The sequence below is a fragment of the Polaromonas sp. YR568 genome, assembly GCF_943369415.1.
Classification (GTDB): Bacteria; Pseudomonadota; Gammaproteobacteria; order Burkholderiales; family Burkholderiaceae_C; genus Polaromonas.
This window is the reverse complement of record NZ_CALRNF020000012.1, coordinates 57,672-112,572: the sequence shown is the minus strand read 5'-3', so window position 1 is coordinate 112,572 and position 54,901 is coordinate 57,672. Positions and strand designations below refer to the sequence as shown.

General features: G+C 65.8%; 45 protein-coding genes (1 of these 45 running past the window's edge). 21 read left to right on the top strand and 24 right to left on the bottom strand.

The annotated features are described in order from the left end of the window. Positions 1–608: 608 nt before the first annotated feature. Together ACLV74_RS10060 and ACLV74_RS10055 are read right to left on the bottom strand one after the other, a co-directional pair. Entirely contained in the window at positions 609–1,007 is a 399-nt protein-coding gene (locus ACLV74_RS10060) for a response regulator (protein WP_411879253.1), read from the bottom strand. A 191-nt stretch (positions 1,008–1,198) separates the two neighbouring features. Then, positions 1,199–1,675 (bottom strand): FKBP-type peptidyl-prolyl cis-trans isomerase, encoded by a 477-nt coding sequence (locus tag ACLV74_RS10055; protein WP_411879252.1) that lies wholly within the window; start codon positions 1,673–1,675, stop codon positions 1,199–1,201. A 177-nt stretch (positions 1,676–1,852) separates the two neighbouring features. Here ACLV74_RS10055 and ACLV74_RS10050 point away from each other — a divergent pair, with 177 nt between their 5' ends. The 3 genes from ACLV74_RS10050 (at position 1,853) to ypfH (ending at position 3,991) form a co-directional block, all read left to right on the top strand. After that, positions 1,853–2,329: an Rrf2 family transcriptional regulator gene (locus ACLV74_RS10050; protein ID WP_411879251.1), complete on the top strand. Its 477-nt coding sequence runs from the start codon at positions 1,853–1,855 to the stop codon at positions 2,327–2,329. Next, positions 2,319–3,248 (top strand): NAD(P)/FAD-dependent oxidoreductase, encoded by a 930-nt coding sequence (locus ACLV74_RS10045; protein ID WP_411879250.1) that lies wholly within the window; start codon positions 2,319–2,321, stop codon positions 3,246–3,248. The genes ACLV74_RS10050 and ACLV74_RS10045 overlap by 11 nt, the downstream gene beginning before the upstream one ends. Positions 3,249–3,343: 95 nt before the next feature. Then, positions 3,344–3,991 (top strand): esterase, encoded by a 648-nt coding sequence (ypfH, locus tag ACLV74_RS10040; RefSeq protein WP_411879249.1) that lies wholly within the window; start codon positions 3,344–3,346, stop codon positions 3,989–3,991. Between the two features lie 218 nt (positions 3,992–4,209). On the opposite strand, the gene ACLV74_RS10035 is transcribed toward ypfH, so the two are convergent. The 3 genes from ACLV74_RS10035 to ACLV74_RS10025 form a co-directional block, all read right to left on the bottom strand. Beyond that, on the bottom strand, positions 4,210–4,878 hold the full coding sequence (locus ACLV74_RS10035) for an SPOR domain-containing protein (RefSeq protein WP_411879248.1): 669 nt from the start codon (positions 4,876–4,878) through the stop codon (positions 4,210–4,212). Further along, complete coding sequence (locus tag ACLV74_RS10030) at positions 4,872–5,759, bottom strand: biotin--[acetyl-CoA-carboxylase] ligase (protein WP_411879247.1); 888 nt, start codon at positions 5,757–5,759, stop codon at positions 4,872–4,874. Before ACLV74_RS10030 ends, ACLV74_RS10035 begins: the two co-directional genes overlap by 7 nt. A gap of 65 nt (positions 5,760–5,824) precedes the next feature. After that, entirely contained in the window at positions 5,825–6,514 is a 690-nt protein-coding gene (locus ACLV74_RS10025) for an SET domain-containing protein (RefSeq protein ID WP_411879246.1), read from the bottom strand. Between the two features lie 99 nt (positions 6,515–6,613). Here ACLV74_RS10025 and ACLV74_RS10020 point away from each other — a divergent pair, with 99 nt between their 5' ends. Together ACLV74_RS10020 and ACLV74_RS10015 are read left to right on the top strand one after the other, a co-directional pair. After that, positions 6,614–7,135: a TlpA disulfide reductase family protein gene (locus ACLV74_RS10020; RefSeq protein WP_411879245.1), complete on the top strand. Its 522-nt coding sequence runs from the start codon at positions 6,614–6,616 to the stop codon at positions 7,133–7,135. Further along, complete coding sequence (locus ACLV74_RS10015; RefSeq protein ID WP_411879244.1) at positions 7,132–10,107, top strand: DNA topoisomerase III; 2,976 nt, start codon at positions 7,132–7,134, stop codon at positions 10,105–10,107. The genes ACLV74_RS10020 and ACLV74_RS10015 overlap by 4 nt, the downstream gene beginning before the upstream one ends. A 152-nt stretch (positions 10,108–10,259) precedes the next feature. On the opposite strand, the gene ACLV74_RS10010 is transcribed toward ACLV74_RS10015, so the two are convergent. The 11 genes from ACLV74_RS10010 to ACLV74_RS09960 form a co-directional block, all read right to left on the bottom strand. Next, positions 10,260–11,480 carry an MFS transporter gene (locus ACLV74_RS10010; protein WP_411879243.1) on the bottom strand — a complete coding sequence of 407 codons (1,221 nt, stop codon included), beginning with the start codon at positions 11,478–11,480 and terminating at the stop codon, positions 10,260–10,262. 111 nt (positions 11,481–11,591) lie between these two features. After that, positions 11,592–12,812 (bottom strand): MFS transporter, encoded by a 1,221-nt coding sequence (locus tag ACLV74_RS10005; protein WP_411879242.1) that lies wholly within the window; start codon positions 12,810–12,812, stop codon positions 11,592–11,594. Positions 12,813–12,923: 111 nt separating this feature from the next. Then, a complete protein-coding gene (locus tag ACLV74_RS10000) occupies positions 12,924–14,396 on the bottom strand; it encodes a DUF3999 domain-containing protein (protein WP_411879241.1) in 1,473 nt (490 codons plus the stop codon). Continuing rightward, positions 14,393–18,136 (bottom strand): DUF2339 domain-containing protein, encoded by a 3,744-nt coding sequence (locus tag ACLV74_RS09995; RefSeq protein ID WP_411879240.1) that lies wholly within the window; start codon positions 18,134–18,136, stop codon positions 14,393–14,395. The genes ACLV74_RS10000 and ACLV74_RS09995 overlap by 4 nt, the downstream gene beginning before the upstream one ends. A 151-nt stretch (positions 18,137–18,287) precedes the next feature. After that, positions 18,288–18,947, bottom strand: coding sequence for an HAD family hydrolase (locus tag ACLV74_RS09990; RefSeq protein WP_411879239.1), 660 nt, complete (start codon positions 18,945–18,947; stop codon positions 18,288–18,290). 3 nt (positions 18,948–18,950) lie between these two features. Further along, positions 18,951–20,324: an aldehyde dehydrogenase family protein gene (locus tag ACLV74_RS09985; RefSeq protein WP_411879238.1), complete on the bottom strand. Its 1,374-nt coding sequence runs from the start codon at positions 20,322–20,324 to the stop codon at positions 18,951–18,953. After that, on the bottom strand, positions 20,321–21,133 hold the full coding sequence (locus tag ACLV74_RS09980; protein ID WP_411879237.1) for a gamma-glutamyl-gamma-aminobutyrate hydrolase family protein: 813 nt from the start codon (positions 21,131–21,133) through the stop codon (positions 20,321–20,323). The genes ACLV74_RS09985 and ACLV74_RS09980 overlap by 4 nt, the downstream gene beginning before the upstream one ends. 151 nt (positions 21,134–21,284) lie before the next feature. Then, positions 21,285–22,418, bottom strand: coding sequence for an iron-containing alcohol dehydrogenase (locus ACLV74_RS09975; RefSeq protein WP_411879236.1), 1,134 nt, complete (start codon positions 22,416–22,418; stop codon positions 21,285–21,287). Next, entirely contained in the window at positions 22,415–22,936 is a 522-nt protein-coding gene (locus ACLV74_RS09970) for an N-acetyltransferase family protein (protein ID WP_411879235.1), read from the bottom strand. The genes ACLV74_RS09975 and ACLV74_RS09970 overlap by 4 nt, the downstream gene beginning before the upstream one ends. Continuing rightward, positions 22,923–24,308, bottom strand: coding sequence for a glutamine synthetase family protein (locus ACLV74_RS09965; protein WP_411879234.1), 1,386 nt, complete (start codon positions 24,306–24,308; stop codon positions 22,923–22,925). Before ACLV74_RS09965 ends, ACLV74_RS09970 begins: the two co-directional genes overlap by 14 nt. Positions 24,309–24,327: 19 nt before the next feature. Beyond that, positions 24,328–25,818, bottom strand: a complete 1,491-nt coding sequence (locus ACLV74_RS09960; RefSeq protein WP_411879233.1) for an amino acid permease — start codon at positions 25,816–25,818, stop codon at positions 24,328–24,330. Between the two features lie 163 nt (positions 25,819–25,981). On the opposite strand from ACLV74_RS09960, the gene ACLV74_RS09955 reads away from it, so the two are divergent. Then, complete coding sequence (locus ACLV74_RS09955; protein ID WP_411879232.1) at positions 25,982–26,968, top strand: helix-turn-helix domain-containing protein; 987 nt, start codon at positions 25,982–25,984, stop codon at positions 26,966–26,968. A gap of 239 nt (positions 26,969–27,207) precedes the next feature. Here the strand turns inward: ACLV74_RS09955 and ACLV74_RS09950 are convergent, their stop codons facing one another. The 4 genes from ACLV74_RS09950 to ACLV74_RS09935 form a co-directional block, all read right to left on the bottom strand. Continuing rightward, a complete protein-coding gene (locus ACLV74_RS09950; protein WP_411879231.1) occupies positions 27,208–28,329 on the bottom strand; it encodes a 2-aminoethylphosphonate--pyruvate transaminase in 1,122 nt (373 codons plus the stop codon). A gap of 196 nt (positions 28,330–28,525) precedes the next feature. After that, positions 28,526–30,232, bottom strand: a complete 1,707-nt coding sequence (locus ACLV74_RS09945) for a putative 2-aminoethylphosphonate ABC transporter permease subunit (RefSeq protein ID WP_411879230.1) — start codon at positions 30,230–30,232, stop codon at positions 28,526–28,528. Next, complete coding sequence (locus ACLV74_RS09940) at positions 30,232–31,284, bottom strand: putative 2-aminoethylphosphonate ABC transporter ATP-binding protein (RefSeq protein WP_411879229.1); 1,053 nt, start codon at positions 31,282–31,284, stop codon at positions 30,232–30,234. Before ACLV74_RS09940 ends, ACLV74_RS09945 begins: the two co-directional genes overlap by 1 nt. Before the next feature lie 122 nt (positions 31,285–31,406). Beyond that, on the bottom strand, positions 31,407–32,456 hold the full coding sequence (locus tag ACLV74_RS09935) for a putative 2-aminoethylphosphonate ABC transporter substrate-binding protein (protein WP_411879228.1): 1,050 nt from the start codon (positions 32,454–32,456) through the stop codon (positions 31,407–31,409). Between the two features lie 190 nt (positions 32,457–32,646). On the opposite strand from ACLV74_RS09935, the gene ACLV74_RS09930 reads away from it, so the two are divergent. From ACLV74_RS09930 to ACLV74_RS09905, 6 genes are all read left to right on the top strand, one after another. Next, a complete protein-coding gene (locus ACLV74_RS09930; RefSeq protein WP_411879227.1) occupies positions 32,647–33,468 on the top strand; it encodes a phosphonate utilization associated transcriptional regulator in 822 nt (273 codons plus the stop codon). Next, complete coding sequence (gene phnA / locus ACLV74_RS09925; RefSeq protein ID WP_411879226.1) at positions 33,455–34,696, top strand: phosphonoacetate hydrolase; 1,242 nt, start codon at positions 33,455–33,457, stop codon at positions 34,694–34,696. Before ACLV74_RS09930 ends, phnA begins: the two co-directional genes overlap by 14 nt. A gap of 95 nt (positions 34,697–34,791) precedes the next feature. Further along, positions 34,792–36,210, top strand: coding sequence for a phosphonoacetaldehyde dehydrogenase (gene phnY, locus ACLV74_RS09920; protein WP_411879256.1), 1,419 nt, complete (start codon positions 34,792–34,794; stop codon positions 36,208–36,210). Next, complete coding sequence (locus tag ACLV74_RS09915; RefSeq protein WP_411879225.1) at positions 36,201–36,773, top strand: phosphonate degradation HD-domain oxygenase; 573 nt, start codon at positions 36,201–36,203, stop codon at positions 36,771–36,773. Before phnY ends, ACLV74_RS09915 begins: the two co-directional genes overlap by 10 nt. Continuing rightward, positions 36,763–37,620 carry an EamA family transporter gene (locus tag ACLV74_RS09910; RefSeq protein ID WP_411879224.1) on the top strand — a complete coding sequence of 286 codons (858 nt, stop codon included), beginning with the start codon at positions 36,763–36,765 and terminating at the stop codon, positions 37,618–37,620. Before ACLV74_RS09915 ends, ACLV74_RS09910 begins: the two co-directional genes overlap by 11 nt. 44 nt (positions 37,621–37,664) lie before the next feature. Continuing rightward, positions 37,665–40,292: a GcvT family protein gene (locus tag ACLV74_RS09905; protein ID WP_411879223.1), complete on the top strand. Its 2,628-nt coding sequence runs from the start codon at positions 37,665–37,667 to the stop codon at positions 40,290–40,292. 18 nt (positions 40,293–40,310) lie between these two features. Here the strand turns inward: ACLV74_RS09905 and ACLV74_RS09900 are convergent, their stop codons facing one another. From ACLV74_RS09900 to ACLV74_RS09890, 3 genes are all read right to left on the bottom strand, one after another. Next, positions 40,311–41,717 (bottom strand): sensor histidine kinase N-terminal domain-containing protein, encoded by a 1,407-nt coding sequence (locus ACLV74_RS09900; RefSeq protein WP_411879255.1) that lies wholly within the window; start codon positions 41,715–41,717, stop codon positions 40,311–40,313. A gap of 225 nt (positions 41,718–41,942) precedes the next feature. Continuing rightward, entirely contained in the window at positions 41,943–42,617 is a 675-nt protein-coding gene (locus ACLV74_RS09895; RefSeq protein WP_007870259.1) for a response regulator transcription factor, read from the bottom strand. 108 nt (positions 42,618–42,725) lie between these two features. Beyond that, entirely contained in the window at positions 42,726–43,208 is a 483-nt protein-coding gene (locus tag ACLV74_RS09890; RefSeq protein WP_411879254.1) for a MarR family winged helix-turn-helix transcriptional regulator, read from the bottom strand. Between the two features lie 202 nt (positions 43,209–43,410). Between ACLV74_RS09890 and recA the strand changes: the two genes are divergently transcribed. Both recA and recX read left to right on the top strand, forming a co-directional pair. Continuing rightward, positions 43,411–44,553 carry a recombinase RecA gene (recA, locus tag ACLV74_RS09885; RefSeq protein WP_411879222.1) on the top strand — a complete coding sequence of 381 codons (1,143 nt, stop codon included), beginning with the start codon at positions 43,411–43,413 and terminating at the stop codon, positions 44,551–44,553. A gap of 53 nt (positions 44,554–44,606) precedes the next feature. Then, on the top strand, positions 44,607–45,098 hold the full coding sequence (gene recX, locus ACLV74_RS09880) for a recombination regulator RecX (protein ID WP_411879221.1): 492 nt from the start codon (positions 44,607–44,609) through the stop codon (positions 45,096–45,098). Between the two features lie 108 nt (positions 45,099–45,206). Here recX and argC read toward each other — a convergent pair whose 3' ends face one another. Further along, on the bottom strand, positions 45,207–46,118 hold the full coding sequence (gene argC / locus ACLV74_RS09875) for an N-acetyl-gamma-glutamyl-phosphate reductase (RefSeq protein ID WP_411879220.1): 912 nt from the start codon (positions 46,116–46,118) through the stop codon (positions 45,207–45,209). 288 nt (positions 46,119–46,406) lie between these two features. Here argC and sucC point away from each other — a divergent pair, with 288 nt between their 5' ends. The 7 genes from sucC to ACLV74_RS09840 all read left to right on the top strand — a co-directional run. After that, positions 46,407–47,567: an ADP-forming succinate--CoA ligase subunit beta gene (gene sucC / locus ACLV74_RS09870; RefSeq protein ID WP_411879219.1), complete on the top strand. Its 1,161-nt coding sequence runs from the start codon at positions 46,407–46,409 to the stop codon at positions 47,565–47,567. A gap of 18 nt (positions 47,568–47,585) precedes the next feature. Beyond that, the gene (sucD, locus tag ACLV74_RS09865) at positions 47,586–48,479 is read left to right on the top strand and encodes a succinate--CoA ligase subunit alpha (RefSeq protein ID WP_411879218.1); all 894 of its coding nucleotides are present in this window, start codon (positions 47,586–47,588) and stop codon (positions 48,477–48,479) included. Positions 48,480–48,603: 124 nt separating this feature from the next. Beyond that, positions 48,604–49,305, top strand: a complete 702-nt coding sequence (locus ACLV74_RS09860) for a TerC family protein (protein WP_411879217.1) — start codon at positions 48,604–48,606, stop codon at positions 49,303–49,305. Between the two features lie 319 nt (positions 49,306–49,624). After that, the gene (locus tag ACLV74_RS09855; RefSeq protein WP_411879216.1) at positions 49,625–52,360 is read left to right on the top strand and encodes a CHASE2 domain-containing serine/threonine-protein kinase; all 2,736 of its coding nucleotides are present in this window, start codon (positions 49,625–49,627) and stop codon (positions 52,358–52,360) included. A gap of 13 nt (positions 52,361–52,373) precedes the next feature. Beyond that, entirely contained in the window at positions 52,374–53,159 is a 786-nt protein-coding gene (locus ACLV74_RS09850) for a Stp1/IreP family PP2C-type Ser/Thr phosphatase (RefSeq protein WP_411879215.1), read from the top strand. A gap of 39 nt (positions 53,160–53,198) precedes the next feature. After that, complete coding sequence (locus ACLV74_RS09845; RefSeq protein ID WP_411879214.1) at positions 53,199–53,858, top strand: FHA domain-containing protein; 660 nt, start codon at positions 53,199–53,201, stop codon at positions 53,856–53,858. A 62-nt stretch (positions 53,859–53,920) separates the two neighbouring features. Next, on the top strand, positions 53,921–54,901 hold the beginning of the coding sequence (locus ACLV74_RS09840) for a CHASE2 domain-containing protein (protein WP_411879213.1). The gene runs 1,269 nt beyond the window's last position; the window shows 981 of its 2,250 coding nt (coding positions 1–981); it begins with the start codon at positions 53,921–53,923; its stop codon lies off the right edge, out of view.

Sequence of the window (54,901 nt, the reverse complement as noted above, 5' to 3'; positions counted from 1 at the left end):
GGCCGGGGTCGCCCGGCATGCGACTCACTTTTTTTGCTTCGCCAAAAAAAGTAAGCAAAAAAAGGCGACCCTGGTTGCTGCGTCCCCTGCGCTTCGCTCCGGGGCAACCTGCGGTGCTCGGTCCAGCCGGGGTCAAAAACAACTCGCCTGCGGCTCAAACAAGTTTTTGCCCTGATCCGTCTGGCCCTCCGCTCCTCGGCGCATCCACAAGGGGTGGGGACAGGAATACCGAACAGCCAACAGCCGAATGCAGAACCCGAATACAGAAAACCACAAGGACTCGCCATGGCGAGTCCTTGTTTGTATTTGTCTTCTTGGTATTTCGGTATTCGGTTCCCGATCCCGATTGCCCCTTGTGGATGCGCCGAGGAGCGCAGAGACAAGCGGATCAGGGCTGGCGTTGTCTGAGCGAAGCGAGTTTAGCCAGACCCCGCTTGGCTCGAGCACCGCAGGTTGCCCCGGAGCGAAGCGCAGGGGACGCAGCAACCAGGGTCGCCTTTTTTTGCTTACGTTCTTTTGGCGAAGCAAAAGAAAGTAAGTCGCCCGCCGGGGCGAGACCCGGCCAGCCGCCCTCAGCAAAGAGCGCAAAGCCGGAGCAAGACCGGCACCTACTGTGGTGGTGGCAGCACCCCATCCAGACTGCTCGCGTGCTGCTGGCAAAACAGCACCAGTTTCTCCACATCCTCTGATTTGTCGAACACCTCATCCGCCCCCAACTCGCGGCAGCGATGCAGGATGTTCTCCTGGCTATGGCTGGTCAGCACCACCACTTTCTGGCCGGGCTTGCGCTGCTGGCAGTCCTTGAGCACGCCGAAGCCCGAGCCTTCTGCGAGGAACAGGTCGACGATGGCCAGGTCCCAGTCTTCATGGTCGTGCAGCCACAGGCGCGCGCCGGTTTCGGAATCGGCATGGCCGACAAAGCGCAGCGGGGCGATTTCTTCCATGGCCTCGACCAGGGTTTTGCGTATGTCAGGCTTGTCTTCGACAAGAAACGCGTTGATGACCATGAAACTCCCCGAAGTGAATCAGCGACCTTAGCCCGCGTCCGCGGGCCGGCCTGTCGTCGGGCGTCATCGGGGTGCGTAGGCTCAATCCCACTTTAGGGCAGGGGCCGCGCCAAAGCCGTAACTTCGGGTAAGCCGGGTTAAAAAGCGCTAACAGGGTGGCAACCGGCCGCCAGCCGGTTGCCTGGCGGCGCTCAGTGGTGGTGGCCGTGCTCGCCGTGAACGTGGCGATGGGAGATTTCCTCTTCCGACGCAGCGCGCACGTCGGTGACCTTCAGGGTAAAGCGCAGGGCCTTGCCGGCCAGCGGGTGGTTGCCGTCCAGCAGGACGGTGTCGCCCTTGATCTTCACGACGTTGAAGACGTGCTGGCGGCCGTCCGCGCCGCGGCCTTCAAGCTGGCCGCCGACCTTGACCCCGGGCGGGAACTGCGTGCGCGGGATGGTTTGCACCAGGCTTTCGTCGCGCATGCCGAAGGCGTCCTGCGGCTCCAGCGCCAGCACGGTCTGGAAGCCCGGCTCCTGGCCGTCCAGCGCCTCTTCGATCTTGGGCAGGGTGTTGCCGTAGCCGCCGTGCAGGTAGACCATGGGCGCGCTGCTTTGTTCGACCAGCTTGCCCTGGGCGTCCGCCACCTTGTAGCTGAGGGTGACGGCGGTGTCTTTTCCGATTTTCATGGTGTTTTTCCGGGTGGTCCGGGATGCGTAAAAGCGCTGATTTTCGCCCAGCCGGGCAAAGCCGTCCGCAAGCGGGCCCGGCAAGCCGCATTGGCCCCGCGCCGCGTGGGGGGATTTGGCCCGTCACGCGGGCGCTGGCCGGCGGCATCCGTAGAATCATGCAACATGATAAGTTACATGAAATCAAAAGGCCGGCTTTCAGCCGTTTTGCACGCCCTGCTGCACATGGCCCACCGCCGGGGGCCGATGACATCGGACGAGCTGGCGGCCTGCCTGCGCACCCACCCGGTGGTGGTGCGGCGCACCATGGCGGGCCTGCGCGAGGCAGGCTTTGTGGTGTCGGAGCGTGGCCACGGCGGCGGCTGGGTGCTGGCGCGGGACCTGGCGTCCGTCACGCTGCTGGATGTGCAGATGGCCGTGGGCGCCGAAGAAGCGCCTGCCGGCGACGGCAGCCCGCACGCAGACGGCTGCGTCATCGAGCAGTCGGTGCAGCGCGCCCTGGCCGGCAGCCTGCGCGAAGCTGAGGCGCTGCTGGCCAAACGCCTGGGTGAGGTCACGCTGGCCGATTTGTCTGCCGACTTCAACGGCGCCATGGCCGCGCACGCTGCACACCATCCCAACGCCCTGCCTCCGGAGGCTTCTCATGCTGCATGACGCGATCATTGTGGGCGGCAGCTTTGCCGGCTTGTCGGCCGCGCTGCAACTGGCGCGCGCCAGGCGGAAGGTGCTGGTGATCGACGCGGGCCTGCCGCGCAACCGCTTTGCGTCGGAGTCCCACGGCGTGCTCGGGCATGACGGCAAGCCGGGCTCACAACTGCTGGCCGAGGCGCGGCAGCAGTTGCTGGCTTACCCCACGGCCAAAGTTTTCAGTGGCCGCGTGAGCCGTGTTCAAACGGGTGAGGCGGGCTTTGTCGTGGAGGCCGAAGAGGGCCTGCGCTGGTTCACAGGCCGCCGCCTGCTGCTTGCCACCGGCGTGTCGGACGTATTGCCCGGCATACCCGGCCTGAAGGCGCGCTGGGGCAAGACGGTGGTGCATTGCCCGTATTGCCACGGCTATGAAATCGGTGGCGGCGCCGTCGGCGTGCTGGGCACCGGCCCCATGTCGGTTCACCAGGCGCAGATGTTTGCCGACTGGGGCGATGTGACGCTGTTTACGCAAGGTGTGGTCGAGGTGTCGCCTGAAGAGCATGGGCTGCTGGCTGCGCGCAAGGTCAGGGTCGAGCCAACTCCCGTTGCCGAGCTGGAGGGCGCGGCGCCCGCGCTGGACGGTGTACTGCTGCAGGACGGCCGGCGTGTGGCGATCAAGGCCTTGCTGGTGGGCACGCAGGTGCGCATGGCCAGCCCGCTGGCTGAAGCGCTGGGCTGCGCGTTTGACGACTCGCCCTTTGGCCCTATCGTGCGCATCGATGCCTGGGGCACGACCAGCGTGGCCGGCGTGTATGCGGCCGGCGACATGGCACGCGTGCCGCACAGCATCACCTTCGCCACGGCCAGTGGCGTGGCCGCCGGCGTCAGGCTGCATTCCTCGTTGATCACGGAAGACGCGCAAAGCGGAGAAGCTGCCGCGGCGTAAACAGAAGGGCCGCCGGCTGGTTAAAGTGGTTGAAAGAGGCCGGAAAGCCCTCAATTGCCTCTTTCAACTTGTCCATTTTTTGCAGACGCCAGCCCATGAAACCGCCCGAGACTGAAACCATTGAGCTACTGCCCGTCAACGGTTCGCCCCGCCAGCTGTTTGTGCTGCTGCACGACGCGGGCGGTGCGGCCACCGACATGCTGGAGCTGGGCAACCTGCTGGGCGGGGCCTTCCCCGAAGCCGCCGTGCTGATTCCCGAGGGCCTGAGCGGCCCGCATGCCGACGCGGCGGGCGCCGCCGCGGCCGGGCTGGACGATGCGGCGGCCCTGGCCGCGCGCGTGGGGGCGCTCGCTGCCTTTGTGCGCGCGCAGCAGCAGCGTTTCGAGATCCTGCAGTCGGACACCGCGCTGGCCGGCTTCGGCGCGGGCGCCAGCCTGGCGCTGGCCTTCAGCGATGCGCATGACGGCCTGGCGGGCCGGTTGCTGTCCTTTGGCGGCGGCTACCAGGTGTGGCCGGCCCGCGCGCCCACGCTGACCACCCTGCACCTGCTGCACGGGCAAAACGACGAGGTGGTTCCGCTGGCGCGCACGCGCAGTGATTTTGACCACCTGATGGAGTTGGGCGCCGACGCGACGCTGGACGTGGCCCGTTCACTGGGCCATGAGCTGCATCCGGCGCTGATGGACCAGGCCGTGACCCGGCTGCAGACCTGTGTCCCGCTGCGGGCCTGGAAAGCTGTCTAGCGGCGCTCACCCCGTCCAGGCTCACTGCGTGTAGCCTGTTCCCCCCTCAAGGGGGCGGCGCCTGCGGGCTGGCAAAGCCAGTCCCGCGGCCCCCGCTGATAGTGCCCAAAGAATTCTTCAACCCAGCACGAGCCGCGGAACCGGCTTTGCCGGCCCGCAGGCGCAGCGGCCCCCTCGGGGGGCAGGAAGCTACACGCAGTGAGCGACCGTGGGGGCTTTTATCCGCAAGCCTGGAGTGGTTTGCCCGCTAACTGGAGCTTGAGTGCGTCGAGTTTTGCCTTGATCGCCGCATCGGCCGCCGGCAGCTTGAGCAGCTGGCCGCGCGTCTCGGGCCGCTCCTGCACCACCTTGGCGGTGCGCACGCCGCGCGTGGCGGCTTTGGCCAGTTCGCGTTCGGCCTCGGCCTGCGAGCCGTAGTGGCCCAGCGACAGGCCGGGCGCCAGCGCGGGATTGGCCAGGGCCTCAAAGGACACGCCCAGGCTACGCAGTTCCGCGCGCTTTTTGGCGAGGGCGTCTTCGCTGGTGTATTTGCCCATGTAGACGATCCAGCGGCCCGGCTCCACAGCGCTTTCCAGCGTCCAGCTGCCGACGGGCAGCGTGCTTTCCAGGCCGGTGCGCAGGGCGGTGCTTTGTTCGGGGGTGAAGAGGCCGGCCTGCAGGCATTCGGGGGCGGGTGGCGCCACGGCTGGGGGTGTGGCGGCGCTTTCCAGCTGGCGCGCGTCGGCGGCCGTCAGCAGCTGCATGGCCTGGGGGCGAATCTGTTGCGCGAGGCGCTGCGGCTCGGCTTGGGCGGCCGGGGCATAACCGTAGTCGGCCAGCAGGCCGTGCGTCCAGGCGAAGTAGCCGGCGTTGGCCAGCAGCAGTACCAGCGCCAGCAGCCTCAGCATGGGCGCGCGCCTTGCGCTGACGCCGCCGCCACGGGCCGCACGCTGACTTCGGAGCTGGTGATTTCTTTCATGCCAGCCGCAGTATGCACCAGCAGCGCGCCGTTTTCGCCCGCGCCGTGCGCCGTGCCGGTGGTGCCGTCGGACAGCTGCACCGCCTTGCCGGCCAGCACGTCGCGCGCCGCGAAACGCGCCTGGAAGGGCGCGAAGCCGAAGCGCTCAAACGCCTGCACCGCCTGCACCAGCGGCGGGATGATGCGCAGCAGCACGGCCGGCGCGTCGAGCCCGGGCAGCAGGTCCTGCAGGCTGCCGGGCGGAATGCCGGGCACGGCTGGTGCCGGCGCGGCGGGGTCCAGCGCCACCGCGCGGATGTTGATGCCTATGCCGATGACCACGTAGCGCACGCCTTCCCAGCTGGCGGTCTCGACCAGGATGCCGGCCAGCTTGCGCTCGCCCTGCGGGGTGGACAGCCAGAGGTCGTTGGGCCATTTGAGGCCTATGCGGGGTTTGCCGGTCTGGGAGGGCTGGGAAGACCTGAAGGGCTCCAGGCTTTCCGCCACGCTGATGCCGGTCACCAGCGACAGGCCCGACCAGTCGGCGGGCGCCAGCGGCAGGCCGAGCGAAAAGGTCAGGCTGTCGCCGCGCCGGCTCTGCCACTGGCGGCCGAGCCGGCCGCGCCCGGCCGTCTGCTGCTCGGCCACCAGCAGCAGGGGCTCGGGCCGGGGCTCCACCGTGGGGCTGCCTCGGAAGCGCCGCATCAGTTCGGTGTTGGTGGAGTCGATCTCGGGCAGGACCTCCACCGTAAAGCCCGGCAACAGGGGCGCCAAGGCTTCCCAGAGGGCCTCGGCGGGCCACCGGATGGGGGTGGATGGGGAATTGCTCATGAAAAGCTCAGGGCCTGTGGCCTGGCCGCCAACAGGGCGGGCCAAGGGGCAGGTGAAAGACCGCCTCAGTCCTTCTTTTTCTTCTTGGGCTTTTTGTCGGCTTTTTGAGCGGCCTTCTTTTCAGCCTTCTTTTTGTCAGCCTTGGCTTCGGCCTTTTTGTCGGCTTTCTTGCCGGCCTTCTTCTTGCCCCTGGATTTCTTGTCGTCGTCCTTGGGCGCCAGCAGCGTGCCGCGGCAGTTTTTCGCGCCGCACCAGCAGGGGTATTCGGCCAGCAGCTTCTTGGTGTAGGGCGCGTCGATGATCAGGCCGTAGTCGTAGAACAGCTCTTCGCCGGCCTTGATGTTGCGCAGTGCCTTGATAAAGACGCGGCCGCCCTCTTCATCGGCTTCGCAGTTGGGCTTGCAGCTGTGGTTGATCCAGCGGGAGGAGTTGCCGCCGTGCTTGGCGTCGATCACATGCTCTTCGTCGATGTGGAAGTAGAAGGTGTGGTTCGGGTCCTTGGGGTCGTGCGGGTGGCGGCGCAGCGCTTCTTTCCAGTTGATGATCTCGCCGATGTATTCGATCAGGGTCTCGCCTTCGGCCAGGTCCTGCACGGCGAAGACGCCCTTGCCGTGCACGCCGGAGCGCCGCGTCTGGATGCGCCGGCCGTCGGTGGCGGGCGCCGTTGCGGAGGGCTGGGAAGAATGCGGCGCGAGGGGCGCGGAAGCCTGGGTTTTTGACACGACGTATTTTTTTGGTATGGTTAATTCATGCATGTGCGCGTGCGTGCGCATGCGTGCGCACCCGCGCGCGTACATGCGCGAGAAGCCGCTATTGTAGTGACGCATCGCGATGCACCCCCTGGAGACCCCTTTATGTTCAAGCGCCGAGACCTGATACAGACCGCCGCGGCCCTCGTCGCCGGGCTGGGCCTGCCGGCGTGGGCCAAGGGCGGCGAAAGCCCCTTGCCCAAGCTCGGCAGCACCCTGGTGTTGCCGCCTGTGGCGCTGCTGGACGGCAGCGCCTGGAAGCCGTCCGATATGGCCGGAAAGACGCTTGTGGTGTACTGGTGGGCCAGCTGGTGCCCTTTTTGCGCCGTACAGTCGCCCCATATAGAAGCCTTGTGGCGGGCCCGGAAAGCCCAGGGGCTGGAGGTGCTGGCGCTGTCCATCGACAAGCAGCCGGCCGCGGCAGCCGCCTATATGAAGACGAAGAATTACAGTTTCCCCGCCGGGATGCTGACGCCGGAGGTGGCCAAACGCCTGCCCAAGCCCGTGGGACTGCCGGTGGTGGTGGTGCTCAAGGTGTCGGCGGACGGCCGTGACGGCCAGGTTGTATTTGCGGAAAGCGGGGAAATGTTCCCCGAAGATGTTGAAGGTTTGAAGAAGTACTTATGAAAACCCTGGTGATTGCAGAAAAACCCTCGGTCGCACAAGACATTGTGCGAGCGATCACGCCCACGGCGGGCAAATTTGAAAAGCACGACGAGTACTTCGAGAGCGACGAGTGGCTGGTCACCTCGGCCGTGGGCCACCTGGTCGAGATCCAGGCGCCCGAGGAATTTGACGTCAAGCGCGGCAAATGGAGTTTTGCCAACCTGCCGGTCATTCCGCCCTACTTCGACCTCAAGCCGATGGACAAGACCAAGACGCGGCTCAATGCCATCGTCAAGCTGACCAAACGCAAGGACGTAAGCGCCCTCGTCAACGCCTGTGACGCGGGCCGCGAAGGCGAGCTGATCTTCCGGCTGATCCAGCAGTACGCGGGCAGCAAGCTGCCGGTCAAGCGCCTGTGGCTGCAGTCCATGACGCCGGCCGCGATCCGCGAGGGCTTTGACAGCCTGCGCAGCGAAAAGCAGATGCAGGGCCTGGCCGACGCGGCGCGTTCGCGCTCGGAAGCCGACTGGATGGTCGGCATCAACGGCACCCGGGCCATGACGGCCTTCAACTCGCGCGACGGCGGTTTCTTTTTGACCACCGTGGGCCGCGTGCAGACGCCGACGCTGTCGGTGGTGGTCGAGCGCGAGGAAAAAATCCGCAAGTTCGTGAGCCGCGACTACTGGGAAATCCACGCGAGCTTCCTGGCCGAGGCTGGTGAATACCCGGCCAAGTGGTTCGACCCGAAATGGAAAAAAGCCGCGGCCAATGCCGCGAACGGCGAAGGCGCCGAGCCCGACCCCGAGCTGAGGGCCGACCGCGTCTGGTCCGAGCGCGAGGCGCTGGCGATCGCCGAGGCCGTGCGCGGCAAGGCCGCCACGGTGACGGAAGAAAGCAAGCCCACCACGCAGGCGGCCGGCCTGTTGTTCGACTTGACCTCCTTGCAGCGCGAAGCCAACGGCAAGTTCGGCTTCTCGGCCAAGACCACGCTGTCCATCGCGCAAAGCCTGTATGAACGCCACAAGGCGCTGACCTACCCGCGTACCGATTCACGCGCCTTGCCCGAAGACTATGTGCCGGTGGTCAAGCAGACCTTTGAAATGCTGGCCGCCAGCGGCATGAAACACCTGGCGCCGCACGCGGCCACGGCGATCAAGGGCAACTACATCAAGCCCAGCAAGCGCATCTTCGACAACGCCAAGGTGAGCGACCACTTTGCCATCATCCCCACGCTGCAGGCGCCCAGCGGCCTGAGCGAAGCCGAACAGAAACTCTACGACCTGGTGGTGCGCCGCTTCATGGCGGTGTTCTTCCCGAGCGCCGAATACCTGGTCACGACCCGTATTTCGCAGGCCGTCGGCCATAGTTTCAAGACCGAGGGCAAGGTGCTGGTCAAGCCGGGCTGGCTCGCGATCTACGGCAAGGAAGCCGCCGACGAAGTGGCCGACGCCAAGGACGGCGACAAGGGCCAGAGCCTGGTGCCGGTCAAGCCCGGCGAGATGGTGCGCGCCGAAACGGTCGAGGCCAAGGGCCTGAAGACCCGCCCGCCCGCCCGTTACTCGGAAGCCACGCTGCTGGGCGCGATGGAAGGCGCCGGCAAGACCATCGACGACGACGAGCTGCGCGAAGCCATGCAGGAAAAAGGCCTGGGCACGCCGGCCACGCGCGCCGCCACGATTGAAGGCCTGATCGCCGAGAAATACATGCTGCGCGAAGGCCGCGAGCTGATCCCCACGGCCAAGGCCTTCCAGCTCACGACGCTGCTGCGCGGCCTGGGTGTGGAAGAACTCTCCAAGGCCGAGCTGACCGGCGAGTGGGAACACAAGCTTGCGCAGATGGAGCACGGCCAGCTGAGCCGCGAGACCTTCATGGCCGAGATCGCCGCCATGACGGAAAACCTCGTCAACAAGGCCAAGGGCTATGACAAGGACACGATTCCCGGCGACTACGCCACGCTGTCGGCGCCCTGCCCCAATTGCGGCGGCATCATGAAGGAAAACTACCGGCGCTACACCTGCACCGGCAAGCACGGCGACGACGGCTGCGGCTTCAGCTTCGGCAAGACGCCGGCCGGCCGCACCTTTGAAGTGGCCGAGGTCGAGCAGTTCCTGCGCGACAAAAAAATCGGCCCGCTGGACGGTTTCCGCTCCAAGGCCGGCTGGCCTTTCACCGCCGAGATGGTGATCAAGTTCGACGAAGAGACGAAGAACTACAAGCTCGAATTCGATTTCGGCGACGACAAGAACGGCGAGACCGGCGAGATCGTCGACTTCGGCGAGCAGCAGTCGCTGGGCCCCTGCCCGCGCTGCGCCGCGCGCGTGTTCGAGCTCGGCAAGAACTACGTTTGCGAGAAGTCGGTGCCCACGCTGGCCCAGCCCACGCCGAGCTGCACCTTCAAGACCGGCCAGGTGATATTGCAGCAGCCGATCGAGCGCGAGCAGATGCACAAGCTGCTGGAAACCGGCAAGACCGATTTGCTCGACAAGTTTGTTTCCATGCGCACGCGCCGCCCCTTCAAGGCCATGCTGGCCTGGGACAAGGAAGCCGACAAGGTGAATTTTGAATTCGCGCCGTCCAAGTTCCCGCCGCGCAAACCGGCGGCCGCCAAGACCGGCACGGTGAAAACGCCTTTCGGCAAGACGGTGGCGGCCAAGGGCGCCACGCCGGCGGCGAAAAAGGTAGCGGCGAAAAAAGTCGCCGCCAAAAAAGCACCCGCCGCCAAAACCGCCAAGCCCAAGACGCCGCGCGTTGCCAAGCCGGGCGCCGGCCTCAAGCCCAGCGCCGCGCTGGCCGCGGTGATAGGCGCCGAGCCGGTGGCGCGCACCCAGGTCATCAAAAAGCTCTGGGACTACATCAAGGCCGAAGGCCTGCAGGACGCGGCCAACAAGCGCGCCATCAACGCCGACGCCAAGCTGCTGGCCGTGTTCGGCAAGCCTCAGGTCACGATGTTTGAGCTGGCCGGCATTGTCGGCAAGCACCTCACAGCCGAATAAGAGCCACTCAAAAACCCCCTCCTGGCGTTGTTGCAGCGGCCTTGCCGTGCCAGAGCTGACAGGCCCTTGGCACTGTCTGCGGCGGCGCGCCTAGCCAGGACCGCTTCGCTGGGTTTTGTGAGCGGCTCTTAAATCGGCGAGCCGGTGGTCTTTCAGGCCGCCGGCTCGGGCAACCGCCGCAGCGCGTGCAGTTGCGAGCTGAAGACCACGCAGGCCAGCAACGCAAAACCGCCCAGGGACAGCCAAAGGCAAGCGGCTTCGCCCCACCAGGCTCCGACAAGGCCGCCCAGTGCCGCTCCAATCGGGCGCGAGCCTGCGTTGGCGGTCAGGAACACGGCCGAAATGCGGCCCAGCACGGCGTGGGGTGTCACGCTCTGGCGCAAGGTGGCGGAGGTAATGCTCCAGACAATGGGGCCGGCGCCAAACAAGAAAAAAGCCGTGGCTGCCAGCACGCCGCTGGGTACGGCCAGCGTGGCCACCAAGCTCAGGGCGGCCAGCAGCGAGCTGGCCGGGCCGACCTGCATGGCCCGGCCGAAGGGCAGGGCCGCCACCACGCGCGGCGCCAGCAGCGAGCCCACCACCATGCCCGCGCCATAGCAGCCCAGCGTGAGGCCGACGCCCTGCGCCGTCAGGCCCAGCACGCGGACCGCATAGGGCACATAGGCCGCCTGCAGCACAAACCAGGAGATGTTCGAGATCATGCCCGCGAGGATCATGGTGCGCAGGAAGGGGTGGCGCCAGATAAATTGTGCGCCGTCGCGAACCTCCAGCAGGGGATGCCGCCTTGTGGCCGGCGTGCGCGCAGGCTCGGCCAGGCGCAGCAAGAGGCTCACGGCCGAAGCCGACAGCAGGGCGGCCAGCACAAACGCGGCCGGCGCGCCGGCCCAGGCGACCAGCGCGCCAGCCAGCGCCGGCCCGCCCGCGTAGGCCATGCTGCGGGCCAGTTCCAGCCGGCCGTTGGCGCGCGCCAGCAGCGTGCGCGGCACGATGGCGGGCACCAGCGCCGGCGCCGTCACGCTGAAACAGACGGTGCCCACCGCGCCGGCAAGGCCCAGCAATGCCAGCCCGGGAATCGACAGGTAGCCCGACAGCACCATCGCCAGCAGCCCTAGCAAAGACAGCGCGCGCAGGCATTCGGCCGCCACCATCAGGCGGCTGCGCGAGACGCGGTCGGCCAGCAGGCCCAGCGGGATGGCCAGCAACAGGAATGGCAGGGTCTGCAGCGCGGCCAGCAGGCCGACTTCACCCGGGCCGGCGCCCAACATCAGCACCGCTACCAGCGGCACTGCCGCAAGGCTCAGCTGTTCGGCCGATTGGGCTGCGAGGTTGGCCCAGGCCAGGCGTTTGAAGAGGACGGGAAGTGGGGCGTGCATCGCGGTTGGGAAAACGCCTATGCTACCCGGCGCGCCGGTCACCGGTGTAGTGGTCGGCAGCCGGCCGCGTGACCGTGGTGCCGAGGGTGCCGTCCCATCAGCACTGACCGATCAGGCCGCCGGCTCGGGCAGCCGCCGCAGCGCGTGCAGTTGCGAGCCGAAAATCACCACCGCCTGCAAGGCAAAGCCGGCCAGCGCCAGCCACAGGCAGGCGGCTTCGCCCCACCACGCGCCCACCAGCCCGCCCAGCGCCGCGCCTACCGGGCGCGCACCGGCGTTGACGGCCAGGAACACGGCCGAGACGCGGCCCAGCATGGCGTGGGGCGTGATGCTTTGGCGCAAGGTGGTGGAGGTGATGGTCCAGACGATGGGCCCGACGCCGAACAGGAAAAACGACAGGCCCGCGAGAACGCCGCTGGGCACAAACAAGGTGGCCACCATGGTCGCGGCGGCCAGCACCGACACGGCCGGGCCGAGCTGGATGGCGCGGCCGAAAGGCATGGCCGCCACAATGCGCTGCGACAGCAAAGCGCCCAGCACCATGCCCGCGCCGTAAGCGCCCAGGGTGATGCCCACGCTCTGCGCCGTCAGGCCCAGTACACGCACCGCATAAGGCACATAGGCCGCCTGCAGCACAAACCAGGCGATGTTCCAGACGATGCCGGCGAGCACCATGGGGCGCAAATACGGCTGGCGCCAGACAAACTGCGCGCCGTCGCGGATCTCCAGCAGGGCATGGCGGCCCACGGCCGGCGCGCGGGCCGGCTCGCGCAGGCTGAACAGCAGGCCCGCGGCCGAGGCGGACAGCACCGCCGCCAGCACAAAGGCGGCCGGCGCACCGGCCCAGGCCACCAGCGCCCCGGCGACCGCCGGCCCGGCCGCGAAGGCCATGCTGCGCGCCAGTTCCAGCCGGCCGTTGGCGCGCGCCAGCAGCGTGCGCGGCACGATGGCCGGCACCAGCGCGGGGGCGGCCACGCTGAAGCACACGGTGCCCACGGCGCCGATAAACCCCAGCAGCGCCAGCCCCGCGATCGACAGCTGGCCGGTCAGCACCATCACCAGCAGCGCCAGCAAGGACAGCGCGCGCAGCGTCTCGGCCGCCACCATCAGGCGGCAGCGCGAGACGCGGTCGGCCAGCAAGCCCAGGGGAATCGCCAGCAGCAGGAACGGCAGGGTCTGCAGCGCCGCCAGCAGGCCGATCTCGCCGGGCCCTGCGCCCAGCACCAGCACCGCGACCAGCGGCACGGCCGCCAGGCTCAGTTGTTCGGCCGACTGGGCGGCGAGGTTGGACCAGGCCAGGCGCTGGAAAGGAATGGGAAGCGGGACTTGCATGGGCGCTCAGTCAGGGAAAACATTCATGATGCGTGCCGCGCGCCAACCGGGCTGGCCGTTAGCGGACTTGCGATGGCCTTGGAACCGCTCTCAATGTAGCCGCAGAGCCGGCTACGCGTTTTTTTTCATGCCGGCAAACAGCGACCAGGCCATGCCCGCCAGCAGCAGCAAGCCGGCGCCGAGGGCGGCCCAGAGCCAGGCGCTGCGTTTGGCGGGGCTGTCCGCCGTCGCCGCCGCGGCTGCCGCGGCCGGCGGCGCGGCAGGTGCCGTGGCCTGCGCCGCCAGTGCCACCGATGCCGGGTCGGCCGCGACCGGTTTGCCGGCCGAATAAGACGGGATCAGCGTCGCGAGCGGCAGCGCCGCGCCGTTTGCCGGCGCGGCGTTGGGTTCGGCGGCGGTTTTCCAGTTCAGCGTGAACGGTGGCTGGCCCTGCGCCAGGAACACCGCGGTGCGCGGGATCGTCGCCACCGCGATCACGGGCGGGGTCGCACCCAGCAGTGCGACCGGCCCGGCCGTGCGCAGGCGCAACCTGGGGTAGACCGCGCCGTCGAGCGCGATGTCCGGCGAACGGGCTTCGGCGGCGCCTTGCGTGATGCGGTAGACCACGCTGTCGGCCAGCCGGATCTCGCCGGGCGCCGCGGCGGGCCGCGTCTGGTCCCGATGCCGCCGCAGCGCATACAAGGGGTTGTGCGGCGGCCGCAGGACGGGCTGCGCGGCAACCGCGGGCGCCGGATCGGGCAGGCCCAGCACCTCGATCTGCACCAGGGTGTTGGTGTCGGCCAGTGCGATGCGCAGGCTGCGCGCCGGCAAGCCGCGCGGCAGCAGGTAATCGCAATGGCTGGCTTCGCAGCGCTCGGGCCGCAGCGCCTCGGACCATTCCTGCGGCGCGGCGGCTTCTGCGGCCTCTACGCTGTCGATGTTCACGGCCGTGAGCTGCGCGCCTTGCGCCGCATCGGCCCACCGCAGCCGCAAAAAGCGCGCGCGCAGGCCGCCGAGGTCGACGGCCAGGCGTTCCAGGCTCTGGTTGTTGTGGCTGAGCTTGACGAGCTGTTCCTCGCCGCCGACCGGCCGCCAGCTGCGCAGGTCGTCGCTGGCCTCCAGCCGGTAGGCGAACACACCGCTCGTTCCGGCCGCGACTTCAAGGCGCGCCTGCAACAGGTTGCCGCGCACCTGGCTCACGTCGATCAGCCACGGCACGGCGCCGGTGGCCGGCGCGGCCGGCTTGACCAGCTGCAGCGAGCCGTCGCTGCGCAACTGGAAGCTCAGCAGCGCATCGGCCGGCGCCGCGCCGGCGCCCGCCGGTATGGCAAAAAACGGCACCTTCTGCGAGGCGCCGCGCGGCATGGCAATCTCCTCATGCAGCCAACCGTAAGGCACGGCGTTGCCCGAGGCATTGCGGATGCGCAGGTCGCGCAGGTCGGTGTAAGCCGCGCGGCCATAAAGCGCCGCCGGCAAGGCCAGGCGGTAATAGGGTCCCGCGCCCTGCAGGCTGATGGGCGCGCCGGCCTCGCCGGGCTGGGCATGCAGCGTTGCGGCCGGCAGCATCAGCGTGGCGGCGGCCAGCAAGAAGGTGTGCCGCATCATGCGCCTTCTCCTTTCCTGGCGACGGTGTCCGGCCTGGCCGGCGGCACCGGCGCGAAGTAGCCGACCAGCAGCAGCAGCGCGCCCACACCGATGAAGGACACGATGCGGAACAGGCCGCCGCGGTCCGCCAGTTCGACGAAGAACAGCTTGAGCACCACCACGCCGAGCAGCGCCGCGCCGGCCATCCAGAGCGGGCGCAGGGCGCGGCCGTGGCCCAGCACCATGGCCAGCACGCCGCACAGCGCCCAGGTGATCGACAGCGCGGCCTGGGTCAGCCAGGAGGCATACAGCGCGTTGAAATCCCAGGGCACGCCGGCGTAGTGGTGGCAGGCGCGCAGCACCATGCCCGTGAGCAAAGCCAGCGCCGTGGCGCCGGCGATGCCCTGGGCCGCGCGCGGCGGCACGCGCACGGGCGAGGCCTCGGGCAGTTCGCGCCACCAGAGCAGGAGCGCCAGCAGCACCAGCCAGTTGCCGAGTTCCAGCGGATTGAGCAAGGGAAGGTAGGGCAGCGGCGAGGCATTGCCGGCACTGCCCGCGTTGCTCACCCAGGCCCAGGCCAGCAGGTACAGCGCCACCGGCATTGCCGCGGCCTCGAGGTAGGCGCCGCGGTACTCGGCCAGCGGCCAGCGCCTGAGCAGCGCGGGCGAACGCAGGGCCCAGAGTGACAGCGCCGGCACGATGACCCAGCCCAGCAGCGGCCAGCTTGACCAGGCGTCGCCCAAGCCGCCGAATTGCCATTGGCATTCACGCGTGGCCAGTAGCAGGTAAAACCAGAAGCCGGCAACATGAACGCGCTGCAGCCCGCGCGCCGGCACCCACTGCTTCTGCCCACGCAGCAGCGGCAGGTGCCAGAGCGCCGCCAGCGGCCAGGCCAGCCAGCCGAGCCCGCTCGACGGCACATAGAACGCCGTGTGGCTGCCCAGGCCGGCCAGGGCGGCGATGGCGGCCAGGCCGGGCAAGGTGGCCAGGGTGGCGCGGCCCAGCTGGCTCCAGTCGCGGCGGCGCGCCACCACCGCGCACAGCAGGGACGTGCCGAGCACGATGGCGATACACGCCGCCGGGACCTGGGCCGCGAAGCCATGGCGCTGCAGCACGTTGATGCTCTCGACCAGCAAGGCCAGCAGCCACCACGCCAGGCCTATGACCACCGGCGCCCACAGCCACAGGCCTTGCGCGCACCAGTGGTTGACCCAGCGCCTTTTATGCGCCTCTTCGGCCCGCGGGCGGGCTTCTTCCTGAATCCACGCGCCGGCCAGCAGGGCGCTCAGGCCCAGCACCACCGCAGTCCAGAAGCCCATGTGTGCAAAGGCCGGCGGTACAGCGGTGTGCGGCGGGGAGAAGCCCAGCAGCAGGACACCGGAAACGACATGCAGGCCGGCCGCCAGCGCCGCCAGCGGCGCATGGGCCATGCGCAGCGCCACCCAGAGCACAACCAGCGCGCTCAGCGGCCAGACCAGCGCGGCCTGTTGCAGGCTGAGCTGGAACAGCATCGCCAGGTGCAGCAGGCCGGTGCCGGTCAGCACGGCGACGATGTTGGCGATCGACCAGTCCGGCGCCAAGCCGCGCGCCAGCGCCGCACGCCTGGCCTGCGCCATGGACCAGGCCGTCGTGCCCAGAATGCCGAGTGCGATCAGCCCGCCGGCGGCCGCGCCCTGCCAGCCGCTGGCCAGCGCCTTGTCGGCATCGCCGCGATGCAGTGTCGCGACGAAGCCGGCCACGGCCAGCGCCTGCATGCCGTAACTGACCGAGGGCAAGGGCCTGAGGCCGAAGCGCGCGGCGACGGCAAACACCACGCAGGCCAGCACGGCGGTCGCGGCGGCCGCCCAGGGCGGCACCCACCACTGCCACTGCAGCAGCGTGAGCGCCGCCATGGCGATCCACGGAAGCGCGACACCGGCAAGGGCCTCCCAGTCTTTGCCCTGGTCGAGTTTGCTGCGCCTGTGCATGGCCCACATCGCGAAGGCGCCGGCCGCCAGCAGCAGCGGCCCGATGGTGGAGCCTTGCAGCAGCGCATGGTCGAGGGCGCCGTCGAGCCGGGTGTCCTGCAGCAGCTTGAAAGCGGCGCCCAGCAGCACCAGAAAGGAAAACGCCCGTGCATACGGCCTGGCCTGGCGCGCGCCCAGCCAGTACATGCCGGCCGCCTCGACGGCCCACGCCGCCCCGGTCCACCGGCCTTCGAGGCCCAGCGGGATGGCCAGCGTGCCGAAGATCACGCCGACGATGGCATAGGCCTCGGCGAGCAGCGCCAGCCCGCGCGGCTGCATGGCAAAGACGATGCGTCCCAGCAGCAGGTAGATCGCGGCCAGGCCCATGGCGGAGAACGCCGCGCCCAGCTCCCAGGGCCGCATCAGCAGGTATTGCAGGCCGAAGGCGGCCATCGGCACGCCGAAGACCAGCGCGCTGTCGACGCGGCCCACGCGGCGCAAGGTGTCGGCCGCGCGGCCGGCCAGCGTGCGGCGCGCGAACAGCAGGCCGACGGCCGTGAACAGCACAAAAAACACAATCAGGAAAGGCTGGACCACGCCGTACTGGTCGTCGGTGTAGTTGCGCTGCGCCCAGGCCGCGGCCAGCGTGAAGGTGGCCACGAAGCCGATCAGGTTGAGCACGCGCCAGGCCCTGAACCAGGCCATCAGCACGATGCCGACGTCCAGCACCAGCAGGTAGGTGAAGAGCCCGACCGGCCGGTTCTGGCCGGTGGAGGCCAGCACCGGCGCGGCAAAACCTTCGACCACCGCCACGATGGCCAGCATGGGCGCGTTCTGCAGCACGGCCAGGGCCGCGGCCAGCACCGCCACGGCAAACAGGAAGGCGAAACCGGCTGTCGCGGGCAACAGGCCGGAGACCTTCATGGCGGCCAGCGTCGTCAGGTAAAAAACACCGATGCCCGCGCCCTGCAGGATGAGGGCGTACGCCGCGCGCTTGCGCCGCAGCAGCCAGCCCAGGCCCAGCAGACCCGCGCCGACCAGCGCGACGGCCGCGTAGCGCAGCTCGACCGGCACGGTGACGCGCTCGGCTGTGTAGCGCAGCAAAAAGGCCAGGCCCAGAAAGAGGATCAGCACACCCAGCTTGACCAGCGTATTGCCGCCAAAGATCAGCGCGGCGATGGGCGCGGGCAACCGTTCGCGCCAGGGAACAGCCGGCGGCGGCGGCGCGGGAGGCGCGCTGCGCGCGGCCGGCACCGGGGCGGTATCCGCTTCCAATGGTGAAGGGATGGTGTCTTGGTCGAAACCCGTGCCGCCGTATGCCGCGGCCGGCAGGGGCGTGGGCTCGGCGACGGCGACGGCGGGTGCGGGAACAGGCGCAGGAACAGGCGCGGGCACCGACAGCGAAGCGGCCGGCGGCTGCACGGCGCTTGGCCGCGACGGCGGCGTGAAGGGCGCCGGCGGGGAGGCCGCGGCGGGCGTGGGCGAAAGCACCGAAGCTGCGGCGGGCATGGTGGCGGCATCGCTTTGGACGCCGCGCCGCTCGAGCATGTCGATGCGCGATTCCAGTTCGGCCACGCGCCGTTGCAGCGCGTGGACATTGACCGGCCCGGCGTCTTCATCGGCCTGGTCGTCCGGTTCTTCGTTGGCGAACGTGCCGGGCCGCGCCTCGCGGGCCGCCGCAATGGGTTCAGGCGCTTTCGTGCCGAAAAGTTTGGGGAAGATAAAAGCGCCGGCGCCCGCCAGCACCAGCGCGAGCATGCCCGAACCCGCCATTGCACCCATGATGAGGCCGACGATGACACCGACTATCCACATGCTCACTCCCCCGTCTGTTTTTGAATCTGCAGTGTAAGGGGGCTGGTGGCGGGCACGTTCGGGTACTTTTCCCCGTGCAGGCAGCCAATCGAGGCGCTGGAAAATGCGCGAGTGCTCGCAGGCCGGGTTGGCCCAGGCCGCGCTGCCGGCGTCAGTGCAACTGCAGTGCCGGCCAGCCGCGCTTGCCGCCGATTGCGGCGAGCGTCGCGTCGGCGTTCACCGTCACCGGGTGCTTCACGGCTTCCAGCAGCGGCAAGTCGTTGATGGAGTCGCTGTAGGCGGTGGTCTTGCAGTCCTTGAAGCGCAGGCCGCGCGCCGTGAGCCAGGCGTGCAGGCGCTCCACCTTGCCTTCGCGCATGTTGAGCACGCCGGTGGTACTGCCGGTGAAGCGGCTGCCCAGCATCTCGGGCTCGGTGGCGATCAGGTGCTCGATGTCGAAGTAGATCGCGGTGAGCTCGGTGATGAAGCGGTTGGTGGCCGTGGTCATGACGACGAGGTCGCCGGCCTCCAGGTGCTTGTCGACCAGCGCGACGGCGGCCGGCGTGATGCGCGGCACGATCCATTTGGCCAAAAATTCCTGCCGCAGCGGCTCCCACTCTTCGGCCGTGCGCCCGGCCAGCGTGCCCACGTAAAAATCGGCGAACTCTTTCAAGCCCACGGTGCCGGACTTGTAGCGCGCCGCCATGTCGGCATTGCGCGCGGTGAACTCGGTGCGGCCCAGCACACCCTTGTCGATCAGGAAGTCGCACCACAGCACGTCGCTGTCACCGTTGAGCACGGTGTGGTCCAGGTCGAAAAGGGTGAGTTTCATGGCTCAAGCCTGGCGTAGATGCCAGGCTTTGGGGCGGGTGAAGGTCTGGATTCCGTAGGTGGACAGCGTCAGGCCCACGCCCGAATCGCCGTAACCGCTCCAGGGCAGGCGCGGGCTCACGCGGTCGCAGCAGTTCCAGTAGACGCTGCCGGCGTTCACTTGCGCCAGCAGGGTCCTGGCGCGCGCCTCGTCGGGCGTGAAGACGCCGGCCGTGAGGCCGTAGCGTGTGTCGTTCATGAGCTTCACAGCCTCGGCGTCGCCCGAGACTTTCTGGATGCCGATCAGCGGGCCGAAGCTTTCCTCGCGCATCAATTCCATGCTGTGGTTGACGTTGCTGAACACGGTCGGTTCGTACCAATTGCCGGGACCGGCGCCGCGCTTGCCGCCGGCCAGCAGGGTGGCGCCCTTGGCTTTCGCGTCGGCGACCTGGGCGTCCAGCACCTCGAGTTGCGGCGCGCGCGTGATGGCGCCAATGTAGGTGTCCTCGCCCATGGGATCGCCCATCCGGAAGGTTTTCACCGTTTCCAGGAAGGCGGTGACAAAGGCGTCGTAAATTTTCTCGTGCACATAAATGCGCTCGACCGAGCAGCAGCTCTGGCCGGTGTTGTACATCGCGCCGTCGGCCAGCGACTCGGCGGCGTTCTTCACGTTGGCGTCCTCGGTGACGTAAGTCGGGTCCTTGCCGCCCAGCTCCAGCTGCAGCTTGACCAGACGCGGGCCCATGGCCTGGGCGATCTTCGCGCCGGTGGCGTAGGAACCGGTGAAGAAAAGGCCGTCGATCTTTTGCTCCATCAGCGCCGCGCCCACCGCCCCGCCGCCTATCAGGGGGATGAACACGTCCTGCGGCACGCCGGCCGCATGCAACAGGCGCGCAATCGCCACGCCGGTCATGGCGGCGTATTCAGACGGTTTGTAGAGCACCGCGTTGCCCGTGAGCAGCGCCGGGATGAAGACGTTGCCGCCCACGAACCAGGGATAGTTCCAGGCCGAAATGTTGGCGACCACACCCAGCGGCGTGTGCTCGATCTGCTCGGTCATGCCGCCTTCGCTGAACACGGTTTGTGTGTGGGTGGCGGCGTCGGTCTCGGCCAGGAAGAAGTCGATGCGGCCCAGCAGGCCGTTGAGTTCGTTGCGCGACATTTTCAGCGGCTTGCCGGTCTCGCGCGTCATGACGGCGGCCAGCGCGTCGAGCTCGGCGACGATGCCCGCGCGAAAACGCGTGATGCAGGCCTGGCGTTCGGCCAGGGGCACGGCCGCCCAGGCGGGCTGGGCGGCGCGTGCCCGAAGCGCCTTGGCGGCGACGGAAGCCGCGTCGTCGGCGGGCAGGCTGGTGATCAGCTCACCGGTGGCGGGGTTGTGGACGGCGAGGGTGTTCATGCGTGTTTTGCCTTGTCTTTCTCTTTGTGTTTGGCGGCGGCCACGGCCGTGAGGAAATCGTCGAGCACGGCGGCGTCGTCTATCGTGTCGGAGCCGGGTTTGTGGAATTCGGGGTGCCACTGGGTGGCGGCGATATAACTTTTGCTCTTGTCCTTGCGGCGTATCGCCTCCACGATGCCGTCGTCCACGCTGAAGGCTTCGGCCTCGAATTCGGGCGACAGGTCCTTGATGCCCTGGTGGTGGATGCTGTTGACGCGCACGCGCTCCACGCCGGGGTACATCGCCGACAGCCGCGAGCCCTGGACGATGTTGACGCTGTGGAAGTTCTGGTCGTAGGTCACGGCGTCGCGGTGCACAAAGGATTTCGGCACCTGGGTGTTGATGTCCTGGTACAGCGTGCCGCCGAAAGCGACGTTGAGCAGCTGCAGGCCGCGGCAGACGCCGAAGACCGGCTTGCCGGCTTTTTCAAACGCGGCCACCAGGGCCTTGTCGTATTCGTCGCGCACGCGGTCGCCCGACCATTTTTCTTCCAGCGGCTCCTCGCCGTAACTGCCGGGCCAGACGTCGGCGCCGCCATGCAGCACCAGGCCGTCCAGCCACTGCGCATAGTGTTCATAAGTCACGTCACCGCGCTGCGTGCTGCCCGTGGGGCAAGGCACCATGACCACCATGGCGCCCGAGGACATGAGCCAGTGCGCGATGGATTGCTCGACGTACTGCAGTGTCTTGCCGGTGAAGAAGGAGCGTGTGGGGTCGGCGTGCGAGAAGCAGGCCGACAGGCCGATCTTGAGACGACTGGCGGCGGTCATGGAGCCCCCACGCTTGTCGCTTCGCGTACTACGCTGCCCCCCGAGGGGGCGCTGCGCCTGCGGCCCGGCGAAGCCGGTTCCGCGGCCCCTGCTGAATAAAGACCCTGTATCGCACGACGCATAGTCATCGCGAGAGTTGTCATATTAGTGTTCATAGAGCAGCCTCAAAGAGTTTTTGGAAGTCTTCGGCCTTGCAAGGCCGCGGATTCGTCTGGTGGCAGATATCGGCCGTGGCGATTTCAACCAGGCGCGGCAGGTGCTCGGGCTTGACGCCATGGGCCGACAGCGAGCCGGTGATGCCCACGCTTTCTTTCAGCTGTTTGAGCCAGGGCACCAGGGCCTTGCCGCCGCCGGCCACGCCGCAGACGTGGGCCAGTTCGTCGAACTTGGCGGGCGCCGACTCGTAGTTCCAGGCGAGCACGGTGTCAATCATCAGCGCGTTGGCCAGGCCGTGGTGCAGGTCGCAGACGGTGCCCAGCGCATGCGCGCAGGAGTGCACGGCGCCCAGGTCTTTCTGGAAGGCGATGGCACCCATCATGGAGGCCATCATCATGTCGCTGCGCGCCTGCAGGTTGGAAGGCTCCTTCACGGCCTTGAGCAGCGCGCGGGCCGCGATGCGCGTGCCTTCGAGTGCGATGCCGTCGCACAGCGGGTGGTAGGCCGGCGAGAGGTAGCTCTCGATGTTGTGCGTGAGCGCGTCCATGCCGGTGGCGGCCGTCACGTGCGGCGGCAGGCCCAGCGTGAGTTCGGGGTCGGCGAAGACCACCTTGGCCAGAATCTTCGGACTGAACACCACGCGCTTGATGTGTGTGTCGTTTTCGCTCACGACCGAGGAGCGGCCGACCTCGGAGCCGGTGCCCGAGGTGGTGGGCAGGGCCACGAAGTAGGGCAGCTCGTGGACGATGGGCCGCACCTGCGGATGGTCCCAGACGTATTCGAGGATGTCGCCCTCATGCGTGGCCGCGATGCCGACCACCTTGGCCACGTCCAGCGCCGCGCCGCCGCCGAAGCCGATCACGCAGTCGGCCTTGTGCGCCTTATAGGCCGCGGCGCCATCCATCACCTGGCTGCAGGTCGGGTTGCCGAAGACGCCCGAGAACACGGCCACGTCCAGGCCCGCCAGGTGGGTCTTGAACTCGGCCAGCACCGGCAACGCGCCGAGTGCTTTGTCGGTCACGATCAGCGGGCGCTTGCAGCCCGCTTCCTTGAGGGTGTCGGCGACGAGCTTGCGCGCGCCGGCGCCGAACTTGATGGTGGTGGGGAAGGAAAAGCCGGTGATGCTCATAGTGGTGCGACCTGGAAGTACATGTGTTGTTTGCCGTAGGAGACATTGTTGACCCGAATCGCGTCGGGCTCTATGCCAAAGGATTTAAACCCGCATTTCTCATAAAGCGCCGATGCCTCGCGGTTGCCGGCGGTGACCGTCAGCACCAGCAGTTCCACGCCGCCGGCGCGCGCCTCGTCCTGTACCTTGCCGACCAGCGCCCGGCCTATGCCGCGCCCCTGGTATTCGGGCGCGACGTACATGGCGACCAGCGTGGCCTTGTGGCGGTTCTTCAGCCGCGTCTCGCGGTTCAGCCCCACCACGCCGGCCATGGCGCCGTCCACAAAGGCCGACCACATGACGGTGTCGCCGGCGGGCGAGAGGCGCTTTTCGGTGTCGGCCAGCGCGCGCAGGTTTTCTTCCTCGAAGCTGGAGGTAAAGGCGTCGGCGTGCTCGCGCAGGCCGCGCAGGCGGAATTCGCGGTAAACGGCGGCGTCGGGCACGCCGAGCCGGCGGATCAGGATGTCAGATGATTTCAAAATAGCGTTTCATTTCCCAGTCGGTGACGGCGTCCAGCCATTGGCGCCACTCCCACTCGCGCGTGGCCGCGAAGTGGTCCACGAAAGTATCGCCCAGCCAGTCGCGCGCGACGGCCGATTTCTGGAAAATCCGAGTGGTTTCGATCAGGGTGCGCGGCGCGCGCGGGATGTGCTCGGCCCCGGCATTGGTGCCGGTGATGGGCGCGCCCAGCTTCAGGCCTTTTTCGACGCCGTGCAGGCCGGCCGCGATGACCGCCGCCATGGCCAGGTAGGGGTTCACGTCGGCGCCTGGGCAGCGGGTTTCCAGCCGGGTGGCCTTGGGGCTGCCGGCGATCACGCGGAAGCTCGCGGTGCGGTTGTCCATGCCCCAGGTCGGTTTCACGGGCGCCCAGAAGCCGTCGACCAGGCGCTTGTAGCTGTTGATGGTGGGCCAGATCATGGGGCCGAACTCCATCATGCAGGCGACCTGGCCGGCCACGTAGCTTTCAAAGAGCTTGCTCATCTTGCGCGGGTTCTTTGCGTCGTAGAAGAGATTGTTCTTGCCGTCCGACAGGCTCTGGTGGATGTGGCCGCTGCAGCCCGGCAGGTGCTGGTTGGGCTTGGCCATGAAGCTGGGCATGATGCCGAAGCGCGAGCCGATTTCCTTGGCGCCGGTCTTGAACAGGATGGCGCGGTCGGCCTGCTCCAGCGCCTCGCTGAAGGCAATGGCGACTTCGTAGACGCCGGGGCCGGTCTCGGTGTGCAGGCCTTCGATCGGGATGCCGAAGGCCAGCATCTCGTCCATCAGGGCGTTGAAAAAATCCTGGTTCTGGTTCATGCGCAGCAGCGAATAGCCGAACATGCCGGGTGTGAGCTGCTCGGCGCCCACACCTTTCTTGGCGGCCCAGCTGTGCGGCGTCTCCAGGAAGTTGAACCACTCGAACTCCATGCCCGTCATGGGCATCACGCCCATCTTCTCGGCGCGTTTGAGCACGCGCTTGAGCGTCTGGCGCGGGCACACCGCATGCGGCGTGCCGTCGGCGTTGACGAACTCGCCCAGCACAAAAGGCACCTTGTTGTCCCAGGGCACGTGGCGCATCGTGGCCAGGTCCAGCCGGGCCAGCGCGTCCGGAAAGCCGTGCTGCCAACCCGTCACCGAGGTGTTGTCGTAGCAGTTGTCCATCATGTCCCAGCCCAGCACCACATCGCAAAAGCCGAAGCCGCCGGCCGGGTAGGGCTCGGCCGCGCCGAAGAATTTGTCCTTGTGCAGGTACTTGCCGCGCAGCACGCCGTCGATGTCGCTGACGGCCACCTTCATCTTGTTGGCGCCCGATTTGCGCAGCGCCTCGAGCACGCCGCGCGAGGCGGCGGCATTGGGTGTTTTTTTGGCCATGGTGGGGTTGTCTCGTGGTTCAGGTAGGGGCGCTTGCCCGGTGTTTTTCGGCCAAGCCGATGGCGAATTCTTCTTCGGGCGAGAGGATCAGGCGGTGCCGGCCCATCAGCGCGAAGTAGCTGATGCCGATGGCAAACCACAACGCGACCCAGAGCACCCCGACGCGGTAGACCGGGTCGCTGAGCTGGAAGTAGATGGTGACCAGCGCGATCAGCAGGGTCAGCGCGGCGCCCGGCACGCCCAGCGGGCTGCGGTAGGGGCGCTCCATGTTCGGCAGCTTGCTGCGCAGGCGCATGAAAGACAGCGCCTGCATGACGTAAGAGAACATCGCGCCGAAGACGGCCATGTTCAGCAGCGTGCCGCCTATCACGGCCGAGCCTTTGTCCACCCCCAGCGAAAACCAGAGCACGAACATGACGGCCAGCGCCACGACCGAGCCGACGATCATGGCGATGTGCGGCGTCTTGCGGCTGCCGTGCGTGACCGACAGCGCCGAGGGGAAGTAACCGGCGCGGCTCAGCGAATAGATCTGCCGGCCCTTGGCGAAGATGATGGTGTGAAAACTCGCCACCAGGCCCAGCACCGCCACCAGCGCCAGCACCTTGGCGATGCCGTCACCGTAGATCGCCTTGAAGCCGTCCAGCAGCGGTTCGGCCGAGGTGCTGAGCGCGTGCGAGCCGATGCCGGCGACCGAGGGGTTGAGCCACAGGATCATGAAGGCCGAGACGATCAGCGTGAAGATGCCGGCGATGATGCCGCGCGGCATGTCGCGGCGCGGGTCCACCGACTCTTCGGCCGCCAGCGGCAGCTGCTCGATGGCCAGGAACAGCCACACGGCAAAGGGCAGCGCCGCCAGAACGCCGCCGAATCCCAGCGGCAGGAAGGGGCCGCGGCCCTCGGGCAGCACGGCGCCGCCGGCGCCCACGTTCATGGCCCAGCGGGCGAAGTCGATGCGCGGAAAGGCGCTGACCCAGAAGGCCACCAGGCAGGCCAGCGCCAGCAGCGTGACGGCCAGCGTGATCTTGAAGGACAGCTCGACGCCGATGATGTTCAGGCCTATGAAGACGATGTAAAAACCTATCCACCACAGCGGCTGCCAGGCCGGCGGCGTGCCGAAGATGCTGCCCATGTAGCTGCCGATGAAAAACACGATGACGGCCGGCGTCAGCACGTATTCCACGTTCTCGGCCAGCCCCGTCAGAAAGCCGCCCCAGGGCCCCATGGCGGTGCGGGCGAAGGAATAGGCACCGCCTGTGTGCGGCAGCGCGGGCGACATTTCGGCCAGCGAAAAGGTCAGCCCCAGGTACATCACGGAAATGATGATGGTGGCCAGCAGCATGCTGCCCCAGCCGTTGGCCAGGCCCAGGTTCCAGCCCGCGAAGTGGCCGGAAATCACGGCGCCCACGCCCAATGCCCAAAGCGACCAGACGCCGGCATAGCGGCGCAGTCCCCTCTTTTCAAAGTAGCTGCCGTCGACTTTCGCGTACTGGACGCTGGAACGTTCTGACATGGTGACTCCCTTAGAAGATGTTGCAGGGTTGGGGGCCCGGTCGGGTCCTGCTGCATCCTAGGGCGCGGGCGGGCGCGCTGAAATCCCATTTCGGCAAGTTGCGCGGATGGGGTGCCTGCGAAGTGAGCGAAAGTAAGTCGAACTGTTTCAAAGCGTAGCTTGCATGCGGCACGAATCCTGCAAGAATGCGGCGATGGCACATCCTTCCGATAACGCCCAGCCAGCCTTGCTGTCTCACGCGTCGTTTGCTGATGCGGACGAGCAGGCGGCGGCGCTCACGGGCTGGAACCAGAGCTACCTGCAGCTCTCGCGCGGCGCTTTCGGCGGGGAGGTGCGCCAGCTGGAGTTTGCCGGGCTGCGCCTCTTTGTGGAAAGCCTGCGGGAGTCTGTTTATCAGACCGGCAAGATCAGGTACGGTGCATTGGCCCTGGGTTTGCCGCTGCAGGTTGCAGGCCCGAGTGTGTTTTGCGGTGCGCCCAGCGATGCCGGTGCGCTGCATGTGTTTTCGGGTGCGTCGGGTTTTGAGTTCCGTTCGTCCCGCCGCCATGTGATGCTGGGGCTGGAGCTTGATGAGGCCGCCTGGCGCCGTTGCGGCGAGCATGACCCGGCGCTGCAGGCCCGGCTCGGTGCGCAGGCAGGCTTGCGCCGGCTCGACGGCGCTGCGCAGGCGGGTCTCAGGCAATGCCTTGTCGGGGTGCTGGATGCGGTGGAGGCCGCTCCCGCGTTGATGCAGTCTCCCGCCGTGCAGGCCGCCATGTTCGACAGTGTGATGGAGCAACTCGGCCGGGTTCTCGCACCCGCAGGAAACGTCGATTCTGTGGGCATCCACGGGCATTGGGCGTTGACGCGACGCGCCCGCGAGCTGGTGCACACGCAGCTCGATCAACCGCCCACGGTGCTGGCGCTGTGCGGGCAGCTCGGCGTCAGCCGGCGGACCTTGCAGAACGGCTTTCAGACTGCGCTGGGGATCAGTCCGCTGGCTTATCTGCGCGCCGTGCGCCTGAACGCCGCCCGGCAGGCGCTGAAGACCGCAACGTCGGTGACGGCAGCTGCAACGGATCTCGGGTTTTGGCATTTTGGTCATTTCGCGCACGACTACCAGCAAATGTTTGGCGAACTGCCTTCCGAGGCATTCCGCCGAAACCATTAAGCCCCCACGCTTTTCACTTCGCCTTCGGCTCCGTGTAATGCGCTGCCCCCGAGGGGGCGCTGCGCCTGCGGCCCGGCAAAGCCGGTTCCGCGGCGAAATTGGCTCTCCCCCATCCAAGCTCACTGCGTGTAGCTTGTTTCCCCCTCCGGGGGCGGCGCCTGGGCCCGGCAAAGCCGGTTCCGCGGCCCCTGCTGGTGAAGAGACGTTGCCAGGGCCTGCGCCCCGCGCTCGTGGGCTCTTTACCAGGCAGCCGGCGCTGCGGAGGTGATGCCCATGTCCTGCAAGGCGCCCGCCACGGCTTGCACCGCCTGCGCCATTTCATTCGGGCCTATGGCGCCTATGCAGCCGACACGGAAAGTTTCCACCTGGGTGAGCTTGCCGGGATATAGGACAAAGCCGCGATCTCGTGCGGCGGCATAGAACTTCTTGAACTCGTAACGGCTGTCGGCCGGCGCATGGAAGGTCACGATGATGGGCGCCTGGATGGCGGGGTCCAGGAAGGGCTTGAAGCCCAGCTTCGCCATGCCGTCGATCAGGGTGCGGTAGTTGCTCTGATAACGCGCCAGGCGCGCGGGCTGGCCGCCTTCTTCCTCGAACTGGGCAATCGCCTCGGCCAGCGCCACCACCACGTGCGTGGGCGGCGTGAAGCGCCACTGCGTGGTTTTTTCCATGTAGGCGTACTGGTCGTGCAGGTCCATGGCCAGCGACTGGCTGCGGCCGGCGCAGCCGTCCAGCACGGCCTTGCGGATAAAGACGAAGCCCATGCCGGGCACACCCTCCAGGCATTTGCCGCTGGCGGCGACCAGTGCGTCGAAATGCACCTTGCGCGCGTCGATCTCAATGGCGGCGAAGGAACTCATGGCATCCACCAGCAGGCCCTTGCCATGGGTTTTGCAGACGTCGGCCACTTCCTGCAAAGGGTTGAGCACGCCCGCGCCGGTCTCGCAGTGGATCAGCATGACGTGGGTGATGCTGGTGTCGGCCTCCAGCATGGCGTCCAGCGCGGCGGGGGAGACCTGCGCGGCTTCGTCAAAGGGCATGACGGTGCAGCGCCGGCCCATCAGCGTGGTGAGTTTGGCCGCGCGCTTGCAATAGGCGCCGTTGTCCATCACCAGCACGTGGCCGTCGCGCGGCACCACGGTGGCGACTGCCGCCTCCACGCTGAAGGTGCCGCTGCCCTGGAGCGGCACGACGACGTGCGAATCCTTCCCGTTGATGACTGCCAGCAGGCTTTTGCGCACGCTGGCGGTGACGGCGTTGAAGTCGCTGTCCCAGGAACCCCAGTCCTTGAGCATCGCGAGCTTGGTGCGCAGCGTGGTGGTCAGCGGGCCGGGGGTGAGCAGTATTTTGTCTCTGTCCATGTTTTGGTCTTGTCTCGTAGTGTTTAAAAGAAATCGTCAACCTGGCGACAGGCCTTCTATACCTCTGGGCAAAAAGGTATGAACGGCGGTGGAGGGTCTCTTCTCAAGCAGGGGCCGCGGAACTGGCTTTGCCAGGCCGCAGGCGCAGCGGCCCCTCGGGGGCAGGGAGCTACACGAAGTGAGCGACCGTGGGGCATCATTTTTTCCAGGCCTGGGTGCGGCGGTTGATCCACCACGCCAGCGCCATGAACAGCAAAGTCGCAATCGTGGATGCCAATCCGATCAGCACCGCCATAGCCGCCGCAGCGCCGATTTCGCCGGCTTCGTCGAGGTTCAGGATGGCGATGGAGGCGACCTTGGTTTCCGGCGAATAGAGGAAGACGACGGCGGAGATCGTCGTCATGGCGTTGATGAAAAAGTAGCGCGCGATGTCGACCAGGGCCGGCGTGCAGATCGGCAGCGTGACGCGCCAGAAGGTCTTGAAGAAAGGTACCTTGAGCGAGGCGCTGACGGCCTCGAACTCGCCGTCCAGCGCCTTGAGCGCCGTCACCGCCGTCAGGTGGCCCGTGGTGTAGAAGTGCACGATGGTGCACAGCGTGAGCAAGGTCAGTGTGTGGTACAGGCCGTTCAGCGGGTTGTCGGGCGCATTGAAAAAGAAGATGTAGCCCAGGCCCAGCACCAGGCCGGGCACGGCCATGGGCAGCATGGCCAGCATGCGCACAAAACCGCGCAGGCCGTCCATGCCCTTGGTTTTTTCGAGCAGGTAGGCGCTGCAAAACACCAGCGCCGTGCCGAAGAAGGCCGTGCCCGCCGCCATCTTGAGGCTGTTGAGAAAACCGACGCCGACTTCCGCGTCGACCAGGCCCATGGTGTAGTGGCGCAGGCTGGGCTTGAGGTTGTAGGGCCAGAAGCTGGTGAAGGAGGCGAACACCGCCATGCCCAGCATGGCCAGCACCAGGAAGGCGATGGCGCAGCAGTACAGCGTCATCGCCCAGTCGTAACCGCGCGAAGGCGTGGGCCGGTAAGGCACGGCGCGCGCCGTCAGCATCGCGGTCTGGCGCTTGCTGACGTATTTGTCGACCGCGAAGGTCAGCACGGCCGGCGCCAGCAGCAGGATGGCGACCACCGCGCCCTTGGCGAAGTCCTGTTGGCCTATGACCAGCTTGAAGACGTCGGTGGCCAGCACGTTGAAGTTGCCGCCTATGACTTTCGGGATGCCGAAGTCGGTCATGACCAGCGTGAAGGTGACCAGCGCCGCCGAGATCAGGCCGTACTTGGCGCCGGGCAGCGTGATGGTGAAGAACTTGCGCCGTGCGCTGGTGCCCATGGCGTCCGCGGCTTCATAAAGCCGAGCGTCCGACAGCGTGAGCGCCGTGACCAGGATCATCAGCGCATGCGGGAACACCGCGAAACATTCGGCCACCACGATGCCGGGCGCGCCGTAGATCTGTTCTATGCCTATGCCCTGCATCCAGCCCTTGAGCACGCCTTGGTTGCCGAACCAGTAGATCAGCGAAATCGCCGACAGCAGCGAGGGAGCCAGCAGCGGGATCAGCGTGATGCCGCGGAACAGCGCCTTGTACTGCATGCAGGAGCGCGCCAGCGCGTAGGCAAACCCGAAGGCCAGCGGCACGGCGACCAGCGTGACGACGGCGGAAACCCAGAGGCTGTTCCACAGGCTTTCGAGCAGCGCCGGGGTCTGGGCGTATTCGATGAAGTTGTCGAACCAGATGAAGTCGCCGGACTTGCCCAGCAGGGCCTGCTGCAGGATGGCCAGCAGCGGCGCGGCGAGAAACACGACCAGGATCAGGGCGGCCAGCGCCAGGGCCGCGTAGGCCAGATGGTCTATCCAGTGCACGCGCTGCTTGACCATGGGCGGCGCGGGAGGCGTGTAGACCGGCATCAGAACACCTTGATGCGTTCGGGCAGCAGCTTGAGCGGCAGCGAGGAACCGATCTCCAGTGACTGCTCCGACAGGAAATTGAGCGAGAGGTAGACGGTGAGCTTGTGCCCGCCCAGCGCGGGCGAGGCCACGTGCACATGGCAGAAGGAGCCCAGGAACTCGATCTTCTCGATGGTCGCATCGAACACATGGGCGTCGCCGGCGGCGATCGGCCGGGCCAGCACGTCCTCGGGCCGCAGGTAGATTTTCGCTTCGCGGTCTCCGCCGTCGCAGGGCAAGCACAGCGCGCCGAATTTCATCTGGCCGCCGCTCACCTTCACCGGCATCACGTTGACCTTGCCGACAAAGTCAGCCACAAAGGGCGAGGCCGGCTCGCGGTAAATCTCCATGGGCGTGCCGACCTGCTCAATGAGGCCGTGGTTCATCACCACGATGCGGTCGGCCACGCTCAGGGCCTCTTCCTGGTCGTGCGTCACCATGATGGTGGTCACGCCCAGTTTTTGCTGCAGCGCGCGTATCTCCTGGCGCAGCCGCACGCGCTCCAGCGCATCGAGCGCCGAGAGCGGCTCGTCCAGCAGCAGCAAGCCCGGCGAAGTGGCCAGCGCCCGCGCCAGCGCGATGCGCTGCTGCTGGCCGCCCGAGAGCTGGCTGGGGTATTTGGCTTCACTGCCGGGCAGGCCCACCAGCTTGACCAGCTCGCTCACGCGTTTGGCCGCTTCGGCCTTGGGCGTCTTGCGGTTGACCAGCCCGTACGCCACGTTGTCGGCCACGCTGAGGTTGGGAAACAGCGCATAACTCTGGAACACGATGCCGTAATCACGCAGCGCCGGCGGCAACCGCGAGATGTCGCGCCCGCCCTGGTGCACCTCACCGGAGGTCTGCACTTCCAGGCCCGCGATGATGCGCAGCAGCGTCGTCTTGCCGCAACCCGAAGGCCCAAGGAAGCAGACAAACTCGCCCTTGCGGATGTCCAGGTTGATGTCCTGGAGCGCGGTGAAGCCGCCGAACTCCTTGCGGATGTGGCGCAGGTTCAGAAAAGTGTCTTGGGTCATTCGTGGTTTACCTGGACAAGCAGCGCGGTGTCGCGCAAGCGGCCGCGTGGAACCGGCTTTGCCGGGCCACAGCGGCCGTCCCCCTGAGGGGGAGACGGCGGCCAAAGGCCGCCGACAGGGGGCTACTTCTTCTCGGTTTTGGAGTTGTAGCGCTTGGTCCACTCATTGAGGATGCGCTCGCGGTTGTCGGCGGCCCAGGTGAAGTCCATCTTGACGAGGCGCGACTCATAGTCCTTGGGCACATTGGCCAGCGGCGGCGCCAGGCCGGGCTGCGCGGTGATCGCGAAGTTCTTGCCGTACAGCATCATGGCGTCCTTGCTGGAAGCCCAGTCGGCCAGCTTCTTGGCGGCGTCCAGTTTTTTGGTGCCCTTGTGGATGGCAAACGCTTCCAGGTCCCAGCCCAGGCCTTCCTTGGGGAACACGAGGTCAATCGGCGCACCCTTGGCCTTGTTGGCGTTGCCGCGGTATTCAAACGAGATGCCGGCCAGGAATTCGCCGGCGGCCGCCATGTTGCAGGGCTTGGAGCCAGAGTGCGTGTACTGCGCGATGTTTTCATGCAGCGCGTCCATGTATTTCCAGCCGCCGCCCTTGCCGTCCTTGTCGCCGAACAGCGTGAGCCAGGCGGTCACATCGAAGTAGCCGGTGCCGCTGGAGGCGGGATTCGGCATGACGATCTGGCCCTTGTAGATGGGCTTGGTGAGGTCCTGCCAGGTTTCGGGCACGGGGATGTTTTTCTTCTTGGCCTCGACGGTGTTGAAGCACACGGTGGCGCCCCACACGTCCATGCCGAACCAGGCGGGGACTTTTTTCTTGTCGCGGTACTGGCTCATGATCCCGTCAAGGTTGATGGGCGCGTAGGGTTCCAGCATGCCCTGCTTGTCGAGCAACGCCAGGCTGGAGGCGGCCACGCCCATGATGGTGTCGGCCTGCGGGTTGGATTTCTCGGCGAGCAGCTTGGCGGTGATCACGCCGGTCGAGTCGCGGACCCACTTGATTTCGATGTCGGGGTAGACCTTGTTGAAGCCCTCCTGGTAGGCCTTGATCTGGTCGGTTTCCAGCGCGGTGTACACCAGCAACTGGGTTTTCTGGGCGAAGGCGCCGGCCGAGGCGGCGAGCAACCCGAAAATGGCGATCGCCTTTGACAGGGATTTGAGTTGGGTAGCCAGTTGCATAAAAAATCCTTTGTGGAAAACCTGCAATGTTGTGACTTCATCGTGTCGGGGCAGTGACACTGCGATGACGCGACCTGTGTTCAGGCCATATCAACCCAGCTCATTTTTTATTTAACGCCGACCCTCTTATCTTGTCAATTGTTTATTGCAGATTGTTGACAATCTACATTTTTGTGCTTCAATTCAGGGCATGAACGCTGCTTTGCATCCCACCATCGCGCAACTCCAGAACAGCTCCCTCACCACAGTGGTGCAGCAGGAGATCGAAAGAGCCATCCTTGCCGGCGAGTACGAGCCCGGCAGCAAACTGATAGAGGCCACGCTGGCGGAAAAAATGGGTGTCTCGCGCGGCCCGGTGCGCGAGGCCTTCCGCATGCTTGAAGAGGCCGGCCTGGTTCGCACCGAGAAAAACCGCGGCGTCTTTGTGCGCGACATCCCCATCGACGAGGCGGTCGAGATTTTTGATTTGCGCGCGGCCATGGATGAACTCGTCGGCCGCCGGCTCGCGGAAAACATCACCGCCGCCGAAGTCAAGGAACTCAAGGCCCTCGTTGATTCGATGGAAAAAGCGGTCAAGGCCGAAGACCCCCATGCCTATCACTTGCTCAATCTGACCTTTCACGACCGCATGGTCGAGATGGCGGGCAACCGCAAGCTGACCGAGATCTACCGCAAGCTCATCAAGGAGCTTTCGCTGTTCCGGCGCCTGAACCTCGCCGACGGCTGGCTCATGCCGGTGTCGGCCAATGAACACCGGCTGATCGTCAAGGCCATTGCCTCCGGCGACGCCGACGCGGCCGGCCGCGCGATGTTCCAGCACGTGATCGAAAGCAAGGAACGCACGATAGAAAACGACCTGCGTAGGCAAGCCGGACAACAAGCCGGCCCGGCGGGCGGCGGCGCGGCCGCCAAGCCCGCCAAACCTGTGAGGCTGGTTTCCAGCACCGCCGGCGTCTCCAAAGACAAAGACAAAGAAAAAACCAAGGAAGGGCCCTCACGTGGCAAACGCTGAATCGAATACCGGCTTGAAAGTGAACGGCAGGACCTACAAGCTGCCGGCCAAACCCACGGTGGTCGTCTGCGTCGACGGCTGCGAGCCCGACTACCTGGCGCAGGCGGTGGCCACGGGCCAGATGCCCTGGCTCAAGCGCACGCTGGCGCTGGGTTCGGGCCTGACGGGCGACTGCGTGGTGCCCAGCTTCACCAATCCCAACAATATCTCCATCGTGACCGGCGCGCCGCCCAGCGTGCACGGCATCTGCGGCAACTATCTGTTCGACACCGCCAGCGGCACCGAGGTCATGATGAACGACCCCAAGTGGCTGCGCGCGCCCACGCTGCTGGCCGCGCTGTCCGACGCCGGGAAATCGCTGGCGGTGGTGACGGCCAAGGACAAGCTGCGCAAGCTGCTGGGCCACAAGATGAGGGGCATCTGCTTTTCGTCCGAAAAAGCCGACCAGGCCACGCTGGAAGAAAACGGCATCGAGGACGTGCTGGGCCTGGTGGGCCGGCCGCTGCCCAGCGTCTACAGCGCCGATTTGTCGGAGTTCGTTTTCGCGGCCGGCGTGAAGATCATGCAGAAGTACAAACCCGACGTGATGTACCTCTCGACCACCGATTACGTGCAGCACAAGCACGCGCCCGGGACCGACGGCGCCAATTCCTTCTACCGCATGATGGACGGCTACATGCAGCAGCTCGAGGACCTGGGCTGCGTGATCGTGCTGACGGCCGACCACGGCATGAACGCCAAGGTGGCCATGGACGGCACGCCCGACGTGATCTACCTGCAGGACTGGTTCGACGGCTGGCTGGGCGCCGGCATCGCGCGCGTGATCCTGCCCATCACCGATCCTTATGTGGTGCACCACGGCGCGCTGGGTTCCTTTGCCACCGTCTACCTGCCCGAGGGCACCAACATCGAGGTGGCGCGCAAGCGGCTCGCGGCGCTCAAGGGCATGGAACTGGTGCTCTCGCGCGAGCAGGCGGCCGAGCGCTTCGAGCTCCCGGCCGACCGCATCGGCGACATCGTCGCGGTGTCCGAGCGCTTCACGGTCATCGGCACCTCGGTTTCGCGCCACGATCTCTCCGCGCTCGAAGTGCCGCTGCGCTCCCACGGCGGCATGAGCGAGCAGCGCGTGCCGTTGATCGTGAACCGCAAGCTGCCCGGGCTTGACCGCAACCGGCGCTTCCGTAATTTCGATGCCTTTGACCTGGCCTTGAACTATGCGCAAGGCTGAGCCTTGTTTTTATTCCCTCTCCCAGAGGGAGAGGGAGCAATACCCAGGAGCGTTGTGTGACGAGTGATTACATCCGCGACCACCGGCTCAACGCCATGCGCCTCGCGGGCCGCAAGGTCGGCGCCGACCGCAGCGGCGACCGCGTCATCGAGGTGTTCAACCCCTACACCGAAAAGTTGCTGGGCACGGTGCCCAAGGCCACGCTGGAGGAAGTGCGGGACACCTTCGCCATGGCGCACGCGTACAAACCGCAGCTGACCCGCTACGAACGCGCCGCCATCCTGAACCGCGCGGCCGCCATCATCCAGTCGCGCCTGTCGGAGGTCGCGAACCTGATCACCGCCGAAGCGGGCCTGTGCCTCAAGGACGCGATCTATGAAGCCGGCCGCGTCAGCGACGTGCTGCTGTTCGGCGCGACCGAGGTGCTCAAGGACGACGGCCAGATCTTCAGCTGCGACCTCACGCCCCACGGAAAAAAGCGCCGCGTCTACACGCACCGCTCGCCGCTGCTGGGCGTCATCACCGCGATCACGCCCTTCAACCACCCGATGAACCAGGTGGCGCACAAGGTGGTGCCCAGCATCGCGACCAACAACCGCATGGTGCTCAAGCCGTCCGAGAAGGTGCCGTTCTCGGCCATCCTGTTTGCCGACATCCTGTACGAGGCGGGCCTGCCGCCCGAGATGCTCAGCGTGGTGACGGGCGACCCGCGCGAGATCGCCGACGAGTTGATCACGAATCCGCTGGTTGACCTGGTGACCTTCACCGGCGGCGTGGCCATCGGCAAATACATTGCCGCCAAAGCCGGCTACCGCCGCGTGGTGCTGGAGCTGGGCGGCAATGATCCCATCATCGTGATGGAAGACGCCGACATTGACGAAGCCTCTACGCTGGCCGTGCAGGGTTCCTACAAAAATTCGGGCCAGCGTTGCACCGCCGTCAAGCGGCTTTTGGTGCATGAGGCGGTGGCGGGCGAGTTCGTGGAGCAGGTGCTGGCCAAAACCCTGGCCTGGAAATACGGCGACCCCGCCGACAAGGCCAACGACATGGGCACGGTCATCGATGAGCAGGCCGCGATGCTGTTTGAGTCGCGCGTCAACGAGGCGGTGGCGCAGGGCGCGAAACTGCTGGCCGGCAACCAGCGCCGCGGCGCACTCTATTCGCCCACGTTGCTGGACCATGTGCTGCCGCAGATGACGGTGGCGCGCGAGGAAACCTTCGGTCCCGTCTCGCCGGTGATCCGTTTCAAGAATATCGACGAAGCCATCCAGATCTCCAACGGCACGGCCTACGGCCTCTCAAGCGCGGTGTGCACCAACCGGCTGGACTACATCAACCGCTTTGTCAGCGAACTGCACGTCGGCACGGTCAATGTGCGCGAGGTGCCCGGCTACCGGCTGGAGCTCACGCCCTTCGGCGGCATCAAGGACTCGGGCCTGGGCTATAAAGAAGGCGTGCAGGAAGCAATCAAGAGTTTCACCAACCTCAAAACCTACTCTTTACCATGGCTTTGACCTTTGCGGATATAGAGCATCTCTTTGAAGAACGCGGCGGCGAACAATACAGCGGCGAACCCGTAACGCAACTGCAACACGCGCTGCAGACGGCTGCGCTGGGCGAGGCAGAAGGCGCGAGCGACGCGCTGGTCACCGCCGCCCTGCTGCACGACCTCGGGCACCTGCTGCATGACCTGGGCGAGACGCCTTCGCTGCGCGGCGTGGACGATGTGCACCAGTACCGCGCGCTGCCTTTCCTGCGCGGCCTGTTCCCCGACGAAGTGCTGGATGCCATCAAGCTGCATGTGGACGCCAAGCGCTACCTGTGCGCGGCACGGCGCGGCTACCATTCCAGCCTCTCGGCGGACTCCAAGCGCAGCCTGCTGCTGCAGGGTGGCATCTTCTCGGCCGATGAGGCCGCGCGTTTCATCGCCCAGCCCGGTGCTGAAGATGCTGTGAAGCTGCGCCTCTGGGACGACCTGGCGAAGGACGCGGACAAGGCCACGCCGCCGCTGGCGCATTACCTGGCACGCGCGCGGCGCTGTGCCCTTCCCGCCGCAGAGTCCTCGCTTGCCGCCTGACATCCTGGCGCTCACCTGGCCGGTGCTGTGCGCCGTGCTGTTCGGCGCGCTGCTGCACGCGGGCTGGAACGCCCTGGTCAAGTCCAGCGCCGACAAGTCCATGGACATGGCGGTGATCCACCTGATCGGATCGGTGCTGGCCCTGCCGCTGGTGCTGATGGTGGGGCTGCCGTCGATGGAGGCCTGGCCCTTCATCGGCGCTTCGGTATTGATCCATATCGGCTACTACATTGCGACCACGCAGGCCTACAAGCACGGCGACCTGGGGCTCACGTATCCGCTGATGCGCGGCGTGGCGCCGCTGCTGGTGGCGCTGTCGGCCAGCTTCACGCTGGGCGAAACCTTGAGCCCGCTGGCCTGGGCCGGCATCATCGGCATCTGCAGCGGCGTGCTGGTACTGGGCCTGAGCCGCCATGCACTGCATGCGCGCAAAGCGGTCGGCTTCGCGCTCGCCAATGCGGTCATCATTGCGATCTACACCGTGGTCGACGCGCTGGGCGTGCGGGCTTCCGGCAACGCGCTGCAGTACGTCGCCACGCTGTTTCTGCTCGACGGCTGGCCTTTCGGCCTGTTGATGATGGCGCGGCGCGGCCGTGCCATGGCCGACTACGCGCGCCACCGCTGGCCGGTGGCCACCGGCGGCGCGATGGCCTCGCTGGGCTCCTACGGTATCGCGCTGTGGGCCATGACGCGCGCGCCGGTGGCCACCGTGGCGGCGCTGCGCGAAACCTCAGTGCTGTTCGCCGTGCTGCTCGGCACCTGGTTCCTCAGGGAGACGTTCACGCTGCGCCGCTTTGCGGGCACCTGCATCATCGTGGGCGGCGTGATGGCCATCAGGCTGGCCTAGTCCCTGATCTACGCGTTTGCCAGTTTTGATGTGAGGTCCGCACCATGACGCCGACGACACTCCCCAGCCACGCAGAGATCATCATCGTGGGCGGCGGCATCGCCGGCTGCTCGGTGGCCTACCACCTGGCCAAAATGGGCAGGACCGACGTGCTGCTGTTGGAGCAGGGCAAGCTCACCAGCGGCACCACCTGGCACGCGGCTGGCCTGGTCGGCCAGATGCGGCCCAACCGCAACATGACGCAGATGAGCCAGTACGGCATAGAGCTCTATGCCTCGCTGGAGGCCGAAACCGGCCTTGCCACCGGCTGGAAGCAATGCGGCAGCGTCAACGTGGCGCGCACCCCTGAACGCATGAAGGTACTCCGCAAGCAGGTCGCCATGGCCAACAGCTTCGGCGTGGAGTGCCACGAGATATCGCCCCAGGAAGCCGGCGACAAATACTCCATCATGCGCACCGATGATTTGCAGGGCGCGATCTGGCTGCCCGGAGACGGCAAGGCCAACCCGGCGGACCTGTGCGTGTCGCTGGCCAAGGGCGCGCGCAATCGCGGCGTGAAGATCGTTGAAGGCATCGAGGTCACCGGCGTGATCATTGAAAACGGCAAGGCGGTGGGTGTGAAAACCGCCCAGGGCGAGGTGCGCTGCGAAGTCATCGTCAACTGCGCCGGCCAGTGGGCGCGCCAGTTCGGCAAGCTTGCGGGCGTGAACGTGCCGCTGTATTCCGCCGAGCATTTCTACATCGTCACCGGCAAGATCCCCGGCGTGCATCCCATGCTGCCGGTGATGCGCGACCCCGACGGCTACATCTACTACAAGGAAGAGGTCGGCGGCCTGGTGATGGGCGGCTTCGAGCCGCAGGCCAAGCCCTGGAAGATGGACCCGATTCCGTCCACCTTCCAGTTCGAACTGCTGGACGAGGACTGGGACCAGTTCGAGCCGCTGATGACGGCCGCGCTGCACCGCACGCCCTGCCTGGAGACCGCCGAGGTCAAGATGCTGCTCAACGGGCCCGAGAGTTTTACGCCCGACGGCAACTTCATCCTCGGCGAAGCGCCCGAGCTGCGCAATTATTTTGTCTGCGCGGGGTTCAACTCCGCCGGCATCGCCAACAGCGGCGGCGCGGGCCGGCTGATGGCTGAATGGATTGTGGGCGGCGAGCCCGGCGCCGATTTGTGGGACGTGGACATACGCCGCTTCGGCAGCTTCACCGGCAACCGCAAGGCGCTCGCCGAGCGCACCGGCGAAACCCTGGGCCTGCACTACGCGATGCGCTGGCCGAGGCAGGAACTGGAAACGGCGCGGCCGCTGCGCACCTCGCCGCTGTATGACATCCTGGCCGCCAAGGGGGCGGAGTTCGGCAGCAAGAATGGGTGGGAGCGGGCGAGTTATTTCAAGCCGCTGTCACCCTCACCCCAACCCTCTCCCGCAGGCGGGAGAGGGAGCGAAGACCCAGGCTCCACATCGCAAGTTCCGGAGCCTGCAGGCGGCGACCGGTATGACCCCCTCTCCCGCTTGCGGGAGAGGGCGGGGGTGAGGGTTCCCCGTCCTCCCTACACCCTTGACACACCCGGCTGGTTGCCGTGGATGATTGAAGAGCAACAAGCCACACGCCAGGCCGTCGCCCTCTACGACCAGACTTCGTTTTCCAAATACCTGCTGCAGGGCCGCGATGCGCTGGCCGTTCTGCAACGCCTGTGCGCCAACGAGATGGACATTCCCATCGGCAAGATGGTCTACACCGCGATGCTCAACGAGCGCGGCGGTTTTGAAAGCGACCTCACGGTGATGCGGCAAGAAGACATGGCCCCCACAGGCTTCGCCCTGCCCCCCGAGGGGGCGCTGCCGGCTTGGGGCGGCCCGGCGCCGGCATACCGCTTCATGATCATCACCGGCTCGGCGCAGACCGTGCGCGATTTCGACTGGATCACGCGCCACATCGGTGTGGCGGAGCATGCGGTGCTGACCGACGTGTCGGCGATGTATTCGGTGCTGTCGGTCATGGGCCCCAAAGCCCGCGAGTTGCTGGCGCTCGTCAGCCCCGACGACCTGTCGCCCGAGGCGCTGAAGTTCTCGTGGACCAAGGAAATCGACGTGGGCTTTGCGCGCGTGCGCGCGGCCCGCATGAGTTATGTGGGTGGGCCGGGCTTTGAGCTTTATGTGCCGATTGAAATGGCGCGCCACGTCTACCTGGCGCTGATGGAAGCCGGCCGGCCGCTGGGGATTCGCGATGCGGGCTACTACGCGCTGGATGCGCTGCGCATAGAGCAGGGCCGGCGCGCCTGGGGGGCGGAACTGGGGCCGGACGAAACGCCTTGGGAGGCCGGGCTGGCCTTCAGCGTCAAGCTCGACAAGCCCGCCAACTTCATCGGCAAGGCGGCGCTGCTCAACGCGCAGGGACTTGCCTTGCGCAAAAAACTGGTGACGCTGGTGTTTGACACGGGCGACGCTTTTGCCTGGGGCGGCGAGGCCATCATGCTGGGCGGGCAATCGGTGGGAGAGATTTCGTCGGTCGGCTGGAGCCCGCTGGCCGGTGCCTGCGTCGCGCTCGGCTATGTGCGTGGCGCCGGCGCCAACCAGGCTCATGACGGAACGCCGGCGCAGATCGAACTGTGGGGCGAGCGCGTGGGCGTCAAGCTCTACGACCGCTGGCCGCCCGCAAAATCCGGCTGAGCGCTTTTACTACTCGCCTTACTCGCCCTCAGGCAAGTCCATACCGACGAAGCGCACGGTCACGCGCGTACCCGGCGTCTGCGGGTGCCCCGCCAGCGCCGCGTCTTCAATCGAAATCGTTGCGCCGTGCTGCTTGGCGATCTCCAGGACGATGGCCAGGCCCAGGCCCGAGCCGTCCACGTTGGTGCCAAGCGCGCGGTAAAAAGGCTGGAACACCAGCTCGCGCTCCGACTCCAGGATGCCGGGCCCCGAGTCTTCCACCAGCAGCACCAGCACGCCGCTGAAGCGGTCCGTCATCAGGCGCAGCGTGACCTGGCCTTTTTCGGGTGTGTAGTTGATGGCGTTGTCCAGCAGGTTGCGCACGAGCTCCTTGAGCAGGGTCGCGTTGCCTTCGAGCTGCGTCGCCTGTTCACCGGCGTCGGGGCCGTCGTAGCCGAGGTCGATCTGCTTTTCGAGCGCGCGCGGCACCGAGTCGGCCATCACTTCCGAGACGATGTGCACCAGGTCGATGTGCTGCTTGGCCAGGCTGCGGCCGGTGGTCTCGGCGCGCGCCAGCGCCAGCAGCTGGTTGACGGTGTGCGTGGCGCGGATGCTGGCGCGGCCTATGTGCTTGAGCGATTTTTTGAGCTCGTCGGCGTCGGTCTCGCGCTGCGCCAGGTCGGCCTGCATGCGCAGGCCCGCCAGCGGCGTCTTGAGCTGGTGGGCGGCGTCGGCCAGGAAGCGTTTTTGCGTGGTCAGCGAGACCTTGAGCCGGCTCAGCAAATCGTTGATGGAGGACACCAGCGGCGCCACTTCTTCGGGCACCGCGGTTTCATCGAGCGGGCTCATGTCGTCGGACTTGCGCGCGCGTATGCGCTTTTCAAGCTGGGCCAGCGGCTTGATGCCGCGCACCAGTGCCAGCCACACCAGCAGCACGGCCAGCGGCAGCGTGACGAACTGCGGCACCATGGTGCCCTTGACGATTTCGGTGGCCAGCGTCTTGCGTTTTTCCAGCGTCTCGGCCACCTGCACCAGCACCAGCACCGGTTGCGAACTGGCGGGCGCGCCTTTCACGTCCACCTTGAGCCAGGTGTAGGCCACGCGCACGTCCTCGCCCTGGATCACGTCTTCGCGCAGCCGCACTTCGCCGTTGGTGGGCTTGTCCTCGTCGGGCGGCGGCGGCAGGTCGTGCTCGCCGCTCAGGTGTTCGCCGCGCGTGCCCACCACCTGGTAGTAAACAAGGTCGGTGTCGTCGGCGCGCAGGATTTCGCGCGCCGGCGCCGTCAGGTTGAACTGCACCTGGTTGTTCCTGACCACGACCAGTTTCGCCAGCGCCTGCACGTTGTATTCGAGCGCGCGGTCAAAAGGCTTGCCGGCGATGTTCTGCGCCACCAGCCAGGTCAGCGCCAGGCTGATGGGCCACAGCAGCAGCAGCGGCGTGAGCATCCAGTCCAGGATCTCGCCGAAGAGGCTGCGGCGTTCGCGCTGGAAGAGTCTTAGAGCCACTGGCTGGGGTGCTCCAAATCAAGGGCTTGCTGGTTTTGCTCCTTCCCCCTCTGGGGGAAGGCAGGGATGGGGGCTGACGGTGGTAGGTAACCCATGCAGTTCAGGTTTGGGACGCCGCGAGCCCCCATCCCAACCTTCCCCCAGCGGGGGAAGGAGCAAGAGGCGCTAACCCGGGATCTTTTCAAGGCAATAGCCTAGTCCGCGGACCGTCGCAATCCGCACCGGCCCTTTTTCAATCTTCTTGCGCAAGCGGTGGATGTACACCTCGATCGCGTTGTTGCTGACTTCCTCGCCCCATTCGCAGAGGCGTTCCACCAGCTGGTCCTTGCTGACCAGACGGCCGGCGCGCTGCAGCAGCACTTCGAGCAAACCGAGTTCGCGCGCCGACAGCTCCAGCATCTGGCCGTCTATGGTGGCGACGCGGCCGGCCTGGTCGTACACCAGCGGGCCGTGCTTGATGGTGCTGCTGGCGCCGCCCATGCCACGGCGTATCAGCGCGCGCACGCGGGCTTCGAGTTCCTGCAGCGAAAACGGCTTGGCCATGTAGTCGTCGGCGCCGTAGTCCAGGCCCTTGACGCGCTCTTCCACACTGTCGGCGGCGGTGAGGATCAACACCGGCATGGCCGAGCCGCGCGCGCGCAGGCGCTTGAGCACTTCCAGGCCGTGCATGCGCGGCAGGCCCAGGTCGAGGATCAGCAAATCGAATTCGGTGTTGGTGAGCAACGCGGCGTCGGCCTCGGTGCCGCTGGCCACGTGGTCGGCCGCCGCGCCCGAGGCGCGCAAGGTGCGCAGCAGGCCATCAGCCAGCACCTGGTCGTCTTCGGCAATCAGAATACGCATGGTTGTCTCCAGGGGTCGGTCCGCATCAAGAGCGCTGCGGACCAGTGTTTTACTTCTTCGGCAAATTTTAGGCTTTTGTCATCCCAGGTTTGCTGACGCCGGCTGGGGTCAAGCGCCTGCATACGCCTCCAGCCCCAGCGCCACCACCGTGGCCACATCATGCCCCACGGCCTGGCGAAATTCATCCTCGGCCTGGCGCACCGCCTGGTGAAAGGCTTCCAGCCACAGCAGGCCCGACTCGGTGAACACCACCCGGCGCGCGCGTCTGTCGTGCGGATCGGGCTGGCGCGTCACCAGTCCCCAGGCTTCGCACTGGTCGACCAGGTCGCCCATGGCCTGCTTGCTCATGCCGGCGCTTTGCGCCAGGTCGGTCAGGCGCGAGCCGGTGACGGCCAGGTGGCGCGTGATGTGGATGTGCGCGGCGCCGACCTGGTCGCGCGCCGCCAGATTGGACAGCGCCAGCGGCACCTCCACGCTGCCGGCCATCAGCGAGAGCACGCGTTCATCAAAGCGGCGCAGCGCGTGGCCCATCAGGCGGCCCAGGTGGGTTTGCCGCCAGCCGGCTTCGGTGGCGCCGAAGGGGCTGGACATGGGGGGTGAAGGGTTCATGGATGTCGTTTCAGCCATGAAAACCATGCTAACCCAATTAGTCAGGCAAACTGACTAAAAAGAGGGTTTACTTATTTTAATGATGCCCATAAAGTACTGGTCATGCATCCAGCGCTGTGATTAAAAGCAGAGGCCGGAATCCCAGGCAACAAGTTTTACATCATTGATTTTCAAGGAGTTTTTCATGGAACTGACCAGCAAACTGAATCCCGCCCAAAACCCCGTGCAAAGCGCCGCCCTGAACACCGAAAAGGCCAAGGCCTTGCAGGCCGCGCTGGCCCAGATCGAAAAGCAGTTCGGCAAAGGCACCATCATGAAGCTGGGCGACGGCGAGGTGATCGAGGACATCCAGGTCGTTTCCACCGGCTCGCTGGGCCTGGACATCGCCTTGGGCGTGGGCGGCCTGCCGCGCGGCCGTGTGGTCGAAATCTACGGCCCGGAATCCTCGGGCAAAACCACGCTGACCCTGCAAGTCATCGCTGAAATGCAAAAACTGGGCGGCACCTGCGCCTTTGTGGATGCCGAGCATGCGCTGGACATCCAGTACGCGCAGAAACTGGGCGTCAACCTGCAGGAATTGCTGATTTCCCAGCCCGACACCGGCGAGCAGGCGCTTGAAATCGTCGATTCCCTGACCCGCTCCGGCGCTGTGGACCTGATCGTGGTCGACTCGGTGGCGGCGCTCACGCCCAAGGCCGAACTTGAAGGCGAAATGGGCGACTCGCTGCCCGGCCTGCAGGCCCGTTTGATGAGCCAGGCGCTGCGCAAGCTCACCGCCACCATCAAGAAGGCCAACTGCATGGTCATCTTCATCAACCAGATCCGCATGAAGATCGGCGTGATGTTCGGCTCGCCCGAAACCACCACCGGCGGCAATGCGCTGAAGTTCTACGCCTCGGTGCGCCTGGACATCCGCCGCATCGGCTCCATCAAGAAGGGTGAAGAGGTGATCGGCAACGAAACCCGGGTCAAGGTGGTCAAGAACAAGGTGGCCTCGCCCTTCAAGACGGCGGAGTTCGACATCCTCTACGGAGAGGGCATCAGCCGCCTGGGCGAGGTGCTGGATCTGGGCGTGGCCGGCCACATCGTCGAGAAAGCCGGCGCCTGGTACGCTTTCAACGGCGAAAAAATCGGCCAAGGCCGTGACAACTCGCGTGAATTCCTGAAAGAAAACCCGGAACTCGCGATCGAGATCGAAAACAAGGTGCGCGAATCGCTGGGCATCCCTCTGGTGCAGGTCGCGGGCAGCGTAGATGCCCCGGCCGAAAAGCCGGCCAAGGCTGAAAAAGCCGAGAAGGCCGAAAAGCCTGCCAAGGCCGTAGCCTGAGAGGTTTTTAGCCCGGCCTGAGGGTGCTTGTGCGGCCCAGGCCCGGTGACACCATGGACAAACCGTCAGATCGCAAACCCCCGAAACCCGCCTCCCGTGCGGGTTTCGGCCTTTCGCTCAAGGGGCGCGCGCTGCGTTACCTGGCCGGGCGCGAACATTCGCGCGCCGAGCTGGAGCGCAAGCTGGCGCCCCATGAAGAAACGCCGGGGCAACTGGCCCAGGTGCTGGACGACCTGCAGGCCAAGGATTTCATCAGCGAGGCGCGTGTGGTGGAGTCGGTGATCAACCGTCGCGCCGGGCGTTTTGGCGCGGCGCGCATCAAGCGTGAGTTGCTGGGCAAAGGCCTCAGCGCGGAACGGGTGGCCGGGGCCATGGCCAGCCTGAAAGGCAGCGAACTCGAGCGAGCTCGCGAGATCTGGCGCAAAAAGTTCGAGGGACCGGCGCCTGATGCGGCCGGCCGCGCCAAGCAGATGCGCTTTCTGGCGGCCCGGGGCTTTGGCGGGGAAGTGATCCGCCGTGTTGTGTCGCAAGCCGATGAAGATTGAGGCTGGGCCGCCCTTCAAGTAGGGGCCGCGGAACCGGCTTTGCCGGGCCGCAGGCGCAGCGCCCCCTCGGGGGGCAGCGAACCACACGAAGTGGGGAGCGTGGGGGCTCTATATATTCAGCATCAATTTCAAGTTTTGCACGGCGGCACCTGATGCGCCCTTGCCCAGGTTGTCCAGCCGCGCCACCAGCACTGCCTGGCGGTGCTCTTCGTTGGCGAACACGCGCAGTTCCATCTTGTTGGTGTCGTTGAGCGCCAGCGCGTCCAGCTTGCCCGACTCGGGCGCGGCTTGCACCGTCACCCATTCGCTGCCGGCGTAGTGTTTGGCGAGGATGTCCTGCAACTGTGTGCCGGTCGGCTTGCCGGGCAGCAAGTCCAGGTGCAGCGGCAGTTGCACCAGCATCCCCTGCTTGAAGTTGCCGACCGAAGGAATGAACACCGGGCGACGTGACAGGCCGGTGTATTTCATGATTTCGGGCAAGTGCTTGTGCTTCAGGCCCAGGCCGTAGAGCTCAAACAGCGGCGCGGTGCCGGCCTCGTAGTCCTCGATCATCTGCCGTCCGCCGCCGGAGTAACCGCTCACGGCGGGAAGGCTCAAAGGGAAATCAGCGGGTATCGCGCCGGCGTCGACCAGCGGGCGGATCAGCGCGATCGCGCCGGTGGCGTAGCAGCCCGGGTTGCCGACACGGTCGGCGGAAGCCACGGCGGCGCGCTGGGTCTGGGTCAGTTCGGGAAAGCCGTAAACCCAGCCCGGCACGGTGCGGTGTGCGGTTGAGGCGTCAATGATCTTGGGCTTTTTGCCGGTCAGGGAATCGATCATGGCCACCGATTCGCGGGCCGCGTCGTCATGCAGGCAGAGGATCACCATGTCCACTTGCGCCATCAGCGCGCGCTTGGCGGCCGCATCCTTGCGCAGCTCGGGCGTGATGCTGACCAACTCGATCTGCGGCATGGCTTGCAGCCGCTCGCGGATCTGCAGGCCCGTGGTGCCGGCTTCTCCGTCAATAAAAACTTTGGGCATGAAGACTTCCAGGTACTGACAATAGAAATACGCAAATAAGGCAAATATCGGGTATTGCGAAGCGGCTCAAAAGCCCCGCAAAACACCCCATCACGCTCAATTTCGGCCCATTTAGGGGTGTAAGCCGGGCACAAGAATTGTGCGTCGCACCATGATACAGTTCTGCGTTGCTGCCTGCAGTGACCGCCGACGTGGTTTTTTGGGCCGGTGTGGCCTGTTTCCGACACCCCATAGCCCAGCCCAAATCCCAGTTGCACCCCCTCTTTTACTGAATTCTGAAGGTTTTTCATGAAAATTCACGAGTACCAGGGCAAGGAAATCTTGCGCAATTTTGGTGTGCCTGTGCCGCGCGGCATTCCGGCCTTCACGGTGCAGGAAGCGGTGGAAGCCGCCCAGAAGCTCGGCGGCCCGGTGTGGGTGGTCAAGGCGCAAATCCATGCGGGCGGACGCGGCAAGGGCGGCGGCGTGAAGGTTGCCAAGACCATTGAGGACGTCAAGCGCATTGCCGGCGAAATCCTGGGCATGCAGCTGAAGACGCACCAGACCGGCCCTGAAGGCCAGAAAGTCCGCCGCCTCTATATTGAAGACGGCGCCGACATCCAGAAGGAATACTACATCTCGGCCGTGACCGACCGCGAGTCGCAGAAGGTGGCCTTCATCGCTTCCAGCGAAGGCGGCATGGACATCGAAGAGGTGGCCCATTCCAACCCCGAAAAAATCATCAAGGTGTTTGTCGATCCGCTGGTCGGCATGACGGACGCCCAGGCCAGGGAAGTCGCCGCCGGCATCGGCATGCCCGCCGACTCCGTGGCACAGACCGTCGACATCCTGCAAAAGCTCTACAAGTGCTACATGGAGACCGATGCGTCGCTGGTTGAAATCAACCCCCTGAACCGCAACAGCAAGGGCGAAATCATGGCCCTGGATGCGAAGTTCAACTTCGATGCCAATGCGCTGTTCCGCCATCCTGAAATCGTCGCTTACCGCGACCTCGACGAAGAAGACCCGGCCGAAGTCGAAGCCAGCAAGTTCGACCTGGCCTACATCAGCCTGGACGGCAACATCGGCTGCCTGGTCAACGGCGCCGGCCTGGCCATGGCGACCATGGACACCATCAAGCTGTTCGGCGGCGAGCCGGCCAACTTCCTGGACGTGGGCGGCGGCGCAACGGCTGAAAAAGTCACCGAAGCCTTCAAGATCATGCTGAAGAACCCCGATGTCAAAGGCATCCTGGTCAACATCTTCGGCGGCATCATGAAGTGCGACACCATCGCCGACGGCGTCATCACCGCCTGCAAGGCCGTGAACCTGTCGGTTCCGCTGGTCGTGCGCATGAAGGGCACCAACGAAGACCTGGGCAAGAAAATGCTGGCGGACTCCGGTCTGCCCATCATTGCCGCAGACACCATGGCCGACGCCGCGACCAAAATCGTGGCTGCCGTCAAGTAAGCCCAGGAGAACACAAGCATGTCGATCTACATCAACAAAAACACCAAAGTCATCACCCAGGGCATCACCGGCAAGACCGGGCAGTTCCACACCCGCATGTGCCGCGACTACGCGAACGGCCGTGAAGCCTTTGTGGCGGGCGTAAACCCCAAGAAAGCCGGCGAAGACTTCGAAGGCATCCCGATTTTCGCCAACGTCACCGAGGCCGCCCAGGCCACCGGCGCGACCGTCTCGGTGATCTACGTGCCGCCCGCGGGCGCGGCCGCCGCCATCTGGGAAGCCGTGGAAGCCAACCTCGACCTGGCCATCTGCATCACCGAAGGCATCCCCGTGCGCGACATGCTGGAAGTGCGCAACCGCATGAAGGCCAAGGAAGCCGCCGGCGGCAAGAAAACCCTGCTGCTGGGCCCCAACTGCCCCGGCCTGATCACGCCTGAAGAGATCAAGATCGGCATCATGCCCGGCCACATCCACCGCAAGGGCCGCATCGGCGTGGTCAGCCGCTCCGGCACGCTGACTTATGAAGCCGTGGCGCAACTGACCGAAATCGGCCTGGGCCAGTCCAGTGCTGTCGGCATCGGCGGCGACCCGATCAACGGCCTCAAGCACATCGACGTGATGAAGGCCTTCAATGATGACCCGGACACCGACGCCGTCATCATGATCGGCGAAATCGGCGGCCCGGACGAAGCCGAGGCGGCGGTCTGGTGCAAAGCCAACATGAAAAAACCCATCGTCGGCTTCATCGCCGGCGTGACGGCCCCGGCCGGCAAGCGCATGGGCCATGCGGGCGCGCTGATCTCCGGCGGCGCCGACACGGCCGACGCCAAGCTGGCCATCATGGAAGCCTGCGGCTTTACCGTGACGCGCAACCCCTCGGAAATGGCCAAGCTGCTCAAGGCGCTGCTGTAAGGCACCCCGCGGCCGCATTCGTAAGCATTAATACGAACGCCGCCCGGCCCCATCCGGGCTAAACTCGAAAAAACAAAAAAAAGCGCTGCCCGGCGCTTTTTTTCATTCATAACAGGAGATAGCCATGTTTTTCGGACTGGACCTCGCGTCCCCTCTCTTCTGGAGCGCTTTCGGCTCCATCATCCTCGCCAACATCGTGCTGTCGGGCGACAACGCCGTGGTGATCGCCATGGCGGCGCGCACGCTCAAGCCCGAGCAGCGCAGCAAGGCCATCTTCTGGGGCAGCGCCGCGGCGATCGTCATGCGTATCGTGCTGACCATCGTGGCCATCCAGCTGCTGAGCCTGCCTTACCTGAAGCTCATAGGCGCCATTTTGCTGGTCTACATCGGCGTGGACCTGCTCAAGGGCGAGGAAGACGAAGACGGCGAGGGCCATGAAATCAACGGCATGATGGCTGCCATCCGCACCATCCTGATCGCCGACCTGGTCATGAGCCTGGACAACGTGCTGGCCGTGGCCGCCGCCGCCAAGGGCAACCTGCCGCTGCTGGTCCTGGGCTTGTTGGTCAGCATTCCGCTGATCATTTTCGGCGCCACTTTGCTGACCAAGGTCATGGAGCGTTTCCCCATCATCATCACCATCGGCGCCGCCCTGCTCGGTTTCCTGGCCGGTGAAATGCTGCTGACCGACCCTGCCGTGGTGTCTTATTTCGGCCCCATCAGTGAGCACACGGTGACGATAGGCGGGATTCTGGGCGCAGTGCTGGTCGTGGCGCTGGGCACTTACCTCACCAAACGGCGGCAGAACAAGGCGTCTTCCGCCTGAATCCCGCAGGCCCACCTCCTCGTGGCGGAGGCAGGGCCCCCAAACATGCCTTTCCATGCCCGCGTCGAGCGGGCTTTGGCGCATGGGCTGAAAAACCACTTATTTGCAACAGTCGGTCCGGTTGCCGTGCAAAAGTCCCTTGTCCAGCCGCACCCCGTCTGTTAATGTCCTTTTATTCAGGGGACTTGTAACCTGCCGAAACAACCGGCGGGGGCTGCCTGGTGCGCCAAAACGGCCGTTACCGGGCGTCGGGTAATACAAAGCAATTAAAAAAAGAGCGGCTAGCTTATGCACGGCGAATCAGGACAAGGGACGGGTAGTGGCCTCATCATCTAGAAAGCTGAGTCAGTTCTGGCGGGCCGACTGGTTCGTCGGGGTCCTGGTGGTGCTGGCCGTCCTTTTCCTGCATGGCCTGACGGATTTCTTCGGCACGCTGGAGCGCCGCTACTACGACTTCGCCAGCACCAGCACCTCGCGCCAGCCGTCCGACCGCATCGCCATCATCGCCATCGACGACCAGAGCATTGCCAACATAGGCCGCTGGCCCTGGCCGCGCGACGTACACGCCCAGCTGATCGACCAGCTTTCCGCCGCCAAAGCCAAAACCATCGCGCATACCGCCTTCTTCTTCGAGCCCCAGACGGACCGCGGATTGGTGTTCATCCGCAAGATGAAGGAAGCGCTAGGCCCCGTGGCGGACCCGGCCGCGCCACCTCAGGGTGGCTTGCCTGAGCAGCTCGGCAAGGTCATCGCGGAGGCCGAAATCGCCCTGGACACCGACGCCAAGCTCGCCGCCAGCATGGCCAAGGCCGGCAACGTCCTGGTGCCCTCGGTTTTCCAGCTTGGCGTGCCGCAAGGCCGTCCCGACAACCCGCTGCCGGCCTATGCGCTGAAAAGCGCCGTGGATGAAACCAATAACTTCTCGTTGCCGGCCATACGCGGTCAGCAGCCTATCGAGCAGATAGGCACGGCGGCCGCCGGCATTGCCCACCTGAACCAGTTGCCCGACGTGGACGGCGCCGTGCGCCAGGAGCCGCTGCTGATCAACTACTACGGCAAGGCCGTGCCCTCCATGAGCCTGCTGGTGGCCGCCAAAAGCCTGAACCTCGGGCCGTCCGACATCAAGCTCAACGTGGGCGAATCGGTGCAGATCGGCAAGTTGATGATCAAGACCGACGAGTCGGCGCTCATGCTGCCGCAGTTCTACAAAGGCAGGGACGGCCGGCCGGCGTTTGCCGTCGATTCGTTTTACGACGTGATTTCCGGCAAGATCCCGGCGGCCAAGTACGCCGACAAGATCGTGATCATAGGCGCCACTGCCGCGGGTGTGGGGACGCAGTTCCCGACGCCGGCCGGTCCCGGGCTTTCCCCGGCGGAAACCATTGCACACATCACTTCCAGCATCCTGAGCGAGCATTTCATCGTGCAGCCGGGTTGGGGCGTTTGGGCCACGCTGGGCGTGCTGCTGCTGGTCGCCGGCTACCTGATCGCCGGGCTGCCGCGCCTGTCGGCGGGCAAGGCCGCCATCGTCACGCTGGTGCTGTTTGTGGTGCTGCTGGTGCTTGAGTTCAGCCTGCTGTCGGCGGCCGCGACCTGGCTCAAGTTCGTTTTCCCTGCGGCCCTGCTGGTCATCGGCCACCTGGCGCTGACGACCAAACGCTTCCTCATGACCGAGGCCGGCAAGCTCAAGTCCGATGAGGAATCGGCCGAAACCAACCGCATGATGGGCCTGGCGCTGCAAGGCCAGGGCCAGCTCGACATGGCGTTTGACCGCTTCCGCCGCGTGCCCTTCACCGACGCGCTGATGGACAACATGAACAACCTCGCGCTCGACTTCGAGCGCAAGCGGCAGTTCAACAAGGCCCAGGCCGTGTACGAGTACATGGCCAGCTACAACAAGAACCACAAAGACCTGCAGTCCCGGCTCAACCGCGCCAAGAACCTGTCGGAAACCGTCATCCTGGGCGGGGGTGGGGCGCACCCCGGCGGCACCATGCTGCTGGACGGCGGCGGTGTCGAAAAGCCCATGCTGGGCCGCTACCAGGTGGAAAAAGAGCTGGGCAAGGGGGCCATGGGCGTGGTCTACCTCGGCAAGGACCCCAAGATCGGCCGCGTCGTGGCCATCAAGACCATGGCGCTGAGCCAGGAGTTCGAGGGCGAAGAACTCGACGATGCGCGCGAGCGCTTTTTCCGCGAGGCCGAGACGGCCGGGCGGCTGCAGCACCAGAACATCGTGACCATTTTCGACGCCGGCGAAGAGCATGACCTGGCCTACATCGCGATGGAATTCCTCAAGGGCAAGGACCTTGCCGACGTGACCAAGGACGGCAGCCTGCTGCCGATCCCCAAGGTCTTGTCCATCGTGGCGCGGGTGGCCGAAGCGCTGGCTTACGCGCACAAGCAGAACGTGGTGCACCGGGACATCAAGCCCGCCAACATCATGTACGAGATCGACAGCGACACGGTGAAGGTGACCGACTTCGGCATCGCCCGCATCACCGATTCGAGCAAGACCAAGACCGGCCTGGTGCTGGGCACGCCCAGTTTCATGTCGCCCGAGCAGATTGCCGGAAAAAAAGTCGACGGGCGCTCGGATTTGTATTCGCTGGGCGTCATGCTGTTCCAGATGCTGGCCGGCGTGCTGCCCTTCCGGGGCGATTCCATGGCCGAGCTGATGTACAAGATCGCCAACGAAGAAGCGCCGGACATCCGCATCATCCGCAAGGAGCTGTCCGCGCGGCTGGCTGAAATCGTCGCGCTGTCGCTGGCCAAGAAACCCGAACTGCGCTACCAGGACGGCGATCGCTTTGCCGCCGACCTGCGCGAGGTCATTGCAAGCCTGGGCGGTGCCGCGCCAGCTCCATCGGCCTACGCCGCACCGCCGGCCGCGGCCGGGGCTTCGTTCGACGCCACGGTGGTGCAGTCCGCCTCCGCCGCCCAGGCACCCGAAGCCAGGGCCTATGATGCGACCCAGGCCATGAATGCGGGCGAAGCCCCAACGTTTGATAAAACCGTTGTTTCCAGGCCGTCCGCCGCCGACACAGACACCCAGTGACAACACGAACAAGATGATCTACGAGATTTGTACACATACCGACCCAGGGTTGACGCGGGACAACAACGAAGATGCGGTCGCGTTTGATGCCGCGACCCGGCTTTGCATCCTGGCCGACGGCATGGGCGGCTATAACGCCGGCGAGATCGCCAGCGGCATGGCCGTGGCCTTCATCAAGTCCGAAATGGGGCGCTGGCTTTCCCAGGCCGGCCGGCACGCCAACGCCAGGGAAGTACGCCGGGCGCTGGAAATCTGTGTCGAAAACGCCAACCACTCGATCTTCAACGCGGCCAACTCCAATCCCCAGTACACGGGCATGGGCACCACGCTGGTCGTGGGCGTCTTCCAGGACGGGCGCCTGATGCTGGGCCATATCGGCGACTCGCGCTGCTACCGCCTGCGCGGCCAGGAACTGCAGCAGATCACCAAGGACCACTCCCTGCTCCAGGAGCAAATTGATGCAGGGTTGATCACGCCCGAACAGGCGCTGACCTCCCTGAACAAGAACCTGGTGACGCGCGCCCTGGGCGTGGAGGACACCGTGCTGGTCGAAGTCAACGAGCACCGCGTGGAAGCAGGCGACCTTTACATGATGTGTTCGGACGGTTTGTCGGATATGGTGGCGGACCCGGGCATTGCCGCCATCCTGGTGGGGACGGGTACGCTGGAGCAAAAGTCAAAGCAGCTGATTGCCGCGGCGAACGAGGCCGGCGGACGCGATAATATTTCCGTCTTGCTGGCATACGCGAAAGAAGACTCGGCCAAGCGCGGCCTTTTGTCCAGAATGCTGGGAAAATAGCGCGGTGACTGAAAATTTAAAAACAGACAGGAGTCGGCCATGCCGAAAATGATCGTCTCTATTGACGGCGTTGTGATCAAGGAAGTCCAGCTGACCAAAGACCGCACGTCTTTGGGCCGCAGGCCCTACAACGACATCGTCATTGACAACCTCGCTGTCAGTGGGGAGCACGCCGTCCTGCAAATGTCTGGCAATGAGGTCTATCTCGAGGACCTCAACAGCACCAACGGCACCTATGTCAACGGCAAGGCCGTCAAAAAGCTGCTGCTGCAAAACAGCGACACGGTGGAAATCGGCAAGTACAAGATCAAGTATGTAAACGAGGCCGCACCGGCCGGATTCGAGAAAACCATGATCATCAAGGCCGGCTCCGCCGGCCTGGTCGCGCCGCCCCCGGGTGGTACGCCCGCAGCGGCGCCGGTTGACGCGGGCGGCGGCCCCAGTGCTGCCATCAAGGTCATGTCGGGCGCGGCGGCCGGCCGTGAGGTGGCGCTGGTCAAGGTGGTCACCACCATCGGCAAGCCCGGCGTCGCGGTCGCGGCGATCACCAAGCGGCCCCAGGGTTTTGTCGTGGCCCACGTGGAAGGCACCGGAAAACCGACCCTCAACGGCGCGCCTATCGGGGCCGAGCCCGTGGTCCTGAAAAACGGCGACATGCTCGAGCTGGCCGGAACGCAAATGCAGTTCGTCCAACATTGACCCGGGTGCCCGCGCGGGCTTGGCCGTAACGCGAGCCGCCGGCACCCAACACCCGAGGTCTCATGAGACTCCTCTCCCGGCACTGGCCTCGCATCGCCGTCACGCTGATTCCGCTGGTCTTTGCCTTGCTGCATGCCGGCGGCGTCCTGCGTATCGGCGTGCTGCAGCGCCTGGACGACATCATTTACGACGCGCGCCTTCGCGCGACCATGCCCCACACCCTGGATGAGCGCATCGTCATCGTCGACATCGACGAGAAAAGCCTGGCCGAAGTCGGCCGCTGGCCCTGGGGGCGCAACAGGCTGGCCGAACTGGTCGAGGAGCTCCAGGACCGCCAGAAGACGGCCTTGCTGGGTTTCGACGTGGTGTTCGCGGAAGCCGACGAAAGCTCGGGCCTGAAGCGGCTCAAGCAGCTGGCGCAGGCGGAACTGAAGGACCAGCCCGGCTTTGCTGAAAAGCTCAACCAGCTACAGGCCGGTCTGGATTACGACGCGGTGTTCGCCAAGTCCATTGAAAGGCGGCCGGTCGTCATGGGCTACTACTTCACCAGCGACCGGGACGGACGCGTCAACGGAATGTTGCCGGCACCCGTCATGGACCGCGATGCGCTGGGCGGGCGTCCCATCAAGTTCACCAGCTGGAATGGTTACGGGGCCAACATCGAGCTGCTGGCCAAGGCCGCGCCGCTGGGGGGCTTTTTCAACTCCATCACCGAAGGCGACGGTGTCGTTCGCTCCATTCCCCTGCTGGCGGAATACAAGGGCCAGTACTACGAGTCGCTGGCGCTGGCCATGTTTCGCATGCTGGTCGGCCTGCCCAAGGTCGAGCCCGGTTTTCCGCCGGAAAAATTCCTCACGCGCAATTACCAGGGGCTGGAGAGCATTTTGCTAAAGCAAGGCGGCAAGACCCTGGCGATTCCGGTCGACGACCGGGTCGCCACGCTGGTGCCGTTTCGGGGCAACGGTGGCGCCAATGGCGGCTCCTTCCGCTACATCTCGGCGGCTGACGTGCTGGCCAAGCGCCTGGCGCCTGGCGCGCTCAAG

Excerpts from the sequence above, each read along its gene's own strand:
- ACLV74_RS10050 (WP_411879251.1), top strand. The coding sequence starts at position 1,853 with ATGAAATCAAAAGGCCGGCTTTCAGCCGTTTTGCACGCCCTGCTGCAC.
- ACLV74_RS10000 (WP_411879241.1), bottom strand. The coding sequence starts at position 14,396 with ATGATGCGGCACACCTTCTTGCTGGCCGCCGCCACGCTGATGCTGCCG.
- ACLV74_RS09895 (WP_007870259.1), bottom strand. The coding sequence starts at position 42,617 with ATGCGTATTCTGATTGCCGAAGACGACCAGGTGCTGGCTGATGGCCTG.
- ACLV74_RS10060 (WP_411879253.1), bottom strand. The coding sequence starts at position 1,007 with ATGGTCATCAACGCGTTTCTTGTCGAAGACAAGCCTGACATACGCAAA.
- ypfH (WP_411879249.1), top strand. The coding sequence starts at position 3,344 with ATGAAACCGCCCGAGACTGAAACCATTGAGCTACTGCCCGTCAACGGT.
- argC (WP_411879220.1), bottom strand. The coding sequence starts at position 46,118 with ATGCCCAAAGTTTTTATTGACGGAGAAGCCGGCACCACGGGCCTGCAG.
- ACLV74_RS10030 (WP_411879247.1), bottom strand. The coding sequence starts at position 5,759 with ATGAGCAATTCCCCATCCACCCCCATCCGGTGGCCCGCCGAGGCCCTC.
- ACLV74_RS09955 (WP_411879232.1), top strand. The coding sequence starts at position 25,982 with ATGCGGCACGAATCCTGCAAGAATGCGGCGATGGCACATCCTTCCGAT.
- sucC (WP_411879219.1), top strand. The coding sequence starts at position 46,407 with ATGAAAATTCACGAGTACCAGGGCAAGGAAATCTTGCGCAATTTTGGT.
- ACLV74_RS09930 (WP_411879227.1), top strand. The coding sequence starts at position 32,647 with ATGAACGCTGCTTTGCATCCCACCATCGCGCAACTCCAGAACAGCTCC.
- ACLV74_RS09905 (WP_411879223.1), top strand. The coding sequence starts at position 37,665 with ATGACGCCGACGACACTCCCCAGCCACGCAGAGATCATCATCGTGGGC.
- ACLV74_RS09860 (WP_411879217.1), top strand. The coding sequence starts at position 48,604 with ATGTTTTTCGGACTGGACCTCGCGTCCCCTCTCTTCTGGAGCGCTTTC.
- ACLV74_RS10045 (WP_411879250.1), top strand. The coding sequence starts at position 2,319 with ATGCTGCATGACGCGATCATTGTGGGCGGCAGCTTTGCCGGCTTGTCG.
- ACLV74_RS10055 (WP_411879252.1), bottom strand. The coding sequence starts at position 1,675 with ATGAAAATCGGAAAAGACACCGCCGTCACCCTCAGCTACAAGGTGGCG.
- ACLV74_RS09995 (WP_411879240.1), bottom strand. The coding sequence starts at position 18,136 with ATGTGGATAGTCGGTGTCATCGTCGGCCTCATCATGGGTGCAATGGCG.
- ACLV74_RS09960 (WP_411879233.1), bottom strand. The coding sequence starts at position 25,818 with ATGTCAGAACGTTCCAGCGTCCAGTACGCGAAAGTCGACGGCAGCTAC.
- ACLV74_RS09890 (WP_411879254.1), bottom strand. The coding sequence starts at position 43,208 with ATGTCCAGCCCCTTCGGCGCCACCGAAGCCGGCTGGCGGCAAACCCAC.
- recX (WP_411879221.1), top strand. The coding sequence starts at position 44,607 with ATGGACAAACCGTCAGATCGCAAACCCCCGAAACCCGCCTCCCGTGCG.
- ACLV74_RS09940 (WP_411879229.1), bottom strand. The coding sequence starts at position 31,284 with ATGACCCAAGACACTTTTCTGAACCTGCGCCACATCCGCAAGGAGTTC.
- ACLV74_RS09950 (WP_411879231.1), bottom strand. The coding sequence starts at position 28,329 with ATGGACAGAGACAAAATACTGCTCACCCCCGGCCCGCTGACCACCACG.
- ACLV74_RS09900 (WP_411879255.1), bottom strand. The coding sequence starts at position 41,717 with ATGCTCACGCCGCTGCTGCTGCTGTGGCCCATCAGCCTGGCGCTGACC.
- ACLV74_RS09945 (WP_411879230.1), bottom strand. The coding sequence starts at position 30,232 with ATGCCGGTCTACACGCCTCCCGCGCCGCCCATGGTCAAGCAGCGCGTG.
- ACLV74_RS09915 (WP_411879225.1), top strand. The coding sequence starts at position 36,201 with ATGGCTTTGACCTTTGCGGATATAGAGCATCTCTTTGAAGAACGCGGC.
- recA (WP_411879222.1), top strand. The coding sequence starts at position 43,411 with ATGGAACTGACCAGCAAACTGAATCCCGCCCAAAACCCCGTGCAAAGC.
- ACLV74_RS09980 (WP_411879237.1), bottom strand. The coding sequence starts at position 21,133 with ATGACCGCCGCCAGTCGTCTCAAGATCGGCCTGTCGGCCTGCTTCTCG.
- ACLV74_RS10015 (WP_411879244.1), top strand. The coding sequence starts at position 7,132 with ATGAAAACCCTGGTGATTGCAGAAAAACCCTCGGTCGCACAAGACATT.
- ACLV74_RS10025 (WP_411879246.1), bottom strand. The coding sequence starts at position 6,514 with ATGCATGAATTAACCATACCAAAAAAATACGTCGTGTCAAAAACCCAG.
- ACLV74_RS10005 (WP_411879242.1), bottom strand. The coding sequence starts at position 12,812 with ATGCAAGTCCCGCTTCCCATTCCTTTCCAGCGCCTGGCCTGGTCCAAC.
- phnY (WP_411879256.1), top strand. The coding sequence starts at position 34,792 with ATGCGCCTCGCGGGCCGCAAGGTCGGCGCCGACCGCAGCGGCGACCGC.
- ACLV74_RS09850 (WP_411879215.1), top strand. The coding sequence starts at position 52,374 with ATGATCTACGAGATTTGTACACATACCGACCCAGGGTTGACGCGGGAC.
- ACLV74_RS10035 (WP_411879248.1), bottom strand. The coding sequence starts at position 4,878 with ATGCTGAGGCTGCTGGCGCTGGTACTGCTGCTGGCCAACGCCGGCTAC.
- ACLV74_RS09965 (WP_411879234.1), bottom strand. The coding sequence starts at position 24,308 with ATGGCCAAAAAAACACCCAATGCCGCCGCCTCGCGCGGCGTGCTCGAG.
- ACLV74_RS09845 (WP_411879214.1), top strand. The coding sequence starts at position 53,199 with ATGCCGAAAATGATCGTCTCTATTGACGGCGTTGTGATCAAGGAAGTC.
- ACLV74_RS09935 (WP_411879228.1), bottom strand. The coding sequence starts at position 32,456 with ATGCAACTGGCTACCCAACTCAAATCCCTGTCAAAGGCGATCGCCATT.
- ACLV74_RS09990 (WP_411879239.1), bottom strand. The coding sequence starts at position 18,947 with ATGAAACTCACCCTTTTCGACCTGGACCACACCGTGCTCAACGGTGAC.
- ACLV74_RS09975 (WP_411879236.1), bottom strand. The coding sequence starts at position 22,418 with ATGAGCATCACCGGCTTTTCCTTCCCCACCACCATCAAGTTCGGCGCC.
- ACLV74_RS09985 (WP_411879238.1), bottom strand. The coding sequence starts at position 20,324 with ATGAACACCCTCGCCGTCCACAACCCCGCCACCGGTGAGCTGATCACC.
- ACLV74_RS10020 (WP_411879245.1), top strand. The coding sequence starts at position 6,614 with ATGTTCAAGCGCCGAGACCTGATACAGACCGCCGCGGCCCTCGTCGCC.
- ACLV74_RS10010 (WP_411879243.1), bottom strand. The coding sequence starts at position 11,480 with ATGCACGCCCCACTTCCCGTCCTCTTCAAACGCCTGGCCTGGGCCAAC.
- sucD (WP_411879218.1), top strand. The coding sequence starts at position 47,586 with ATGTCGATCTACATCAACAAAAACACCAAAGTCATCACCCAGGGCATC.